General features: G+C 63.6%; 27 protein-coding genes (2 of these 27 cut by a window edge). 19 read left to right on the forward strand and 8 right to left on the reverse strand.

Annotation, left to right across the window (positions count from 1 at the left end; translation table 11 throughout):
• The 18 genes from KF688_17815 to KF688_17900 all read left to right on the forward strand — a co-directional run.
• On the forward strand, positions 1-3,476 hold the 3' portion of the coding sequence (locus KF688_17815) for a hypothetical protein (protein ID MBX3427541.1). The gene continues 316 nt to the left of window position 1, outside the view; the window shows 3,476 of its 3,792 coding nt (coding positions 317-3,792); the start codon falls outside the window, past its left edge; the stop codon is at positions 3,474-3,476.
• A gap of 49 nt (positions 3,477-3,525) precedes the next feature.
• Positions 3,526-4,578 (forward strand): DUF1559 domain-containing protein, encoded by a 1,053-nt coding sequence (locus tag KF688_17820; GenBank protein ID MBX3427542.1) that lies wholly within the window; start codon positions 3,526-3,528, stop codon positions 4,576-4,578.
• 219 nt (positions 4,579-4,797) lie between these two features.
• Positions 4,798-5,529: a hypothetical protein gene (locus KF688_17825; GenBank protein MBX3427543.1), complete on the forward strand. Its 732-nt coding sequence runs from the start codon at positions 4,798-4,800 to the stop codon at positions 5,527-5,529.
• Between the two features lie 400 nt (positions 5,530-5,929).
• Positions 5,930-10,009 carry a lamin tail domain-containing protein gene (locus tag KF688_17830; GenBank protein MBX3427544.1) on the forward strand — a complete coding sequence of 1,360 codons (4,080 nt, stop codon included), beginning with the start codon at positions 5,930-5,932 and terminating at the stop codon, positions 10,007-10,009.
• 354 nt (positions 10,010-10,363) lie between these two features.
• Positions 10,364-14,311, forward strand: coding sequence for an alginate lyase family protein (locus tag KF688_17835; GenBank protein ID MBX3427545.1), 3,948 nt, complete (start codon positions 10,364-10,366; stop codon positions 14,309-14,311).
• A gap of 332 nt (positions 14,312-14,643) precedes the next feature.
• A complete protein-coding gene (locus KF688_17840) occupies positions 14,644-16,923 on the forward strand; it encodes a recombinase family protein (GenBank protein MBX3427546.1) in 2,280 nt (759 codons plus the stop codon).
• A 415-nt stretch (positions 16,924-17,338) separates the two neighbouring features.
• On the forward strand, positions 17,339-17,896 hold the full coding sequence (locus tag KF688_17845) for a hypothetical protein (GenBank protein ID MBX3427547.1): 558 nt from the start codon (positions 17,339-17,341) through the stop codon (positions 17,894-17,896).
• Entirely contained in the window at positions 17,893-18,261 is a 369-nt protein-coding gene (locus KF688_17850; protein MBX3427548.1) for a DUF1257 domain-containing protein, read from the forward strand. Before KF688_17845 ends, KF688_17850 begins: the two co-directional genes overlap by 4 nt.
• Positions 18,258-18,455 carry a DUF2997 domain-containing protein gene (locus KF688_17855; protein MBX3427549.1) on the forward strand — a complete coding sequence of 66 codons (198 nt, stop codon included), beginning with the start codon at positions 18,258-18,260 and terminating at the stop codon, positions 18,453-18,455. Before KF688_17850 ends, KF688_17855 begins: the two co-directional genes overlap by 4 nt.
• Positions 18,456-18,507: 52 nt before the next feature.
• Positions 18,508-20,025: an AAA family ATPase gene (locus tag KF688_17860; GenBank protein ID MBX3427550.1), complete on the forward strand. Its 1,518-nt coding sequence runs from the start codon at positions 18,508-18,510 to the stop codon at positions 20,023-20,025.
• Between the two features lie 44 nt (positions 20,026-20,069).
• Entirely contained in the window at positions 20,070-20,303 is a 234-nt protein-coding gene (locus KF688_17865) for a hypothetical protein (protein MBX3427551.1), read from the forward strand.
• A 141-nt stretch (positions 20,304-20,444) separates the two neighbouring features.
• Complete coding sequence (locus KF688_17870; protein MBX3427552.1) at positions 20,445-21,332, forward strand: hypothetical protein; 888 nt, start codon at positions 20,445-20,447, stop codon at positions 21,330-21,332.
• An 8-nt stretch (positions 21,333-21,340) separates the two neighbouring features.
• Positions 21,341-21,583: a hypothetical protein gene (locus tag KF688_17875; GenBank protein MBX3427553.1), complete on the forward strand. Its 243-nt coding sequence runs from the start codon at positions 21,341-21,343 to the stop codon at positions 21,581-21,583.
• Between the two features lie 108 nt (positions 21,584-21,691).
• Complete coding sequence (locus tag KF688_17880; protein ID MBX3427554.1) at positions 21,692-21,889, forward strand: hypothetical protein; 198 nt, start codon at positions 21,692-21,694, stop codon at positions 21,887-21,889.
• Positions 21,890-21,950: 61 nt separating this feature from the next.
• A complete protein-coding gene (locus tag KF688_17885; protein ID MBX3427555.1) occupies positions 21,951-22,169 on the forward strand; it encodes a molybdopterin converting factor in 219 nt (72 codons plus the stop codon).
• A gap of 54 nt (positions 22,170-22,223) precedes the next feature.
• Complete coding sequence (locus KF688_17890; protein MBX3427556.1) at positions 22,224-23,294, forward strand: hypothetical protein; 1,071 nt, start codon at positions 22,224-22,226, stop codon at positions 23,292-23,294.
• Entirely contained in the window at positions 23,248-23,859 is a 612-nt protein-coding gene (locus tag KF688_17895) for a Mov34/MPN/PAD-1 family protein (GenBank protein MBX3427557.1), read from the forward strand. The genes KF688_17890 and KF688_17895 overlap by 47 nt, the downstream gene beginning before the upstream one ends.
• Positions 23,840-24,502: a ThiF family adenylyltransferase gene (locus KF688_17900; protein ID MBX3427558.1), complete on the forward strand. Its 663-nt coding sequence runs from the start codon at positions 23,840-23,842 to the stop codon at positions 24,500-24,502. Before KF688_17895 ends, KF688_17900 begins: the two co-directional genes overlap by 20 nt.
• 432 nt (positions 24,503-24,934) lie before the next feature.
• Here KF688_17900 and KF688_17905 read toward each other — a convergent pair whose 3' ends face one another.
• The 8 genes from KF688_17905 to KF688_17940 form a co-directional block, all read right to left on the reverse strand.
• Positions 24,935-25,732 (reverse strand): MBL fold metallo-hydrolase, encoded by a 798-nt coding sequence (locus KF688_17905; protein ID MBX3427559.1) that lies wholly within the window; start codon positions 25,730-25,732, stop codon positions 24,935-24,937.
• Between the two features lie 31 nt (positions 25,733-25,763).
• Positions 25,764-26,078 carry a hypothetical protein gene (locus tag KF688_17910; protein ID MBX3427560.1) on the reverse strand — a complete coding sequence of 105 codons (315 nt, stop codon included), beginning with the start codon at positions 26,076-26,078 and terminating at the stop codon, positions 25,764-25,766.
• A gap of 9 nt (positions 26,079-26,087) precedes the next feature.
• Positions 26,088-27,029 (reverse strand): zinc metalloprotease, encoded by a 942-nt coding sequence (locus KF688_17915; protein ID MBX3427561.1) that lies wholly within the window; start codon positions 27,027-27,029, stop codon positions 26,088-26,090.
• A 14-nt stretch (positions 27,030-27,043) separates the two neighbouring features.
• Positions 27,044-28,123 carry a hypothetical protein gene (locus KF688_17920; GenBank protein MBX3427562.1) on the reverse strand — a complete coding sequence of 360 codons (1,080 nt, stop codon included), beginning with the start codon at positions 28,121-28,123 and terminating at the stop codon, positions 27,044-27,046.
• Between the two features lie 6 nt (positions 28,124-28,129).
• Positions 28,130-29,557 (reverse strand): hypothetical protein, encoded by a 1,428-nt coding sequence (locus KF688_17925; GenBank protein ID MBX3427563.1) that lies wholly within the window; start codon positions 29,555-29,557, stop codon positions 28,130-28,132.
• Positions 29,554-34,455, reverse strand: coding sequence for a GMC family oxidoreductase N-terminal domain-containing protein (locus tag KF688_17930; protein MBX3427564.1), 4,902 nt, complete (start codon positions 34,453-34,455; stop codon positions 29,554-29,556). Before KF688_17930 ends, KF688_17925 begins: the two co-directional genes overlap by 4 nt.
• Before the next feature lie 9 nt (positions 34,456-34,464).
• Entirely contained in the window at positions 34,465-38,046 is a 3,582-nt protein-coding gene (locus KF688_17935) for a hypothetical protein (protein ID MBX3427565.1), read from the reverse strand.
• A gap of 198 nt (positions 38,047-38,244) precedes the next feature.
• A complete protein-coding gene (locus KF688_17940) occupies positions 38,245-39,852 on the reverse strand; it encodes a S8 family serine peptidase (GenBank protein ID MBX3427566.1) in 1,608 nt (535 codons plus the stop codon).
• Between the two features lie 1,536 nt (positions 39,853-41,388).
• Between KF688_17940 and KF688_17945 the strand changes: the two genes are divergently transcribed.
• Positions 41,389-57,671 carry the 5' portion of a choice-of-anchor L domain-containing protein gene (locus KF688_17945; GenBank protein MBX3427567.1) on the forward strand. The gene runs 1,465 nt beyond the window's last position, so the window shows 16,283 of its 17,748 coding nt (coding positions 1-16,283); the start codon lies at positions 41,389-41,391; its stop codon lies beyond the right edge, outside the window.

A 57,671-nucleotide genomic window follows, 5' to 3' on the forward strand; every position in this document is an offset into this window, starting at 1 on the left:
GGGGATCGCTGGTCAGCGAAGCGAGCGCCAGTTCGAACGGCAGCGTTCTCGTCGGGCAATCCGGTCTAGGAACGCTCAATGTCAGCGGGACCGGTTCGCTGACGGCGCCGAGTCTTGGCGTCGGCGGGCTCGCGGGGAGCCAAGCCAACTTCAGCGGCAGCGCCAACGTGACGGTCACGGGAACGACGACGATCGGTCGGGGATTGAAACTCACCGGCCCGAACGTGACGTTCAGTTCGGCGACGGGCGTCACGTTCCAAAGCACGAGCGTGTTGACGGCTGAAATCACAAGCCCCGGCGGGCATTCGGCCGTCAAGACGGCCGGGACGCTGTCTCTCGGCGGCACGCTCAACGTTCAATTCAACGGGGTGACGCCGACGCTTGGCAGTGCATGGGATCTCGCCGACGCGACGGCGATCGCCGGCAACTTTTCGAACGCGTCGGTCGGCGGCTCGGTCGCGGTCGCCGGCGCACCTGCCGCGGCGCTCGGTTCGGCGTACCGCCTGCGGACCGTCGACGGCGGCATGAACGGCAAGCTGCTGCAGGTCGCGCTGGAAGGGATGCTCGTGCTCCGCGTCAACCGCGACACCGGGGAAATGACGATCCGCAACCCTTTGGGAACGTCCGTTCCGGCGCTGGCCGGGTATGAAATCGCCTCGCCGCACGGTTCGCTGCTGACCAGCTACAAGGGGATCTCCGGGGCGCCGGCCGGCGATTCCGGCTGGACGAAGGCCGTCATGAACTCTTCAACCGGTCTTGCGGAGTTCAAGCCCTCGGGCAGCCTCAACGTCTCCTCAAGCGGAACGAACCTGTCGCTGGGAGCGGGGTTCAGCAAGACCGCCGTAGCCGGCCAACCGTTGGGGGTCACCGGCGAGGACCTGACTTTCTCCTATCACACGCTCGGCGGCGAGGCCGTCACAGGGCAGATCGAGTACGTCGGCACGCCGTTCCTCAACAACATCGCCTTGATCGTCAACACGACGACCGGACAGGCCACGCTGAAGAACGACACGCTGCAGTCGATCGCGATCGACGGCTATTCGATCGTGTCTTCCACCGGCGCGTTGAGCGGAGCGTCGTGGACCGGCCTGGGGGCGAGCTTCGCGAACTGGGAAAAATCGCCGGCCGATCCGGGCGCCTTGTCCGAGACCAATCGGGTGGCGCCGACCGCCTTGGCGGCCGGCCAATCGGCGAGCTTGGGAGTGATCGGCAATTTCTCGACGCAGGCCGCTCAGGAAGGCTTGGCGATGAAGTTCATCATCGGCGATGAATTCGATTTCCGATTCGCCTCCGTCTCCTTCACCTCGGGAGCGGGAATCGCGGGCGACTTTAACGGCAGCGGCAAAGTCGATGGCGCCGATTTCCTGGCGTGGCAGCGCAACACCAGCGTCGGCAGCCTCGCCGATTGGAAGGCGAATTACGGGGCCGGGTCGGCCGTCGCCGCGGTCGCCGGCGCCGCCTCTGCCGTGCCCGAGCCGAAGTCAATTCTGCTGGCGACTCTCGCGGCGGCGACCTGCGCCGGTCGGCGACGTCGTCGTCATCCCCGATCGATCACTTTACAGGAGAGCAGCGCAATGATTCGCACGACGGCAATTGCGTTGGTCGCCGCGGCGTCGTTGGCGGCGATTCGCGTCGATGCGGCGGTCACCCTGTCGTTCGATCCGTCGCAACCGACGCTCGGCACGTACGACCAGTCGCAGTTGCTGGACGACGCCGAGATCCCCGGCGGGACGACGCCGGGAGGCGGCACGTACAACTCGCAGGCGTTCACGGACAACGTCGGGCCGTTGGGGCAGACGTTCACAACGCCGGGAGACAAGCATCTGTACGCCCTCACGGGCGTCTCAGTGAAGGGCGTAGGCGACGCGGGAGGCGGCGCCCTGGACGCGGACGCCACCTGGGCCTTGCGGATCAGCAAGGTGAACGGCACGACGCTCGCCCCCCTGAAGACGTTCACCGGCGTTGCGGTCCCGCAAGGCGCGGCGGGAACAGAGTGGTTCACCTTCTCGATCTCGGGTTTCGACGTGCCGGCGCTCGCGGCGAACACTCAGTACGCATTCGAAATCTACTCGACTGCCGGGTGGTTCGGGGTCGACGCGACACAGGGAGACGCGGCCTACGCGGGAGGAACGGCGTTCAACAGCCTCGGGCCAGGGCGCTCGTTCACCGACAACACGCTGGGGAATCTCGCGAACCACGGATACGACCGAACGTTCATCGCGCAACTGGCGGCACCTCCGGGCGGTCCTGGCGACGCCGACAACAACGGATCGGTCGGCGTGAGCGACTACAACCTGATTAAGGCCAATCTCGAAAAATCGGTTTCGATGTTCACTAACGGCGATTTGGACGGCAACAGCTTCGTCGATCTCAACGATTTCCGACGATGGCGACTTGCCGCGTCGCCTGCGGTGCTGGCGGCGGCGGGAATTCCGGAGCCGTCGGCAGTCCTGCTCGCAGGGACGACGTTTCTTGGCTTCGTCGCCCTGAGGCGGCGAGTCCGCCGCTTACCGACGGCGCTGGTCGCATTGACTATGCTCGCCATCGCCGCGTCCTCTGCAACGGCGACCGTCACGATGACCATGGGCACGACCGCGCCGACGCCGGGTCTCTACGACCAGTTCGACTTCATCGACGACGCGTCAATCCCGGGCGGGACCACCCCCGGGGGAGGCACGTACAATTCGCAGGCGTTCTCGGACAACAACGGCCCCCCGGGGCAGATCTTCACGACCCCTGCGTCGGCGTCGCCGTCGTTGCCCTCGTTCACGCTCGACGCCGTGTGGCTCAAGGGCGCCAACACGGGAGGGAACGTCGGCGGCATCACGGCCGCGACGACATGGGCGATTCGCATCAGCGAGGTCAACGGAACGGATCTCACCCCCGTGAAAACCGTCACGGGGATTCCGAGCCTCGTCGGCATGCTCGGCACGGAATGGTTCACTTGGACTTTCGCGGGCTCCGATCTGCAACTTTTGCAACCGAACAAGCAGTACGCGTTCGATCTCTACTCGTCGACCGGCTGGCTTGGATTCGACGCGGACACGTCCGATTCGTACGCCGGCGGAACCGCGTTCAACAGCGGCGACGGGGCGGCGCGATCGTTCGCCGGGCTGACGACCGGCGACCTCGCGAGCCACGGCTATGACCGTACGTTTCTCGTCGCGTTGACCCCCGCGTTGTCGATCGTCGCGGGCGACGTCGACGGCGACGGCGACGTCGATCTCGACGACTTCAACCTCATCAAGACGAACTACTTCCTCGCCAGCGGGGCGACGCGGTCCCTGGGCGATCTGAACGGCGACGGAAAGATCAACCTCGCCGATTACGCGATTTGGCGCAACAACGCCCCGCCAGCCGTGTTGGCGCAGGTCGGGATCCCCGAGCCCGCGAGCTTGGCGCTGGCGGTCGCCTGCGCCGGCGGGCTGCTCGCCTCTCGCCGGCGTTTGCGGCTTCGCGGAGTACGGCCAGCATAATCCCGTCCACGGAAGCGTCAGGCAAGTTCACCATTCAAGGAGAGGTCGAATGCAACGGCGAGCGTCGGGATTTACGTTGGTCGAGCTATTGGTCGTGATCGCCATCATCGGCGTGCTCGTGGCGTTGCTGTTGCCTGCAATCCAAGCGGCGCGGGAAGCGGCTCGCCGGACCCAATGCCAGAACAACCTCAAGCAGATGGCGCTGGGGTGCCTGAACCATCATGACACGCATAAGCACTTTCCCACCGGAGGGTGGGGATGGTTTTGGGCGGGCGATCCGGACCGCGGCTTCGGCAAGGATCAGCCGGGGGGATGGGTCTACAACATGCTTCCCTACCTCGAACAAGGCGCCTTGCACGCGCAGGGGAAGGACGGACAACCCGACGTGCTGACGCGCGATCAACGCGAGGGGAGCCGTCGCACGTTGGAATCGCCCCTAGATGCGATCACGTGTCCCTCGCGACGCCCGGGGGGACAGACCTTTCCTTACAAAAACTCCGTGGGCATCTACAACGCGCTGAAGCCGGAGAACTGCGGTCGCAGCGATTACGCAATCAACGCGGGATCGGTTTGGGTCGAGACGCAAAACGACAACCAATTTCCCCAGACGTATGCAGCCGTCGCCGGTTTTGACAATCGATGGATGGAAGCGGCTCTCCAGGCCTCCGGGCGCGACGCAGGCGCGGAACTCAACGGCATTTCGTACCAGCGCAGCCAGATCGGGATAAGACAAGTCTCGGACGGAACGTCCAACACCTATCTGGTCGGCGAGAAGGCGCTCACGCTGACCAACTACGACACGGGCGACGATCCCGGCGACAACGAAACTTGGTGCACCGGATTTAACAACGACAACTACCGCAAGACCGCTGCCGGCTCAAATTATCTGGCGCCCTTGGCCCTGACTCCGATTCAGGATGCGCCGGAATACCCGGCCGCCGCGAACGGCGAGGGGAGTCGCGGGTTCGGCTCTTCGCACTCAGGGGGAGTCAACATGGCGTACTGCGACGGCAGCATTCACCTGATCAGTTTCGACGTCGACTGGATCGTCCATAAGAACTTCGGCGATCGAGCCGACGGCAACGTCGTCAGCTCGCGCTAAGCACGGGCGCCGCTTGGCGACAATCCGATGCGGCGGCGCGCCGCTTCGCCGGGGCAGCCGGCGGCGCGTCGGCCGCTCGGAATACGGGCGGTCGATCGCGTGCGGCTCGACATGCGCATCGCTTTTCAAACGGGGCGTCGGCATCCCGTCGTACGACTCGGGATTGGTTGTCTGTAGGTCGTGTTTCTCGTTCTTGCACATTTGGGGAGGTTCTGTCTCATGAGGTTGCATCAATTCGGAGTCCTTGCGGTTATGCTGGCGGCGCTGGCGTGTCCTCGCCTGGCGACCGCCGCAGTCACGATGTCGTCCGACGCCGCCGATCCGGCCCTCGGACCGGACGATCAGTACAGCTTGGTCGACGATCAGCAAATCCCCAACGGAAATACCCCTGGCGGCGGTACGTACAACTCGCAATCGTACTCGGACAACGCCGGTCCTCCTGGACAGACCTTCACGACGCCCGCCGGCGCCCCGTCGTACCTGCTCACGTCCGTTTCGATGAAAGGCACCGGCGACACGGGCGGCGGCGCCGTCGAAGGCCAGTGGGGCGTCCGGATCAGCGCCGTAAGCGGCACGAGCTTGACGCCGCTCAATACAGTGACCGGAATCGTCGGCGCCGCGAGCGCGACGGCCGACGACTGGCTCACCTGGGCCTTTAGCGACGCCGACGTCCTGTCGCTGAGCCCCGGCACGCAGTATGCGTTTGAGGTCTTCTCCAGCAGCGGGTGGTTCGGCTTCGGCGGAGCGCCGGACTCGGCCTACGGGGGCGGGACCGCGTTCAACAGCGCCGGCCCTTCGCGAAGCTTCGGCGACGATACGCTGGGCAACCTCGCGAACCATGGTTACGATCGAACTTTCCATGTCGCCCTCACTGCCGTCCCCGAACCGGCGGCGATCGGCTTGGCCCTCGGCAGCGCAGTCGGCCTGCTGGCATGGAGGCGGAAACGCTAGCCCCCTCGGACTTAGCTGCACACTGGCGCGGCGGTCGCGAGCCGTCGCGCCAGTGTCTCTCTCTATCAGTCAAAGCGTCCCCCCGTCCGCGGTAACATTGACGGCTCGAGCGATCTGGGCGTCGCAGTCTTCGTGAAACGCGCCTTGTGCGGCGTCGTCCGTACGGGGGACGCGTCGGCCGGAGGAGTTCGGCCCGCGCGAAGGTCCTTGCGGTTCAATCGGGCGAAACCCCGCAGGCGCTCGGCTGCTGAAAATTCCGTAACGGCATGTTAGACTGGGACAGTCGAATCCGATCGACGATCGTGACTTGTCGGAACAGTGGGGCAGCTAGTCGATGCAAAGTCATTCTCTCTCTACGCCACGGCATTCCCGCCCCAGGCGGCTGCGGGGCTTCGAGTCGTTGGAAACGAGAAGCCTGCTGGCCGTCGTGATCAACGAGATTCACTACGATCCGGATCTGGGGACGGAGCAGGTCGAGTTCCTCGAGTTCTACAACTCGGGCGCGACGGCCGTCGATCTCTCGGGCTGGCGAATCGCCGCTGCGGTCGACTACACGTTCCCTGCGGGATCGTCGATCGCACCCGACGAGTATCTGGCGGTGACTCAGAACGCCGCCCATTTCCAGGCCAAGTTCGGGTTCGCGCCGTTTGGCCAGTGGGAGACGGGACGCAAGCTCTCCAACGAAGGCGAAACAATCGAACTGCGCAATGCCGTGAACGCGGTCGTCGACACCGTGACGTACAAGCTGGGGTTTCCCTGGCCGACCTCCGGCGACTACGGCAGTTCGATCGAGTTGATCAATCCGGCGCTCGACAACGATCTGGCCGGCAGTTGGCGGTCGTCGGGTCTTGCGTCGACGCCGAACGCGGGGGCGACGCTCGTCGTTCCGGGAACCAATTGGCGGTATCGCAAAGGGATCACGGCCAATCCGCCGACCGTGGCGAACGATCCGGCGAACAACTGGCGATTGACTGGCTTCGTCGAGGCGAACGACTCCACGGCGTGGCAAACCGGCGCGGCGTCGATCGGCTACGGCGATGGCGACGACGCCACGATTCTGTCGGACATGCGGAACAACTACTGGTCGTTCTACGCCCGGAAGACGTTCACGATCAGCGGCCCCGTCCCCGATAGGCTGACCCTGCGGATGTACGTCGACGACGGGGCGATCGTCTGGATCAACGGCGTGGAAGTGCAACGGTTTCACGTCTCGCCGGGGGACAAGAACTACAACAGCGCATCGGGTTTCGGCAATGAAGCGGCGTGGGAGGAAGTCACTCTCACGGGCGCAAGCCAATATCTCGTGTCGGGGACGAACACGATCGCCGTGCACGTGCTGAACGAGACGCTGGGGAGCAGCGACGCATCGTTCAATCTGGCCCTGAGCGTACCCGACGACACGGTCGGCCAGCCGACCCCCGGCGCCAGGAATTCCGTGTACGCCGAGAACGCGGCGCCCCAGATGCGCCAATTGAACCAGTCCGTGTTGCAGCCGACGAGCGGGCAGGACGTGATCGTCACGATCAAGGCGACCGACCCCGACGGCGTGCAGAGCGTGACGCTCGAGTACCAACTGGTCGACCCCGGGTCTTACATTCGACTGACGGACGCGGCGTATCAGACGGAATGGACGACGCTGGTGATGCGCGACGACGGTCTCGAAGGGGACGCCGTGGCGGGCGACAGCGTCTACACCGTCGTCATGCCGGGGATGCTTCAGGTTCATCGCCGGTTGGTTCGCTATCGGATCACGGCGACCGACGTGCTGGGGGCCTCCGTCCGCGGACCGTACGCCGACGACGCCCAGCCGAACTTCGCCTACTTCGTTTACGACGGGGTTCCCGACTACACGGCGTCGCTCCGCCCCGGCGTCCTGCCGAACGAGACCTACAGCGGCGATTCGCTCTCTGCGATTGCGACGTACCACTTGATCGCCAACGCGACGGACGTCCAGAACAGCCAATACAACGGCTCCTACAACGAAGTCGAGTTCCCCGGCACGCTCGTTTACGACGGCGTCGTCTACGATCACATCGCGTTTCGCAATCGCGGGGTCGCCTCGACGTACGCGGTCGGCAAGAACAAGTGGAAGCTGGAGTTCAACCGCGGCCATTACTTGCAGGCCTACGACAACTACGGCGTTCCGTATAAGGAATTGTGGGACGAGATCAACGTCCTGCCGGGCACGAACCCCTGGTGGCGGAACGACGTCTCGACCGAAGGAACGGTGCTGTTCGAGCCCGTGGCGTTCAAGTTGTACGAGCTGGCCGGCGCCCCCTCGCCGAAGACGACCTATTTCAATTTCTTCGTGATCGACGCCGCGTCCGAGGCGGGGGCGAATCAGTACTCGGGCGACTTCTGGGGGCTGTACATCGGCATCGAGCAGCCGGACGGCAGTTTCCTGAACGAACGCGGGCTTCCCGACGGCAACATCTTCAACATGCACGGGTCGGTGTTCGGCTCAACGACTCAGCGGCATCAGGGGTCGGAGCTTCCGACCAATCGGTCCGATCTCGCCGCATTTCTGGCGGGGATCAACAGCACCTCGTCGCTGGCGTGGTGGGAGGAGAATCTCAACTGGGACTCCTACTTCGCCTGGAACCTGATCAACCATGTCGTCAACAACTCCGACATCCGTCCTAACGAGAACGTCAACTACTATCACAATCAGGTCGACGGCAAGTGGTACGTCATCCCTTGGGATCTCGACCTGACGTTCGAGGACGCGCCGCACCATAGCCAGCCGGTGACGACCCGCGAGAACATTCGCGTGCTGCTTAACACTTATCCGGCCGCTCGCCTTGCGTATGAGAATCGGCTTCGCGAGATCACCGACTTGCTCCTCGCCAATGGCGACGCCGCGAAGGTCGTGGAGGAAATTGCCGGCGTGTTGACGCTCCACTCGGGAGATCTGACGATCGTCAACGCCAACCAGGCGCAGTGGGACTACCACCCGCAGAAAATCAAGAAGGGAATCTGGTACAAGAACTTCAATCCGGCGCTGTTGACCAACGAGTCGTTCGCCGGGCTCGTGTCGTACATGCAGGATTTCGTCAGCCCCGGCGGGTACGGTTACAATCTGATGTCCTCCCAGGGGAGCGACGCCAATATCCCCGCGACGCCGACGATTTCGTACGTCGGCGCCGGGACGCACCCGGCCGACGGGCTCGTGTTTCAATCGTCCGCGTTCAGCGATCCGCAAGGCTCAGGCACGTTCGCGGCCATGCAGTGGCGGGTGGCCAAGGTCGACAACGCGGACACGGCGGGACATGTCGTCGGCACTCCCTACGCCTACGAGATCGAAGGGACTTGGGAATCAGGCACGCTCACGACGTTCGCCAATCAGATGGCCGTCCCCGCAGGGGTCGTGCAGACTGGCGTCACGTATCGCGCCCGGGTGCGGATGCAGGACGCCGACGGCCACTGGAGCCATTGGTCGAACGCAATCGAGTTCGTGGCCGGCGCAAACGAGTCTGCGCCGGCGCTGGCAATCACCGAGCTGCATTACAACCCCGCCCCCAATCCCCTGGTCGTCGACGCGCAAGATCTTGAGTTCGTCGAGGTGATGAATTACGGAACGACCACGATCGATCTCGAAGGGGTGCGGCTCGCTGCGTTTGCCTCGAACCCCTACGTGTTCGGCCCCGGGCTGAGTCTCGCTCCGGGACAGAGGATCGTCGTGCCGAAGAATCCGACCGCGTTTCAGGCGTACTACGGCACGAGCGTGTTCATCGCCGGCGGGGGGTACGGGTCGGCCAATCTCAGCAACGGCGGCGAAACGATCGAACTGGTTGCCGCCAACGGCGCACTGATCCAAAGCGTCACCTACGACGACGCTGCGCCGTGGCCGACGGCCCCCGACGGGAACGGGCCGTCGCTTGAGATCATCGACCCGCAGGGCAATCCCGACTCGCCGAGCAATTGGCGCGCGAGCGCGGCGCTCGGCGGTTCGCCGGGCTGGGACGGACTGCCGGGGCAACCGGGCGACTACAACCGCGACCACGCCGTCGACGGGAGCGATTTTCTCGCTTGGCAGCGCACGCTAGGAAGCCGCTCGCCGGCCCTGTTCGGCGCCGACGGAAGCGGCGACTCCGTGGTCGACGCGATCGATCTCGCCGTGTGGCAGGACAACTATGGAGCATCGGCGCCTCTAGCGACCGCCGCGGCGCTTGACCTTGATGGTTGGATCCTTGCCGACGAGCTGGATCAAGCCAGCGCGATCGGGGCGGTTTTGTCCGGAGATCCCGCTGAATTGCCGCCCGCCGGGCAGGAGTTGACCTGGCGCAGCGCTGAGTATCGCCGCGACGTCGATGCGGCGCTGTCCGCATGGCACGAGGATGAGCTGCGGCCGCGAAGAAGCCGGCTTGCGGAGCGAATCCGCTCGACTCCTCCAGCCTTGGACTTCGACACCGTCGGCGCCGACAAGCTTAGAGCGGGCCTGGCGTCGCCCTTCGCTCGCATCAGCGTACGACCAAGCTGAGCGGATTCTCCCCGGCTGGGTGCGGCCCGGCAGGTCGGCCGAGCGTTGCTCGACTCCCCGTACGGACCGTCAGCTTCGGATGGGCGCATGTCGAAGCGGGTTTACGCAGCCGGCCCGCGCCGTTGATTGCATGTCACTCCTCGTAGGTACACTATTTCTATGACATTGGGCGCGACTTTACGAACGATCGCAGGCATCTTGGCTTTGCTGGCGAATCGAGAAAGCATCGCCCTGGGCGATGACGAATCGACGTCGCGACGGGCAGGCACGGCTGCGGACAAGCGTCTGGAACTGTTGCGAGACAATAGGGACGACGAAGCGCAAATCACGGAGCAAGAGGACTCAAGGCCATCCATGTTCTACATTCGCAGCAAGCAAAACGGAAAGAAAGCGGCTCGCACTGGCAACGGCAGATCGCGGGGCTTGGTGTTCGAGGTTCTCGAAGACCGCCGGGTGATGGCCCTCCCCCATGCCGAAGGGGGCTTCAGCCAGGGGCTGCTCCACACCGAAGCGGACTTCGCCCGCATGGCGCAAAAGATCGCCGAGCAGGCCGACCCGTGGCTGTCGGGTTACCAGGCTCTCGTCAACCACGGTTACGCGCAGCCCGACGCGAATCCGCGCCCGCTGGAGACCGTCATCCGTGGCGGAACGGGGCAAAACTTCAACCAGATGGTGATCGACATCCAGCGGTCCTACATGCTCGCGCTGAGATGGAAGGTGACCGGGAACGCCGTCTACGCCGACAAAGCGGTCGAGTTCCTGAACGCTTGGCAATATACGATGACCAGCCTCACCGGCAACGCCGACCGATTCCTTGCCGCGGGCATCTACGGGTACCAATGGGCGAACGTCGCGGAGATCATGCGGACCTACGACGGCTGGGCCCCGCAAGACGCCCAGAATTTCGGCAACTGGCTGATCACCCACTTCTACTCGCTCAACAAGTCGTTCCTGTACGGCGTCAACGGCGGACAAGATCACAACGGCGCGGCGATCACCAACTATTGGGCCAACTGGGACTTGTGCAACATCGCGTCGATGCTCGCCATCGGCGTCTATACCGATCGACACGACATCTACAACGAGGCGATTGCGTATTTGTACGAGGGGGGCGGCAACGGCTCGATCGACCGGTTCGTCTATCACGTCCACGACGGCAACCTCGGCCAATGGCAGGAGGCGGGACGCGATCAGGGGCACACGACCCTGGGGGTCTCGCTCGCGGGTCCCATCATGCAGATGGCATGGAACCAGGGGCTTGACCTGTTCAGTTACGACAATAACCGACTCCTTGCCGGCTCCGAGTACGTGGCCAAGTACAACGCTTGGCAGGACGTTCCCTTCGAGCAGTACAGTTGGGGCACCGGCGTCAATGGAACTTGGCAGACTCATACGTCCGTTTCGGACTTCGCTCGGGGAATCTCCCGCCCCGGTTACGAACTGATCTACAATCACTACGCCAACATCAAGGGGATCGCCGCCCCGTGGAGCGAGGCGCGCGTCGACGCTTACTCCCCTGAGGGCTACGGCGGCAACGGCGACGAGTTCGGTTTCGGCACGCTCACCTACACGCTCGATCCCTTCCCCGTCGCGAACAGCAAGCCGAGCGGCCTGATCGCCGTCAATTACGACGGGACCGTCAAGCTCAACTGGTGGGGCGCTCTCTACGCCAACTCCCACAACGTCTACCGCTCCACGAGCGCCGACGGCCCGTTCGAGTTGATCGCGGCGGGCGTCGCCGATCTCATGCACTACGTCGACCACGGCATGGCGGCGGGCGAGTACTTTTACAAGGTGACGGGGGTCGTCGCCGGCGTCGAAACGCAGGCCTCGGACGTCGTCCGGCTCAGCACGGCTCCCGAACTGGTCGCCCGCATAGAGTTCAACGAATCCAACGGCACGACGGCGCCGGACTCCAGCGGGAACGGCGTGACAGGTACGCTCCACAACGGCGCTTCTTGGACCGCCGGCCAGAGCGGCAACGCCGTCGATCTCTCTGGAGCCGGCCAGTACGTCAGCCTTCCGGCGAACGTCACCGAGGGTCTGTCCGACTTCACGATCGCGACCTGGGTTAGGCTCGACAGCATTGCGACCTGGACGCGGATATTCGACTTCGGCGACTCGAACGGTCGGTACCTGTTTCTCACCCCGCAAGCCGGCAGCGGGAAGGTTCGCTTCGCCATTGCAACCAACTACAGCTACAACAATGACGTGATCGAAGGCACGACGGCTCTTCCCGTCAACCAGTGGGTTCACGTGGCGGTTACCCTCTCGGGCACGGTCGGTCGGCTGTATGTCAACGGGACCGCCGTCGGCCTCAACGCCCAGATGTACCTCAACCCGTTCCAGGTCGGCGGCGTGAGCAACAACTGGATCGGCCGCTCGCAGTACCCCAACGACGCCTATCTGGACGGCAGAATCGACGACTTCCGCATTTACAACGGCGCCCTGTCGGCTGGTGCGATCTTTCAGATGGCAACGGGCAATCCGCCTCCCGCAGTGCCGGCGACTCCCGCAGTCCTGACGGCGACCGCGGTCGTCGGCAATCAGATCAATCTCGCCTGGACCGGCACGTCGAATCCGCTGCAAGCTACGTACACCGTCCGCCGAACCGTGCAGGACGGCGGTCCTTACATGACGATCGCGACGGGCGTGGCGGGGCCGCAGTACATTGATACGAACGTGGCGTCCAATGTCGTCTACTACTACGTGGTGACGGCCGACAACAACGGAGGATCCAGTCCGTTCTCGCAGCAAGCGAGCGCGATGGCGCTTCCGCCGCTGCCTGGAGCGCCTGGCGGGTTGACGGCGAGCGGGTCCGGCAGCGACAAAGTCAAGCTGACTTGGACGGCCGGCTCGAACGCCGCGACCTACGACGTCAAGCGGGCTCTCGTCGACGGAGGACCCTACACGACGATTGCCAGCGGCGTCACGGCCACGGAGTTCGTCGATCAGGGGCTCGTCGCCGGGACGACTTACTATTACGTGGTGTCGGCGGCCAACGCGGCGGGGACCAGCACCGACTCGAACCAAGCGTCCGCGTTTCCGACCCACGTGCGGGCGCGCTGGAAACTCGACGAATCGTCCGGCGTCTCGGCGACTGACGCCAGCGGCAACGGCTGGACCGGCACGCTGTTCAACGGACCGACGTGGACCGCTGCGCGCATCGAGAACGGCGTCAACCTCGACGGCTCCAACGACTACGTCTCCGTACCGAACGGCGTCGTCAACGGACTGACCGATTTCACGATTTCCGCTTGGGTCTCGCTCGACGTCAGCAGTACCTGGATGCGCGTGTTCGATTTCGGCTCGGGGACCAACGTCAACATGTTCCTGACGCCGAAGAACGGCTCCGGGACCGTCCAGTTCGCGATCACCACGTCTGGCGGCGGCAACGAGCAGCGAATCCTCACGGGGCACGTCCTTCAGCCGGGATTCTGGTATCACGTGGCCGTCACGCTAAGCGGAGGCGTCGGAATCGTCTACGTCAACGGCGCTGAAGCGGGCCGCAACAGCTCGATGACGCTCACTCCGAGTTCGCTCGGCGCCACGACGCAGAACTACATCGGCAAGTCGCAGTACAACGATCCGTACCTCGACGGGCGAATCGACGACTTCCGGATCTACAACTTCGCGCTCGGCGCTACGGACGTTTCGCAGTTGTATTACGTTCCCCTTCGCCTGGGCGATTATGACGGCGACGGCCTCGTCGCCGGCGGCGACTTCCTCGCGTGGCAGCGGCAGCTTGGCCAGTCGACGCTGGTCTATCGCGACGCCGACGGCGACGGCGACGGCGTCGTCGGGGCGCCCGATCTTGACGTTTGGCACCGCCATTACGGGGTTGGCTCGACGCCAAGCGTTCTGGCGGCGCCGTTGATCGCCGACGAAGGCCTCGACGAGGAAAGCGACGCGATCTTCGACGACGAGCTCGCCCTGGAAGTCGTCGCCGCAAGTCTGTCGAACGAGACCGCGGATGACCTCGCTTCATCGCCGGCCGAGAACTCCGTCGACGCGGCGTTCAACGCTATGTGGCTTCGCCCGAGAACGCTCCGCGAATCGACGCTGGACGACCCGCTGGCGGTCGTCCGCGGCGCGGAAGCGGGGTACGCCGCATCCCGACCGGCCGTGCAGCCTGTCGAGTCAAAGCGGGCTGGCGTCGAGAACGACGACGCCCGACTGCGACCGAACCGTCGCATCGGCGTCATTGCCGCGGCGTCGACGAAGCGCGGCGAGGACGCTCGCGCGCTCGATCTTGCGTGGGATCGAATCGGTCGAGGACTCGGCCCCGCCGTCGAGTGGTAAACGCACGGTGCACTTCATCGTGACGCCCACGGAAGGTTGAAGGTGTCCACCTTTAGCCTCCGGAGGCCCCGTGATGGCGAGCAAGAATCGATTTGCGGGGCAGGTGTCCCCGTGCATTTCAAAACCGGCCAGTCGCGAGCATCTCGGTACCGGCCGGGATCCGAGCGGAGGGCACGGGATTCGATCCGCTCGAAATTTGCAAGTTCAACGCAGATCGCGAGTTGCGCGCTAAGCCAAGCTGCGGCCAGCACTTAGGGTCCGTTCATTATTCATCGTCATTTGTGGTTGGTCATGGTCCCGGGCGCAGGCAACAGGGACAAATCAGGGACTACTTGCGAGGTTCTCCGCCCCTGCGGTCGAGCGTCCCCTGGCGTCTCGCCGCCGTTCTGACGATTGCCGCGGCGGTCGGCGTCGCCGACAAATCCGGCCGCTCCGCGGCGTCTTATTGCAGGTTCTCGTCAGCCAACCAGGACGAGCGCAGCATTTTCGGCCAGCAGGAGAAATGCCGCTCCCGTGCCGAAGCGGACGGGCTGACGATCTCGCCCGACTTTGAATTCCGCGACGACGCCGTCTCTGGCGCGACATGGAGCCGCCCGGGGCTCGATCAATTCTTGGCGGCGGTGCGGGAGGGTCGCGTCGGCACGGTCTACGTCGAGAGTCTAAGTCGGTTGGCCCGAGACAGCGTCTTGACGCTGCAGACCTTGCAGGAACTGGTCCATCAGTACGAAGTGCGGGTCGTCTCGATCGACGACGGCCTCGACACCGCGGCGTCGGACAACTGGGAGATGGTCGCCGCGATCTTCGGCGTTCAGAACCAGCACTACCTCAAGGCGCTCGCCAAGGAGGTCACCCGTGGGCAGAGCCAGATCGTCCGCGAGGGGTATTGCGTCGGCGACACCTGTTTCGGTTTCGCGTCGCGTCCGCTGGCCGACCCGACCCGGCAGCGAAAAGGGAAAAACGCCAAGCCGATCATGGAATACGTCATCCACGCCGAGAATGCCGAGTGGGTGAGACGGATCTTCGCATGGTACGTCGTCGAACGTCGGTCGCTCAGCTGGATCGCCCGCGAACTGACTCGGCTAGGCGCCCCGAAAGACCATCGGGCGACGACGAAGAACTGGCGGCCGCAACTCGTCGCGGGCGTGCTGTCGCAGCGCAAGTACATCGGCGAATGGACCTGGGGAGTCCGACAGAACTATCGCGATCCGCGGACCAAAACGGTGCGGCAGAAGTTGCGCGGACCGACCGAGTCGGATCGACAGACTCGCCTTCGACCCGAACTGGCGATTATCGATCGCGCCGTGTTTGAACAGGCCCAAAACCGACTTGCGATTCAGCGAAACGCTCAAGGGCCTCGGCGAAAGCGCCGCATCGGCGAGCAAGTCGTCGGGGGGCTGCTGTCGGGCGCGACGTCGACTTCCAGCTTCGCCAACCCGCGTCATCTCCTCCAAGGCGTCGTGGTCTGCGGGGAATGCGCCCAGACCGATGAAACGGGGCAGATTCGCTATCGACCGCTGTACACGGGCGGGAAGAACGCAGCGTACATGCAATGCCACGGTCGTCTGGACGGCACGTGCGACTGCCGCGCGACGCTCAATCGGCAGCGGGCCGAGCAGTACGTTCTGAACGCCGTCGGTCGGATCCTGATCGCCAATCCGACAGTCGTGGAATTGATCTGCAGCAAAGCGGCGGAGCATTGGCGTCGGCGCCAAGCGGCACGGCAAGACTCGGAACCCGCGATTCGTCGAAAGCTCGCCGATGTGGAGCAGCGAATCGCCAATCTCGTGAACCTCTGTGAAGAGCAGGGGGCCCCGGAGCTCCTTGATCGCCTCCGCGAGCTACGCCAGGAACGCGAGCGTCTCGATCTTGATCTGCGACGGCCCGGAGAGGGCGATCGCAAGATGGCGACGCCCCCCACGGCCGAGTGGGTGACTGAGAAACTGCGTACCCTGGACGCGACATTGCGCGGCGAAGCGCCGGGCGCCGCTCACGCCCTGCGATCCTTGCTCCGCGGCTCGATCGTCGTCACTGAGCATCGGGAGCGAAACGACCGCGGCGTCGAGAAGCGATACTTGCGGGGGCGGTTTGAGATCTGCGTTCCGTCTTGCGCGGTTCTTCTTGGCGAAGACCAAGCGAGCAATCCGACGCCGGACGAGGAGTCCCGCCATGTTGTCGACGTCGACTTTCGGGCGGTTGAGCGGCACGTGCAGCTCGCCGACCAGATCAAGGACTCGTTCGACGCCGGCCTGCCCGTCGCGGAGATCTGTCAACGCTTCAAGATCAGCGAGACGCTTTACTTGCGCGCGTGGAAGCACTGGCACGCGTCCCGCGGACTGCAAGTTCCCGACGGGCGATCGCTACGGTCTCGACTTGAGAGGCAGCGACAAGCGGACGTGCGACGAGAGGAGATCATGTTCCTCTGGCGGCAAGACCTCGCGTACGGCGAGATCGCAGCCCGCCTGGACATTGGCATCGAAGTCGTGCGACAAGCCGTGGTCGCCGATCACGAGCAGCGAGGCGAGCCGGTCCCCGATGGTCGTCGTCGCCGCAAGGACATTCGACTCCGTCGTACGGGCGAATGGCAGAAGGACGACAACTTGGACACGACATAGCGCACCTGGCGTCTCTTGCGCGAAGACGTTCGAGAGTCGCCGGGCGTCATTCGCGAAGTTCTTCTGAGGCCGGACATCGGCGGTCCGTTCCGTCCCGAACGTGTTCTAGCGCCGATACAGCGTCCGCTGGGCGATGTCTTGGCGCCCCGGCCTGCTGCGCTAAATCCGCCCCCGAACCGGGGCATAAAGACTTGCCGGACTCGTAGCTTTCGCGAAGAGGAACCCGCTCCCTCGTCGGAGCGGACCTCCCTCTTCCATCTTCTTTCGCCCTGGAGACTGCCGATGCCCACTTACGTCGCGGCCGCGTTGGCGGCGGCGGTCGTTGCGCTCGCCGTTGCGCTGGCCCGCGAGCGGCGATGGCGCCGAGCGCTGCTGCGGCTGATCGCTTTCTTACTGCAACCCCGGAGGTCCCGTGATGCGGACGTCGATTCGACTCGGTGCGCTGCTGATCGCGAGCGCGGCCCTCGCGACGGGGGGCTGTGACGAGGACCGTCGCGTCGTCGACGCGGCGACTCAGGCGGCCGAGCGGCAGGCCGCTCAGAACGTCGAGCTGGCCCGCGTCGCCGCGCACGCGGCGGCCGGCGCGCACGACCTGGTCGCGGCCGACGCCGCGGCCCGCCGCGCGGCGGTCGATCTCCAGCAGGAGATTCAGGCCGAGCGGGGGCGGCTCGACGCGGGCTGGTCCGCGCTCGACGCCGAGCGGCGCGGGATCGCGTCCCAGCGAAGGACTGCGTCGGCGCTGGCCGTCGCGGTGCGAGGCTTGGGGATCGTCCTGGCGGCCCTGCTCGCGCTGGCCCTCGCCTGGCTCGTGCTCGGCGGACAATCGCCGCCGGAGCCCGAGCTGGGCGACGTGTGGGAGGCGGTCGCCGCGGAACTCGCCGCGAGCCGTCGTCTCGCCGTGCCCTCGGCGGCTCCCTTGCCGCCGCCCCCCGACTCGTCCCCGTCCCTGCTCCCCCCGGAGGAATCGCCATGAGTCACGTCGTCACGATCGACACCCAGATCCGCGATCCGGCGGCGCTGGCCGCCGCGTGTCGGCGGCTGGAACGGCCGGCGCCCCTCGCCGGCCGGCATCGGCTCTTCGCCGAGGAGGTCGAGGGGCTCGCCGTGAGCTTGCGCGACTGGCGGTATCCGGTCGTCTGCCGGACCGCCGTCGGCGAGCTCCGCTACGACACGTTTCAAGGCCGCTGGGGGGACCCCGCGCGGCTCGACGAACTGCTCCAGGCGTACGCCGTCGAGAAGGCGACGCTCGAGGCCCGGCGGCGCGGCCATGCCGTGACCGAACGGCGGCTCGCCACGGGCGCCGTACAACTCACCGTCCACGTCGGAGGCGCCCCATGACGACGATCGAGATCCTCGTGTCGCCCCGCGGCGAAGTCCGCCTCGAACCCCGCGGCTTCGCCGGCGCGCGCTGCGAAGCGGCGACCCGCGAACTGGAAGCGGCGCTCGGCGCGATCGTCGGGCGCCAGCGGACCGCGGAATTCTACGCCGTCGACCTCGCGGTCCGCCAAGACGCGACGCAACGTCACGGCTGACCGGCGCGGCGAGCGGCGGTCGATCCCTTCCCCTCCCCTGCAGGAGTCATTCATGTCGCAGCCGTTGGGCGAGACGCTCGCCGACTACGTGCGGGCCTGCTTCGCCGGAATCTGGATTCTCACGGACGAACAAGACGACGCCCTGGCGGCGATCGCCCGCCTCTGCCGAGACGAAGGGTGGCGGTGGGCCGCCTGGGACGTCGATGCGGGGTTTTCCCCCGGCGGCGGCGAGGCCCGCGCCGATCCGCCCCTCCCGGCGTGCGACGCGACGGCGACCGACCCCCTCGCCGCAGTGCGGACGGCGAGTCGCCTGGCGGCCGACGACGTCCCGGCCCTCTTGGTCCTGCGCAACTTCCATCGGTTCCTCGGCTCGGCCGAGATCGTCGAGGCGACGATCCGGCAGATCCAACGGGGGAAGCGTCACCGAACGTTCGTCGTCGTCCTGGCGCCGACGGTCGACCTCCCCCGCGAACTCGAAAAACTCTTCGTGGTCCTCGAACACGAACTCCCCGATCGAGAACAGCTCGCCGAAATCGCCCGCGAGCTCGGCGCCGACCCGGCGGAACTCCCCGAGGGGGAGGAGCGCGGGGCGGTGCTCGACGCCGCGGCGGGGCTCACCCGCTACGAGGCCGAAGGGGCGTTCGCGCTGTCGCTCGTCCGCGACGGGACCCTCGCCCCCCGAACGATCTGGCGACTCAAGGCGCAGCAGCTCGCCCAGGCGGGGCTGTTGTCGCTGTACGACGGGGGCGAACGATTCGCCGAGTTGGGGGGCCTGGCCGCGCTCAAGGCGTTCTGCCTCCGCGCGCTCCGTCCGCACCGTCCAGCGCGGGCCCACGGGGTCCTCCTCTTGTCGCAGCCCGGGTGCGGCAAGAGCGCGTTCTGCAAGGCCCTCGGCAACGAAGCGGGCCGCCCGACGTTGCGGCTCGACGTCGGGGCCCTCCTGGGGTCGCTCGTCGGGCAGACCGAAGCGAACGTCCGCCGGGCGATCGCCGCGGCCGAAGCGATGGCCCCCTGCGTCCTGATGATCGACGAGATCGACAAGGGACTCGCCGGGGTCCGCGGCGGCGGTCAGGCCGACGGGGGGGTCGCGGCCCGCCTGTTCGGCGCGCTGCTGACGTGGCTCGCCGATCGGACGAGCGACGTCTTCGTCGTCGCGACCGCGAACGACGTCCGGCAGCTCCCGGCCGAGTTCACCCGCGCCGAACGATTCGACGGCGTGTTCTTCATCGATCTCCCCGATCGACAGGAGAAGGACGCGATCTGGGGGATCCATCGCGCGGCGTATGCGCTCGAGGCGGCTCAAGCGCGGCCCGGCGACGACGAGTGGACCGGGGCCGAGATCAAGAGCTGCTGCCGGTTGGCCGCCCTGCTCGAGGCCCCGCTCGTCGAAGCGGCGCAGCACGTCGTCCCGGTCGCGATCGCGGCCGCCGAAGCGATGCGCGAGCTGCGGCAGTGGGCTTCCGGCCGCTGCCTCGCCGCCGATCGGCCGGGGATCTATGCGGGCGAAGCCCGCAGTCCCGGCGCTTCGCCTCGCCGCCGCGGGATCCGCATCGATCCGTCCGCCAACTGAGCGGCCGGCGTCCCCGGCGAACCTCTCCCCCCTTGGAGTGCGCCATGACCGAACCTGACGAACCGCCGCCGGACCTCGACGCGCCCCTCGCGCGGGTCCGGCTCTCCCGCGCCGAACTCGTCGAGCTCGTCCGCCTCGTGCAGCGGCTGCTCTATCTCGACGACGACGGTCGCCGCTGTTGGAACGCCGACAAGGCGTGGGACGCCGCCGACGTGTGCGACGAACTGGCCGCGTGGCTCGACCGCCGCGGACTCGCCCCCCCGCGCGCCGCCGACTGAGCGCCAGCCCAACCCCCATCCCCCATTCCCCAGGCAGTCAATCCCATGTCCCTCGCCTTAGCAGACCCGCCCGCGGCGTCCGCGCCGCCCGCGGAGCCCGCGCCGTCCGCGGACGCCGGGCGCGACGACTTCGCCGCCAGGTTGCGGGCCGAAACGGCCGGCGTGCGGCTGTCGATCTCCTGGCTCGGGGTCCGTCGGACCCTCAGCCGCGCGCAGCAGACCGAAGCGGCCGACACGTTTCGCGCAGCGCGAGAGTACGTCGCCGCCAACAAAAAACTCCTCGACACGGGGCACCCCGCCTTCCAGGCGGCGACGCGGGTCCGCCACCGGGCCGTCGCCCTCTGGAAAGGGATGTCGTTGCCGTTCCCCGAGCCGGGGATCCGGCTCATCAAGCAGGCCGACGTCGCCGAACTCGATCGGCGCCTCGCCGGTCTCGCGACCGAACTGAGCGGAGCGGTCGAGCTGCTGCAGGAGCGGTACGACGAGCTCCGCGACCTGGCCCGCGTCCGGCTCGGCCGGCTCTACGATCCGCGCGACTACCCGCCCGAGCTGGCGGACGAGTTCGCCCTCCGCTGGGAGTACCCGCCGGTGGAGCCGCCCGCGTATCTGCGGCGGCTCCACCCCGAGCTTTATCAGCGGGAATGTCGGCGGGTCGCCGCGCAGTTCGACGCGGCGGTCCGCCTCGCCGAGGAGGCGTTCCTCACGGAGTTCCGCGAATTGATCGCCCATCTCGCCGAACGGCTCAGCGGCCGCGCCGACGGGACCCCCAAGGTCTTTCGCGATTCGGCCGTCGAAAATCTCCGCGCGTTCTTCGCACGGTTCCGGCGGCTCGACGTCGGGTCGCACGCAGAGCTCGACCGCTTGGTCGCCGACGCTCAGAGCCTGCTCGCGGGCGTCGCGCCGGAGGCGCTCCGCACCGACGCCCCCTTGCGCGGCGAGATCCGTCGCGAACTGACCCGCGTCGCCGAGACGCTCGACGGCCTCCTCGTCGAGCGGCCGCGGCGGCACGTGCTGCGGCGCACCCCTTGAGGCCCGCCATGGAACTCATCGTGGCGCCCGCCGGACGGATTCGCTGCGTGTACGACGAGGCGCTCGACCTCGCGGCGCTCGGCCCGGCGACGATCGTGCGAGCCTCGCACGTCGAGCCGGACGCGCACGGCCGCTGGTTCGCCGACCTCGCCCCGAGCGGCGGCCCGCGGCTCGGACCGTTTTCGCGGCGCTCGCTCGCGTTGGCGGCCGAGGTGCGGTGGCTGACGGAACGGCTCGCCGCCGCTCGTTGACGCGCTCTGCGCGCCGCCCCCATTGTCGTTCGGCCTTCCCGGCTCGCCGTCCGCGCGCCCGGCGCGCACGACGGCGAGTCGCCCCCTCGCCCCCGGAGACTCTTCGTCATGAACGCCTTCGACCTGACCGCCGCCGTCGCCGCCGCGACCGGCGAATCGATCCGCACGATCCGCGCCCGCGGGTTCACCCTCGCCGACCCCGCCTGCGCCGACCACGACCCCGAGCCCTACCAGGGCTCCGGCTACCTCGACTGGGACGACGTCGACCGCCAGCGCCGCCGCGACTCGGGCGCGTCCCGCGGCTGATCGCGCGACCTCCGACCTGGTTCGTCTGGTCTCCCCCCTCGCCCCTCGCTCCCGAGCTCTTATGCACATCCTGTTCATCAACAACGACGGCGCCGGGTTCGCCGACCGACTCGAACTTGCCGCCGGGACGACCGTCGCCGCGCTGTTTCAGCGGCAGGTCCCCGGCGGTCGGCCGAGCGACTACCTCGTCCGCGTCAATCGCCAGCCCGCCGCCGCCGACCAGGTCCTCCAGGAAGGGGACCGCGTCAGCTTCACCCCGACCAAGATCGAAGGGGCGTGACAAGCGCCGCGCCGCGGAGTTCTCTCGTTCCCCTTCGCCCCGAGGAGTTCCTTCATGAACGCGCCGCGCCGCCGCTTGCTCCGTACGGCCTGGGACGAGGCGTGCACGGTCGCCGCAGGGCTGGCCGCGCAGCGCCGTCCGCCCGCCCCGCCGACCTTGCCTCGCGCAGCCTGGGCCGAAGCGGAGCGGTGGGCGGAGCGACTCCAACTCGCCCTGCGCCGCGAGTGGCCCGCCGCCGCGCGCTACGCCGCCGCCCGGCTCGCCGATGCGCGGCGGACCTTGTCGGACCAGCTCGCCGCATGGTCTGGGGAAGATCTCCTTTCGCTGCCGAGGCCGTCCCCCGGCGAGCTCGTTCGCGACCTGGCCGCTCTGCGCGAGGAATGGGACGAGGTCTTCCTGGACGGGGACGAGTTGGTCGTCGTCACCCCCCCCGTCGAGTTCGACGGGATTGCGCTCGGGCCGTTTCAAGTGCGACTCGACGTCGCGAACGTCGCCGCGCACGCGCTCCCCGTGCGGGTCGTCGCGCTCGAACCTCGCCCCGCGTGGTCCAACGCCGACGTCACCCACCCCCACGTGAGCAACGAGGGGCTGTGCGCCGGCGACGGGCTCGTCCCGCTCCGGCGGGCGCTCGCCGACGGCCGGCTCCTCGACGCGTTCACGATCGCCGCCCGCGTCCTGGCGACCTACAACCCCGGGAGCGCCTACGTCGCCCTCGCCGACTGGGACGGGGTCCCCTGCCGCGACTGCGCCGATCTCGTCGACCGCGACGACCTGCAGAGCTGCGGATCCTGCGGCGCCGAGCTCTGCTCGGCGTGCGGCGACCGATGCGGCGTCTGCCGAGACGTCGCCTGCGGCGCCTGTGCGGAGAGATGTCCCGCTTGCGACCGCCCCTGCTGCGCTTCCTGCCGCCGCGCGTGCGGCGGCTGTCACGCTTCCCTCTGCGAGGAGTGCCTCGATGAGCACGATCGTTGCCCCGCTTGCGTCGCCGCGTGCGACGACCCGGTCGATTCCGCCGCGCCTGCCGACGACGAGTCGGAGGAAATCGACGACGCGGACGCAACGGACGACGCTCCGCCCGGTGCGGAACCGCTCGCGGGGCCGACCGGTCCTCCGCTTCGCCCCTGACGCGTGGGCCAAGCTCGTCGCGCTCCGCGACTTCGGCCCGACCGAGATCGGGGCCTTCGGGATCGCCGCCGCCGCCGAGCCCCTCCTCGTGGTCGACGTCCGGCTCGTCCCCCAGCGGTGCGACGCCGCCCGGGTCGAGTTCGCCGACGAGGCGGTCGCCGATCTCTTCGATCGACTCGTCGACGCCGGACGGCGCCCGGAGGAGTTCGCCCGGATCTGGATCCACACCCATCCCGGGACCTCGGCGGCCCCGTCGGCGGTCGACGAAGCGACGTTCGAGCGGGTCTTCGGCCGCTGCGACTGGGCCGTCATGGCGATCCTCGCCCGGGGCGGGGCGACCTCGGCCCGGCTCCGCGTCCGCTCGGTCGTCCCGCTCGAGGTCGAACTGGCGACCGCGATCGACTTCGGCCGCCCGTTCGCCGCGAGCGATCCCGCCGCGTGGCGCGCCGAGTACGACGCGTGCGTCACGCCCCTCTCGTCGTTCCCCGATCCGTGGGACGCGTGGGAGGACTGGCGCTGGCGCCCGGCGCGGGAGGAGGCGCACGATGTCGAACGGTTCGCCTGACCGCTTCGTCCGCCAGCGCGACCTCGTTCCGCAGGATCGCCTCGCGGAGCTGGCCGTGAGCGTGATCGGCTGCGGGGCGATCGGCCGCCAGGTCGCCCTCCAGCTGGCGGCCCTCGGCTGCCGGCGGTTGCAGCTCGTCGACTTCGACCGGGTCGACGCGACGAACGTGACGACCCAGGGCTGGCGCGCCGCCGACGTCGGGCGCCTCAAGGTCGCAGCCCTCGCCGCCGACGTCGCGGCCCTCGACCCGGCCGTCGACCTCGTCCTCGTCCCGACCCGCTGGCGGCCGCGGGTCCCGCTCGGGGACGTCGCCTTCGCGGGCGTCGACGCGATCTCGACCCGCGCGGCGCTGTGGCGCGGCGGGGGGGACGCCGTCCCCTTGTGGTTCGACGGCCGGATGCGGGGCGAGACCCTGCGGATCCTCGCCGCCTACGACGCGCCGACCCGCGCTCATTACGCGACGACCCTGTTCCCGCAGCGCGAGGCCCAGGCCGGGGCCTGCACGAGCCGCAGCACGCTCTACGCCGCGAGCGTCGCCGCGGGGCTCCTCGTCGCCCAGTTCGCCAAACGCCTCCGCGGCGTCCCCGTCGCCGCCGACTTGGTCCTCAATCTCCTCGCCGACGAGCTCGCGCCGCTCGCTTGAGCCTGTGCCGGTCGCTCGCGCTGCGTCCTGGAGGCACGGCGCGGGCGACCAAGGCGTTTGCAGGAGTGCAAAAACAGGGGGCTTTCCTTTAGATATCGGAGGAACATGCCAACCCATTCCGACCGCACCAAGGCACGGGCATTGGCAACGGGCCGCTCGCCGGGAAGTTGTCCGAATCGACGAGTCGCTCCGCGGCGTGCTCCAGCCGGACGAACGTCGTGCAGTGTCACCGTGCAGTTTGAGATTACGGCCGAGTTGCGCTTTCTTGACGCTCGCCGAACCGCATGCGGACGGCGCTGCTTCACTCAATGCTCGGTTCTCGTTTCAGATCTGGCTTGGGCGGCGACAATTGGACGGGCTGTTTCTGGGTGGTCGAAGTCGGTTTCAGGCCTGAGATCGTCGAGGATTCTAGGCGGCGCGAACTTGTGCACCCTACGGTTCGGAACGAATCTCTGTCCGCTCGCCGTGACGCAACCATTTGATGCGGCTTGTCAGCCCGGCATCGGCGAACTCGTTGCGGTAGCTCTCCAACGATTCGCGAAAGTGGGACCAGATGGATTGCTCGTAGTGAATCGGAACGATTGTCCTGGGATTCAATACGGTCGCATACTTAGCCGCCTGGCGCCCGGTCATTGTCAGTTTCACAAATGAGGGCCAGGGAGGCCAAAAGTGGACCCCTCCCAGATGCAACACGGCGACGTCCACGTCGAATCGCTTGGCGATGCGACGCAGACCTCCGAACCAGACGGTGTCGCCTGAAATGTAGAGCGCCCCGCTGGTTTGGGCAGGCCACTGCAGCACGAAGCCCACGACATGGCGCGATCCGGGAAGCCAGCGCGGCCCGTGCCTAGCGGGGACCGCGGTGATCGTAATCGCGACGCCGTCGTGTCCGGTGACTGTTGTCGACTCCCAGACGGCCAGTCGAGTTGCGCGTTCGCCGGCCCGCTGTGAACTCTTGCGGCCCGTGATTACCTGCGGGACTCGCGAGATCAGTTCGCCCCCCCGGGCGTCGAGATTGTCGAAGTGATGGGCGTGACTTAGCAGAGCAACGTCGATCGCCGGCAATTGTTCCAAGTCAATCGCTGGCCCCACGTAGCGTGTGGCATACGCCGCGGGGCCCAAGCGATAACGAACTTGTCCTTGGTCGAAGACGGGGTCGGTCACGATCCTCGTCGAGCCGATCTCCAGCAGCAGGCAGGCCGTCGAAAGATGAGTGGCGTGAATGTTCATGCACGGCTTGGTCGACGAGTTGCGAGCGACTTCATTTGTTCCGTCGCAGGACGAGTTTGTCGGGCGTCACTTCGACGACGAACCAGGAGCGCGTTCCGGCAGGAAGATCGACGGCCAGCGTGCGGTCTTCCAGCGCCCAAGCCCCGTCTTGCTGAACTCCGCGATCATCGGGTCCGGGGTGTTTGCCCCCCACTTCGCCGGCAGGTTGCAGATCCAATTCCTCTCGTCCTCGCGAGGGGGGGAACTTGTGCGTTGCCGGGCGATAGACGCGCAAGGAGCCCTCGTCCTCCTCATGGGAATGAATCCAATGTCGGCACATGAGTTTCCGCTCGATCGCCTCGGACATGCGACTCTCTTAACTCACCAGGCTCTTGCGCGGCCCGTCCAGCGTCATTCGCATGCGGGCGACTTGGCCTGTGGTAAACATAAACATGGCGTCGTCGTCCACGTAGTCCATGTAATTCATAAACATGTCTCCGTGCGGGCCGTTGTGGCAAGAAACGTGCGGAAACGTCGGCTTTCCGTAGTTCGGCGTCACGGCATTGGGCGTGTCCGCCACGAGGTCGGTTCCGCTGCAATCCTCGGTGTCCCCCCAGATATGCCGCAGATTCAGATAGTGTCCGATCTCGTGCGTCGTCGTGCGGCCCTTGTTGAACGGCGCTCGGGCGGTCCCCTTGGTGCCGAACGCGGTCGAGAGAATCACGACGCCGTCGGTCGCCTTGGGACCGCCGGGGAATTGCGCATATCCGAGCAAGCCCCCTCGCAACTGACAGACCCAGATATTGAGATACTTGTTCGTCGGCCAAGCGTCGATCCCGCCGCGTTGAGTGAACTTGACGTTATCATCGTCGCCAAACCCGTCGGTGGAAGTGCTGGTGCGCGTAATCCCCGTGGTCGCTTTGCCGGATGGATCCTTGGTCGCTAGCGAAAACTCAACCATCGCATCGGACGTCAGCCCCTTCCAAACGGGGGGAGTCTTGCTGCGATCTGAGTTCTTAGCGCGAAAGTCCTTGTTGAGTACGTCAATTTGGCTCTTGATTTGAGCGTCGGAGATATTCTCCGCCGCGCTGCGAAACACGACGTGGACGACCACCGTGATCTTGTAGGGCGAAGTCCGAGCGGCCATCGGCGCCATCAGTCGCGAGCGCATCGCGCTCTCAATCTCCACCTGCTCTTTACGGAACCCCGGGTGCGATTCGAGGAGCCATTGATGCACCTGCATCGTGCCGCACATGCGTCGCTTGGGCGGTTGTTCGGCTGATTTCCCTTTTACGGCTGTTTTCTTCTTCTTGGCCATGGGGCGCAAGCAACCTATTCACGAGGTGGTTGGCGGACCGCGGTGGTCGGATCGTTCCGATCGGTGCGCCAAGGAGGATGGGAAAAATGGATTACAAAGTCGCCGTTGTAGGACGCGACTGCTTCGGAGAACTCGATCCGTCCAATGCGAGTCCATTTCTGAAATCGCCATCGCGTGGCGATGAGACCGCGGCGAGTTCCTTCGTCTGCGACCTCGATGTGAAACGTCAACCGCCGGCCCGTCGGGTTCGGATCGCCGCGGTCGTACAAATGAGCCAGGATTTCGTCGCGGAAATCCAACTCGTCCCCCATGATCCGCGGTTGGTCGTCGGCCACGATCAACCGCATGAACGCAGGAGTTCGCGTCGCCGACGCAGGTCGGTCCGCCGGGTCCAACTCCGCGATCGCATGAAGTTGCCGAATCGCCGCCTCGCGATCGACTCTTTTGAACAACAGGCCGGTAATTAACAGAATTGGCGTGCCCCATCCGCGCCGCCAGGGCGTCACGTCCGGGGCGTTGCGCAATTCGGCGTCGTTGACGTACAGCGTCCGCACGCCGCCAATGTCCTCCTGCGTAATGAAATTGGCCGTACGCAGCGGCTCAGCGTGTTCGGGATCATCCGTGGGGAAGAGTTTGCCGACCATCGACAAGGAACGAATCCGTCCGCGTCGCGTCTCGTTGCAGCAGGTGGAGTAGCGGCTGATGACAAGCGCCTCCATTCCCTGGCGGAAATATCCGGTGTAGTCGCTGGGGGCGTCGATGATCCAGCGACCGCACAGGCAGACGGCGTTGGGGTGCAGTAGACGACGATAACCGCGACCATCGGGTCCCCAGCGCAGATCGGCCCGTGAGTCGACGGTCCTCTGGGCGGCGCGGCTAAACTGCCAGGGAAGTCCTCCCGGCCAGAGCCCGCGGACGATGCGCCCCAGGGTGACGCCGTAATTCGGCAGCGGCGCCTCGCCGTCGGCGCCCCAGGTCTCGTAGTAGGCGTTTCGGAACAGCGCCGCCCTCACGTCGGCGTACCGCGAACCGCGATACGCCGCGTCTTCGCCAGTCAGGCCTTGCGGACCTAAGTAAGTCGAATCGAACTGCATAGCTGGCTACAAATAGCGGCGACGAAGTTTGCGGCGATGATACCAACGAGCGAAGAACCAATGCGTCCAGAGCCAAAACAGAAAAATCGCCGTCGCGATCAGCAGCAGCTTGACGACGCTGGCCCGGGAGAGACGCCGGGGCGGTTTCTGCGGCGATTCCGGGTTTGGGCCGCGCAGATAGGGAAACGTCGCAGAAAACGCTTTTTCCTCCTCGACGATTCCGTCATTCGTTTTCTGCCGCGGCCACTGGTACTTTTCGTCCTGAAACGAAAGCTCGTACAGCAGCGTGTCGCCATGCTGGGCGAGGATCGCGGCGACATCGTCGGTGACCAAGCGTCCGTTGGGAAAACCGACGCGATATTTCGTCGTGAGGCACATCACGTCGGGTTCGTAGTCCCATTTGCGATATGCGTAGTAGGAGGCGAAATTCAATCGCAACAGAATGTCTCGCATGAGGCCCGGATTTCGCCTGGCGTCGGTGATCGCTTCGACGTGCTTGCTGGGATGCAGAGGATTGAGCAGATCGAACCGCGGATTCTGTGTTCTTAACGAGCGGCCGACGTGATCAACTTGCGTGTCGCCTTTGTGGGACGTGGCCCAGATCACGAATTCGTTGTTGTCGCTCGGAAATTCGCTCATGGGAATGCGAATCGCCATGGCGACGACGTTCGTGTCAAAGAATGTGGGGAAAATGAAGGGATCGTCGTAGATCCCGGCAATCCTTTCGCCGACAAACGTCGCTTCGTTTTCGCAGATAAACGTTCCGGTCGTCGGAGAATTCCCGGGGCCGTAACGTTTCGGATAGCCGGGACGAAGGGAACCGTCGTTGTTCAGGCGAAACGCAAAGTCAAGGTCTTCCTTGATAGCGTTCGGTTCCGCGACTCGCCCGCCGTACCTGACGAACGCCTCGACGAGCGAAATGCGTTCCTCGACGTGATCTCCTGGCATCGAATCGCTTGCCGGAGCCGGAGCGGGGGACGTCGCGGCGAACGCCGCTTCGTTCGGGTACTCAATGTCGCTGCTGGCGTCGACGTGAATCCGATATTCATAAGGCGATAACTCCAGCGTCCCGGAATCGGTTAACTGTCGACGCACGCATAGTATGAACACGAGCGAGTCGATTTGACCTTGCTCGTCGCTAGTGAGCTCTTCGCGCACAGAATCGGCCAGCGTGTCGTGAAGCGGAAGATTGGCCGTGCGAGCGAAGGGGAACGCGGGCGTGCCGTCCTGGAGGACGGGGAATACGAACAAATCCGTGATGGCGCCCTCTTGGCGCAGCAGGTAGAGCGGGTCGATCGGGTCGGCATGGTCCGAGGCGCTCGCGGTCGTCGTCAGGACCGCCGCAACGAGAGCGCCTGCGAGCGAGACACTCGCTGCGCAACTGCCGCCGAGCGTCGCCCGTCGCGACGACTTCCCAACACGCCGTTGATTCATGGGGCCCCCGATTCGCTGAGCGGCAAAGGGATGTTCCAAAACCAGTCGCCTGACAAGACTTCCGATCCTTCGTGCTCGCCAAGTTTGCGATAGCTTTCCCATTGGGCCTCGTTGAACGATTGATCGCTAGTGGACTCGTGCGGAAAGTCCGGCGAGCCGAGGCGGTAGTTCTGCACGTCGTCCGGCTCGTCACCGGTGACCGAGGCCTTGATCAACATCAGCAGCGACCGTCGCGAACCGGGAATCGACGGATAATGGACCCAGCACAGCGCCGCGTGTTTTGCGGACGGCTTGACTGGGCGCCCCAGGGCGTCAACGGGGGGTTTAAGCTCTTCAACCGTGCCGAGCCGAGCGCGCACCTCGGCGGGAATCGCCCCGTTCCGCGCCAGGTCATTCAATTCGACTACGGTGAGCGACACGATGCGGGCTTGAAAATCGATCCGCGCCTTGCGCACGAGCTCGGCGAAGTCGCCGAAGCCGTAACGCGGATCGGCGGTCCCATCGCAGACGATGATCCGGGGGACGCGCCGCCGAACGAGTTCGTAGACGGCCAAGTTCTCGAAAAAGCCGCCGTCCGAAAGATGCCAGAATCGCTCCCAAGGGCCTGGGTACCGGGCGACCCATTCGGCGAGCAGCAAGGCCTGCGTCGCAAAATACCGCGGAACGAGATACAAGGCTCGGCGAACGAAGTTCAAAGGAGGCCATCCCCAACGATCAGCGGCCGAGATGCCGCTGTCCCACCAGTACCCGGTGCGCATGTTGAGCATGCCCATCAGCAGCGCGATTCCCAAGCTGGTCGTCTGACCCCGCCCGGGATCGAACGCGGCTCCGGAGATCCCCATCCACTGTCTCAGGGAGAGCATCTCCGCACAGTCGGCGGGCCGATCCAATCGATCGACCAGGGGATGAATGCACCCTGGTTTCAGGCCGATCGGGTGCAGCCCCGTGGGGACCTTGCGGGCCCCGCTCTTATCTGTCACAGCGGTCCTGGTCCAGCGGCTGTGCCAGTGCTCGCCGATCGAAACACCCAGGCAGCTGACCGCCATGTTCAGGCCCTGCCGGTCTCGTTTTCTCAGCAGCGAGCCGAAGTCGAGCGTTTGATTGATCGTCACGTTAATCAGGTGCAATGGCCCCGACGCTTCGTGCGGGCGATAGTCGCGGATCGAGGCGACGTCGTCGCCGGGGATGACTTCCGTGATATTGATTCCGCTGGGCCGATGGCGGGCCGGGTTGGACGCCCCCAGGTAGGCCCGGGCCAGCCGCGCTGAATACGTTTGGGCTAGCGATGAACGATTGACGAACGACACGGCGCCAGGAAAGGCGAGAACAACTGTCAATACGAGCGTAAAGATCGTCGCGCCCACTCCGATCCACAGGCGTTGCCCCCCTTGAAAGAGTGCATGTGAGGCGAACGAGTAGAGCACCAACGGCAAAGTAAACAGGACGATGGCCAGCAGGCCCGCCGTCATTCCTTGCTTCAACACGCCTCTAATCGAGTTTAACGGGCCATCGGCTTCCTCTTCGCGCAGGAACGAAGCCAACCATCGCGCCACCGGCACCGCCGCCATGATCGCGGCGCCCAGGGAAGCGAACGCTTTGGCGTAGGGGAAATTGGCTTCCAGCTTCCACTGTTGCAGCCCATGAGCGAGCGTATCGATGAAGGCGAATCCCAGCGCGCCTCCGGCGAGGGCCAGCGCCAAGCCCAAGTCGTATGTCAGGTAATTGCGGGTTCGTAAACGCTGCGTTTCGATTCCCCCCGTGCCGATCGCTTCCTCGCGATCGCGGCCGCGGTTCCACGCCCATTCCACATGGAAGACGGAAGCCAGCAGGGCGATTCCCAGAACGAGCGACTCGAGGCGCAGGCCATCGTAGACCCCCGCGTACAGCAAGACTCCCGAAATTAGGAAGAGGATCAGCAACGGCGACAATTTGAACGATTCGTGTTCGTCCTGGGAGACGATCCAATAGCCCACGATCTTCGGCAGGACGAGGAACAGCAGTAGGAACTCGAACAGGATGAACCACGGGCTGAACCAAGGTCCCAGGAAGGTCTCGACGAGGTGTCCGACCGGCATCTCGCCGGCGTGGATCAGGCCCGCCGCCCCCACCGCCTTGTCGAACACGCCGAAACGTACGGCGTTCGCCAGCCCGAATAACGTGAACAGTGCCAGCCCGACGACTAGGTGTATGCTCAACAGGTTGCGCACGAACACGGCCGCGTTCAGACGACCGTCGCCCGAGCCTGTGGGGGTGACGTAGTTGCCGTGACTGCGGAGCCATTCAATTGCCGGCGAGTCCGGAGCGGTCAAGGCGCGCTCGACCAATTCCGCGGGCGCAGCCGACTGGAGTTGAGCCTTGGCGTGCACGACGTTCGGTCGCAGCCGATCGTAACAGCGCCCCAGAAACGAGCCGATGTAGCCGCCCCCCGACGCGGTCGACAGAAAATCGAATCGTCGCAACAACCCGCTGCGCGCCGCGCTTTGCAGGACGCCCAGGGCGAACGTGGCGCTGCGGATGCCGCCCCCCGAGAGGGCGAGCCCTGTGACGTCCGGACTCCACTGTCCTGCGTCGTCGAGGACGGTCGCAGAGACCTCCTTGGTGGACGAGGGTGCGTCTTGAGGCTCGACATTTTGCTCGCCGTCGGCTGCGCTCTGGACCTCTGAGGCGCCAGCGGCGACGTTGCTGGAGACCGTCGCCGGCAGAGAGGCGCGACGTAGATCGACGGCGCTGGCTTCGTACTGACGGAACTCTCGAGGATAGCTCCGGGAGTCGTCTCCCTGTGCTGCGGCGGCGTCTTCCAAAATCACGTCCGCGGCCTTCTCGCTGGCCATGTAGACGTTAGCGACGATGAAATAGCCAGGGATTTTCGGGAAGATCGAGGCGTCGACGACGCGAAGGTTATCCACGCCGCGCACGCGAAACCGGCTGTCGAGGACGGCATACTGGTCGCCGTCGGGCCCCATTCGACACGTACCGCAGGCGTGATGCCCCCAGGCATCGCGGCGAATCCATTGGTTGACGGCCGCCTCGCCGGTGAAGGCGTTGCCCGGATGGATCTCTTGTTCTACGACCGAACCTGACGACTTGATGATTCGTCGTACGAAATCAACGCCGTGGATCAGCGCGTGGACGTCGGGGTCGGACGAGCTGTCGGCAAACGGCGCCGGGGCGCCGGTACGGTCCAGGCCGGTGCCGAAGTAGCGAAAATTGATCAGCGGCGTATCGCGAGGATCGGTGCTGCGGAGTTTGACGTATCCCTCCCGATTGCGCGTGTGCGATTTGAGGATGACCCAGGTAAACAAATTGTGACGATCGACGCGCGAATAGCCGACGCTGTAGCCACGGAACGCCGATGGGATGCCGAAGATAAACAGATCGGGCTGCGGCAACTCGGGCCGCGAGCGTTTGAAGATCCCCAGCACGGCCCCGTTGCTCGTATAGAGCCCCGTCCCTTCCTCTCGCCATTGGCGAAGATGGCGGTCTGGGGCCTGCGGATCGTCAGGAACTGTGAAGGTGGCCCCGTCGAGCAACGTAAAATCATTGCGCATTTGGCTGACGACGGAGACCTCGTACCGATCTTGCAGATTCTTGCCGACTCCTGGCGACGGTACGCGACACGGGATGCACGGCGGCTTCGTCTTTGACGAACGCTTGGCGGTTTTGGCGTCCCCGATTCTCGCCAGTTCGGCGGGGTCGCCAATACCCGAGAGCATGAGCAGTTGGGGCGTATTGAACGAACCGCCGCAGAGAATCACCTCGCCCCCCGAGGCGACCTGGACCGATTCCTCCGGAATGTCCTCCGGGTTCGGGCTGACGTGGGCTCGGTAGAGACGCTTGCCCCGTTGGAATTTGACCCCGATGGCTTGTTTCCCTTTGAGGATCACCTCGGTCACTAGGCAGTCCGTCCAGATCGTCAAGTTGTCGGGATGGAGCGCCAGTGTTTCTAGCAGCAGTTCGCGAGGACTGCTGCGACGCCCCCGCATGGCGTACGGGGTCGCTCGGTTCTGGTGGACCGTCGTCCGATCGCCGTGAACAGCCAGCGGAATCAACACGACTCCCTCGGGGCTGTTGGCCTGAGTCTCGGAGTGATTGGGATCCAGCGACTGCCATGCGCGGCCTTTGAGAAAAGCCCTGACCATCGACCACGCATTGTCGAGTCCGGCGCGCTTGGATTCCCACAGCGCCGCCTTCAGCATTTTTACCAACTGCCGATCCTGTAGGCCGATCCCGAGGTCCGTGAAGGAGGTGTGCAGCCAGCCGCGAAACCCGTGGGCGCCTCTGGCGGGATCGGGGCGATATCCGAACAGATACTTGACGCTGTTTTTGACGTATCGCCATGCCTTGCCGAACGGGCCTCGGCGGGTGAGATCCGGAACGGGGAGGTATTCGTTGCACTCGAGCCGTTGGAAGTAGCTGCGCATCGGGCCGCTGGCCCACGAGGGGTCGTCGAGAAACGACGCCAGATCGTCCCAATCCGACTCGGGGCCGGCGATCGTGATCATGGCATTGTGGATCGTGCAGCCGCCGATGCCGGCGGCCCGGGGGTAGAAGATCCCTTCGTGAGCGGCGTCTTCGCCCGCATTACTGTCCGCGGAGTGCCACTTGGGGTCCTCGGGGATGCCGTCCGGGAGCCGTCCTCCGTGGCGTACATAGTGATCGACGAAGAATCGCCAGGAGAGATCCGGGTGTTCGGAGGAGGCGCCGTGCAACAAAGGCGCGCGTGAGACTTCGTTGCCGGCGTCAAGCGGACCTTGCTGCGTATGATTGGCGCCCGCTTCGAGGACGAGCACCTTCTTATTGGCCCGCGCGAGTCGCGACGCCAACGGCGCCCCGCCAGCGCCTGAACCCACAATGATGTAGTCGTACATGTCTGGATTCTCTTGTTGGGCGCGGTTCATGGTCGAGAATCACAAGGTCTTGAGCAATTCGACGAGTCCGTTCTTGTCCTCGTCGGTCATGGAATCGAACCAAGGGAAGTAGTGCCCTTTGTCCATGACGAAGTCGGGGCACTTATTGACGTCCATCAGCGCCGGCGCGATCTTTTCTCTCATCAGTTTCCTGGCAGCGACAGCGTCGAGGTGGCGCGATTTGATTTCCGCCAAGCCGTTGACGAGCGCGGAGATCGCGGCTTTCTGCTGGGCCGGTTCGGCCTCCGGGTTGAAATTCGCCAGCAGATTGACCGGCGTCCCCGCGGGAATGGGGCCGATGCGCACGTCACCCAATTTGCCGGCGTTGAAGTAGATGACCAATCCCCCGAACACCCCGAATAGCAAGAGGACGTAACCGGCGCGTCGGACGTACCGGCGACTTAGCGGCAGCCAAAGTGCAAGACTTACTGCCGACAAAGCCACAACTGGCAGGAGCCAGGGCTGGACATGGCGCAACCAGTCGACATGCCGAGGTTGCGGGCCATCTTGCACGATCCACAGGACGACCGCCGTCAAAACCGTGGCGGCTAGAAACAGATAAGCAAGCAGCTTCCTGCTGGCGCCCCGCTTGCTTGTCAGCAGCACGACGAAGGCGCCGACGATCAAGATCGTGCTGGGCAACCACATGGGTTGCACGCCATGGAGCCAACGGAATCCAGGAACCTTGTAAAGATTGGAGGCGAGATAAAATCGGTGGGCGAGATAGGGAACTCGCTCCGAATCGATCGTCAGGTACGATTCCTGCGTCGTTCGCCAGATTAGACCGTGGTCGCGGCGCAGTCGTTCCGCCGTGGCGCCGTTGTAACTGCTGCTGGTCAGTCGTCGCTGGGGCCAGAGCAGTTTTCGAATCGCGTCGTCGTACGCTTCTAAGCGGCCATTGACCGAGGGGTCGCCGTTGAAGAGTCCGAGGCTATTGTTATGCAAGAACGGGGCGGTCGCCCAAATCGACATCAGCGTCGGCACGCGGTAGTATCCGGGGCCCCCGCCGCCGTCAGGCTTTTTCGTGTTGGGATTGATATGCCGCGGCGTAAACATGTCCATCCCGCCCTGCTTGCCCAGGTACGGGTTGAAGTATTCGATGCCCCCCGGCGACGGCAACGCACGAAAGCTTTCCGAGGCGAAATCCTCCCACATATGTCCCGTCATCCCGTTGGTCGCCATCGCGCGGGCGGCGTTGGTCTTCACGAGGTTGATCGGGATGCGGTAGTCGGTCGACAGGTAATTCTCGGTCCAAAACGTCGGCTCGTTGACGATTCGCTCGGCCCACTGGCGATATTCAGGATCGTTGAGCCATTGCGCCGGATCGTGTTCCCAAAGCTCGCCGATATTCGCGGCCTTCATGCGAGATCGCAGTCGCCGATCCGCCAGCCGTTGCGTCGGACCGGATTGCTCGTCCGCTGAGCCCTCGCCGCCTGCTCTTGCATGCGACTCGTACGTTACGGCGGCGGCGTTTTGGCCGGGCGGTACTGCGGACGAGTCGAAATCGGGGATCAACGACAAGGTGCTTTCCGGCTGGATGCTGGAGTGGCAGACGATGCAGTTTCTGGCGAAGGCCTCTCGCCCCCTTGCTAATTGCGTCGTATCGACGCGGCGCGCCTTTTCCGCGGCCAACAGTTCGTTGAAGTCGGTCTGTTGCTGCCTAGCTTGGTCTCGCAGTTTATCGAGATCCGCCGGACCGATCGGTTTGAGTCGAGCCTGGGCGCCCTCGGTTGCAAGCAGCGGCATCGCCGGCGTGATCCTCAGAAAATAATCTCTCAGCCCCGGCACGCGGCGTTCGGTCGCGTTCCAGTACACCGACGACTCTTCGCAATCCGCCAAGCGGAACGGCCGTTGCGGAGTAAATCCAACCACGACCTGATGCAGTTTGTTCCATTGCTCCCAGTAGCTGCCGATGTTGAGGTAGACGCGGGCCAGGGCGCCCCATGTCCCGATCGAGTCCGACCCGTCGAGCAGAATTCGCGGCACGCTCCGCGGATCGTCGTTAGAACGCCGAATGCGATCGAGGATGCCGAGCTTTTCCGCCAGCGAGACGATCGCATCGGGCACGACGTCCTCGCAGTCGCCTGGGCGACCGGGATTGGGAGTCTTCCACAACGACGGGAGATGTTTGCTGCGGGACGAAAGGTCTTCCGACGGGTTGAACAGCGAGACAACGGCTCGTTGCCGGAGGCCGAAGACGGCGTTCATCGAATTGGGGTTATTGATGTTGTCCGAGGCGATCAAGGACGTGTCGATCGTGCCGCGAGGTTGGCTCTCGAGCAGATGGTAGACGAAGTGTTCCGGTTTCAATTGATTGCCCACAGTGGCGCGCATGCTCAGATACTGCGCACCGATATTGCCGGAGAGATCCGACCAGCGCGGATTCACGACGTCCCGCGGAGGCATGAGCGGGTGAAACGAAGCGTGGCAGAACGCACAACTCATCCCGACTCGATAGGGCCGAATCAGATTCGGATCGTTGTAGTAGGTGCGATCGCTGAAGTATCGCTCTGGGTCCCAGCGTTCTTGCGCGGCCGCGTCAAAGTAGGGATTGGGAAAGAGCCGCAAGCCGATCACGCCGCTGGAGAGACCGTACAAATCAGGGGGCGGGACCGTGCCGTCGAGTTCCGCGTATGATTCTGAACTGGCCAGATGCACGTCGCTCCGCACGTGTCCTGCGCCGTCACCGGCGGAGGCGCCGTCATGCTGGGCGGAATCGTCCGCTTGCTCAGCGAGATAGCTCGACGGATAGCGATAGTCCTCGTTTCTGAAGGCCCCTGGATTGCCGACGTAGAGGCCCGACCCGTTATATTCGCCAGAGGCGGTTTTGCGTCGCAATCCGACTTGCGACTTGTCGCGTCCAGCGGCGATCTTGGCAAAGGTCTGCGTGACGAACGCTCGGCGCCACTGTCGGACGGCATCGTCGGCCGGCAAATCGAGCCAGAGGCCGAACTCGTCGGGATTGGGGCGTCGGGCTTGCTCCATGTCAGGCTCGTTGATCAGCCCGTCCGACTCGAACCGTTGATTTCTGCGGCGCGAATCGACCAGCTTGAGCAGATCGATGAATCCGAGGCTGTCAGTGCAGAGCCAATCCCAGAATCCTTCGTTGCCGGCGCACCATACCATCCACGTATTTCGGCCGATTCGCTCCGAGGCATTCAACGCGGGCGCTATGGCTTTACGGTCCGAACTGAGCGGCGACCCGTTCGGTCTTTCATCCTGTTTGTCGAGCAGAACGTCGGGCCAAACGAACTGGTTTTCAGGATCCTCTGCCACGCACAGGGAATCCATCCCCTTAAAGAAATCGGGCACATGAAGTTGCTCAGCTTCGCCAGCGCAGGGCGGCTGGTAGGGGTCGCCCGTACCCTGAGCGTGCCAACTCTTGGGACGATCGCGATCGTAAGTCGTGCGGACCTTGCCATAGCTGTAATGGGCGGCCGCTTCTGCATTAGAGATCTGCTCGGCGACGGCCCGCTTCTTGGCATCGTCAGTCTGCGCTTCTGGTTCCTTTGACGGCGAACAGCCGGCGGCGATCGCCAGCGACAGCGATACGCTGCCGATCAAGGCGGGATGCAGTCTCATGTGCAGACTCCCTCGCAAACGTGAGGAGATCGCAAGTCTTGTAACTCGTGCTCGGCAAGTGCGGAAGGTCCAGCAACAACGAGATATGATTCAAGTCGAGAGAAGCTCGAATTGCTCGTCGAACTGGGGGAGAGTCGGGTCCATGCGGGCTTTCTACGTGTTGTCGGACCAATCGAGACGCTTCAAATCAGTCGATTGTCAATCCAGCATCCGCTTCAACCTAGCGGACATCGCAGGGGGGCGGTACGGCTTACGCTTCGTTGACGAGACAACGCGTCTCGAATGCGACTGCTTCCCGGAGAGGCGTCGTCGGACCTCTGGGTTCAGGACCGCGTGGTAGGCGATCTCGTCCGCAACGTCGCGGACCTCAATCGTGAGCTGCGATTCATTGACGTTCATCGCATTGGCCAACGCAGCGCGAATGCGTGCTGGGTCGTCGTTGGGGAACAGGGCGACGATGTCGTCCACTTGGCTCAGCCGTCGCGCCGTGGGATTAGCGTTCAGGGCGCTCATGCCTCCCGCCGCAACGGAACTGGGCAAAGCGGCGCGCAGCAGCTTGTCGACGTTCAGCAGGCCCGGTCCGTAGTTGCTCGCGTCCCAACCGTTTGGGGCGTCGAATCCTTTCGACACGAGCACTTCCTTGAAGGCCGCCGCCAGGCCTCCCATTCCGAACCGGTTGATCAAGGCGGCGCGACCGTGGTGCGCCAGCCAGAGGGCGGCGGCGCCGGCCGTGATGGCGGTCGCAAAAGACGTGCCCGATCCTGGGGCGACCGTGAACCCGGTCGTCGACGCCTGGGCGCGCCACACGGATTCCCCGGGGGCCGTGATGTCCACTTGGGCGCCAGAAGCCGAATCCGCCCAGACTTGCTTACTGCAATTGCAAGCGGCGACCGCGATGACTTCATCGAGTTTCGCAGGGTACACCACGAACGGCCAAACATTGCCCGCCGCGGCGACGATGATCACCCCTCGTTCGATCGCATACTGGACCGACCGGTGCAAGAATCGCGAGTAAAGCGGCCCCCCCAGGCTGATCGAGAGGACGTGGTGCCCTTCGTCCGCGGCAAAGCGAATCGCTTCGGCCAGCTTGGCGAACGAGAACAATACGACGCTGGTGGTGATTCGCAGCGGCACTAGCTCCGCCAGCGGCGCCACGCCGGTCACGGCGCGACCCGGGCCGACGGAACTCATGATCACGCTGCCGGTGCCGGTGCCGTGACCGGGGGAAAAGCCGCTGAGAGTGTCGCGTGGGTCGAGATCGCCTTCCTCGAAATCTCGACCCCGGCTGACCAGGACGCGGGCGGCGTCGAGCTCGGGATGATCGGTGTAACCCGTGTCGGGGTGCCCGACGATAATTCCCTGACCGCGCGATTTGCCGCCGGGGGGACGAGGCGCATCCCAGGCGGCGGCGACTCGGCAGAACGCGAGCGCCCAATCAGGCGCCGCAGAGCAGGACAGATCCGAGTCCTCACCGCCTGAGGAGGAAGACGACGATCGCGAAACCGTCGCAAACTCGGGCCGCATCATCTGAGGCATTTCATCGGGGAGAAGAAGCGAAGGCTCGCAATCCTCGACCAGCCGATGTTGGCGAAGGCGATACGCCAAGTCAAACGCCTGCGCAACAGTCGGGTTGCTTTTGTCAGCGGGGCGACGAACGCTCACGTCCCGCGACTCACGACCCATTAACGCGACGATCCAGTCGCCGGGAAGTTCCTGTCGAACGATCTTGCGGGCCAGACTCAGCGTCTCGACGGGACTGATACCTGGAACGCCGACCCGGACTACCAAGCCATCGGACCTGGCCATCGCCGAAAATCGCGTGGGGGTCGGCTGTCTGGCAGCCAAACGATTGGCGGTACGCGAGCGTCGAGTTGATCGTTTGCGTGCCATGAACCGCGAACCAGTAACGGAAACGGATGACTACTTCAGCACGCGCAGAACAGACTCCAAAGTGAAACGCGGATGCGAACTCTACTCAGGAACTCGCAATCCTCAGACGACAAACACAGCTCTACAACCTCACCGAAGATATCGCGTTCATCCAATCTTGCAAGGTTTTGTTGGATGAATTCGCTACGAATTCACCTGCTGACGGCCCTGGCGACAGTGAACTAGAAGGATTAACCCTAGGATTTCCATGACTATTTGACGGTCATCCGCTTGGCCGCGTTAGGCAGGGCCAACGCACACTAACTTCCTTTACGGACAAGGAGTTGCATCAAGAAGTCGGGGCTCCCTCCGGCCCTGCGTCGTTTCATGAGTTGGGTTTGCTTGCCGGGATGCTGCTTGACGTGTCCTGGTTCATCGTGAACTGGAATTCCGGTCTTGGGGCGTTAGCGGGTCGAAATCGCGAATTGATGTTTAGGTTCCGATGGGCTGAAGTGGACGCCAAGACCTGGACAGCTTAATAAGGTGGCGAACACCCTTTCCGGGGGTGACGCCTATCTGGAGGTTTGGAACGCTTCGAGGAAGCGGCGGAGTTTCGAGTCGTCATTCAAGGCGAGGGTGGCGCTGTCGGGCTGTCGCGGGAACTAAACGACGTCTCAGTTAGCGAGCAAGTACGAGGTCCACGCCGGCCAAGTGACGGCGTGTAAGAAACAGTTGTTCTCGGGAGCGGCGGGCCAGTTCGAGGACCGGCCAGGACGGAAGCCGGACGAGGCCTCGACGGACGAACAGGAGTCGTACGAGCAGATCGGCCCGCTAAGTACGGGCTGTTCGTCGGACATCGGAAGTATGGATGACGGCTTCTCAAGTCCCCAGCTTCTGAGTCGCGCTGAACGGCTCCTGTTCAAGGCAATCTTCCGCATGGTGCCCACCCCCCCCATTTCGCCAAGCTTGCTGCGACGCAGCTGATGTCTCTGATCTCGTCGTTCGGTTCCCGGCCGTCCGACCAACAATAGGCACCCACTGTGAAGTTCGGGTGAAGCCGAAGCCTAGTGCTTTGTCACACGAGTGTTTTGGGATTCACGTTTGCCTAAGCCATTAGATGCCAGGGACTTCCGATTTGCCAGCACTCCAAAATCCTGCTGTGACGGAGCACTAGCTCGCTGTGGCGACCGATCGCCGTGCGAAATCATAGAGTGAACACACCCAACACTCCCGATCGGACGTGGAAAGCCCCCTATCCCCGACGACCGCAGTAGAGGACGCGGGGGGAGGTCCGACGCAGTCGGGACGATACGTTCCGCCAATTGGCCGACGCCGTGCACAAAAAGCATTTGCAACCAGAATCTGGACCGGCTACAACGTCGGCTCTCATCATCTGGCCAGGAACTGGCCAGCGGCTGCACAACTCTCCAGCAATCGACGGACCGCATCGCCTTTCTTCGGAGACGCCCTCTCATGCGATCGACGTGGCATTCGTGGGACGCGACCTTGGCCAAGTTGGGTTTTCGCCGGGTGAAGAAGCGAGCACGGCGGCGACGCGGTCCGATGGGTCGACGATGTCTGTTCGAACCGCTGGAGGACCGGCGCGTCCTGTCGACCAATTCGCCGACAGTGGATCCGTGGGAATCTCATGACGTCGAAGCGAGTTGGATCTCGACGCCCGTCCAGACAATCCCAGCGGCGGCCGAGTTCGTCATCGTCGGCGGCGCGTCGCGTAATCTCTTTGACGTCGCGACCGAGTACGTCGACGGCGTGCCTGTCGCCCTCCTGTCGCTGTCCAGTCGCGCGAATGCGACTAAAGAGCTTCGGCTTACGATCGAATTGGAGTTGCGCGACGGTCGTGAGGCGTTGAGGCGGTATGAAGTCACCTTCACGATGGCCGCGGACGAGTTTCTCGCGGTCTATCGCTCAGACCGCGTCGCCGCCGCCTCGAAGAGCCTTCCCGGCGCAGCCTCCGCGGCAGAAACTCGACTCGACGATCTTGTCGACCGAGCCGAACTGCGCAAGACGGAGCAGCAGCAAACCGAGGCCCGGATGGCGGAGCCGCTGGAGGCCTCGGTGCGCACGGCGTTAGATGACTTCTCCGCGATATTGGCCAGCGGAAAGGCCCCTGCGTCGTCGAAACCCGCTTCGACGACGACGCGCGACTTTTTGTCGGCGAGCGAACGCAAGCAGGCGGGAGAAGCCGCCATCCTGCTCGCCGACAAAGTGCGAACCGACCTCGCTAGCGGCGATGCGGCCCGCGTCGCCGCTGCACAACTCCTTCGCGGTCAAGTCCTCGCGTCCGCCGATTACGGCGACGTCCTATGGATGGGTTATCAGGCGAACTCCCAAGTCCTGCGCACCGAGGACGCCGGCCCAGGCCAGGTTCGTCACAGCGCGATCTACGAGGCGGGCCGACTGCGACTCAACGAGGCGATCACGGTCGACTTCGGTCGGGAGGGCGTCGTCGCGGTCACGACCACGCCGTTGAATCTTGCCTACTCCGGAGTAATCCGCACAGCGGCGCTGGGCGTGGAAGCCGGTGCGACGACCACCGCGCCGGCCGAAAACGAGCACGGCATCTACCTCTGGAACGGCTCGCCGGGGGCCTATCCCATAGTCGATCCGATGCCGGTCGTAAACAATCCCGATTATCCCACCGGCGAGCTCGTCATCGACGGGGTCATGCGGTTCAACCTCGAACCGTTCACGCAGTACGTCGATGCCGCTCGCGTCACGATTTCCCCAGTTGCGGGGCCTAACGGATACCCCACGACGTCGACCGACGCCCGCCAAGCCGCCGTCATCGTCGAACACGACTCCTGGACGTCTTCGTCCGCATGGAACGCGTTTCCCGAGCGAACAGACGGGCGGCCGGTCCTCACGACCTCCGGAGCGTCGAGTTGGCATCCCGAAGCCGATGGCCAGGGGGGATTTGAATCGGTCCAACTCGACGTTTCAGATTTCGTCCGCGAAAAAATGCGCCGTGGCGACATGAACGTCAATTTTCTGCGCGGCGCGTCCAGCGGGACAGCCGAAGTCATAGCTGACGTAACAGCCTTCGAGATGGCGGTCAAGGACGCGCCAACTTACTACGCCGCATTCGGCACGCGGCTCAGCAGTCTGCAGGACATCCTGGATCGCGGCGATCTCAATCGAGACGGCGTTATTGACGCAGCCGACGCCGAGCTGTTCATTGAAACGCACGGCTACCTGCAGGGTGATCGAGATTTAGACGGCGACGTCGATGATTACGATTTTGATCTTTCTTGGTATCAACTCAACTTCGGCAGCCAAGCGAATTACTTCGGCGGAGATTTCAATCTCTCCGGGGCCATTGATGTCGGCGACTTGGTCGTCTGGTCGAACAACTTCGGCGATCCCCAGCCGGCGGAGGTCGAGAATGCACTCTCCTTGCGAATCTACTCGCCCGATCAGGGACCGAACTTCACGGAGCTCGTCTGGTACGCCGCGAGCGGCTCATCCACGGTGGAAGTGGAGCAACCCGGCGACGTCGTTCTCACGCGGTTCGACGCATCGGCTCCAGGACAATGGCAGGTCCACTACAACATTCTCAATCACGACGCGACGTCGCTGACCGTCAAGATCTACCGCTCGAGCGACGGCGTCGCGCTGGACGACGAATTGCTGTCCGTGCCAGTGACCGACCCTTCTCAGTTGGAACCGGGGATTGATCGGACCCTGTCGCTTGCTCCCACGCTCAACGGCGTCACGCTGGCTGACAGCGATCGCTTGGTCGCCGTCGTGGAGGCGACTTTCGCCGGCGGCGAAGCGGATCCGAACAACAATCGGGGCCTCTTCTACGGCGGCGCCTTCAAGGTCGGCAACGTGCTCCATCTGATGGGGAGCGACGGCGACGATACGTTCGAGGTCTCGGCGAGCGGCGGCGTCTACGCCGTCAACGGCGTCACGTCCGTGAGCGGCGTCAGCGCAATCGAATCGCGACTCTATGGCGGCGATGATCGGGTCCTCGCCGCATCGTCCGTGACGGCCCCCGTGACGGCGTGGGGCGGCGCCGGCAACGACATCCTCTACGGCGGGTCAGGAAACGATTTGCTCTACGGCCAGGCCGGCTATGACATTCTCATTCAAGGGGGCGGAGGGGGAGGACTGCTGGATTGGGGAAACGGCGGCGCGCGAGACGCCCTCGTCGTCACCACCCTGGCGGACGAAAACGAATGGACGTCGGGGGTGTTTTCGACCGATTTTGGGATCGGCGATGTGAGCCTGCGCGAGGCGATCGCGTTGGCCAATTTTGACGCGACGGACGACATCATCATATTCGACGAGTCGTTGCAGGGGACGATCGCCCTCGATCCAACTCTCGCCCAGATCTTCATCACCCGAAACGTCGAAATCATCGGGCCCGGCAAGGATCTTTTGACGGTCGACGCCCAGGGCGAGTTGGTTTCCGGCGGCGTCCGTCGCGTGTTCGTGAACAATGCGACGGCGACCAGCACGATTCGCGGACTGACGTTGACCGGCGGCTACGCCGGGACGTCCAACGGAGATGGCGGCGGCATTGTCAATCTCGGCATCTTGACGCTCGACGCGGTTCGCATCGCCGACAACCACGTCGCCCGATCCGGCGGCGGAGTGTTCAGCAACGGCGGCTCGCTCATCGTCACGAACAGCGAGATCATCAACAACACGAGCCTCTATTCCGGCGGCCTTGCGGCGGTGATGAACGACGCCGGCGACGTATTCCTGCTGGAGAATTCCACGGTTTCTGGAAACGTGGCGCTCAACTCGGCAGGCAACGGCGGAGCGGCTGGCGGCGTTTTGGTTAGCTCTAACACGAGTCAATCGTACGCGACAATTGCAAACTCGACGATCTCCGGCAACATTTCGGGCGTTTCGGGAGGTCTTCGCCTGAACGGTTCGATTAATCTGTTCGTCGTGAACAGCACGATTACGGCGAACACCTCGACCGGCAACCACGGCGGCGGCATTTCCGGCGTGGACAGCAGCCAACTTACTCTGCAGAACTCGATCGTCGCCAACAACTGGACGAACTGGCAATACAAAGACATCGTCGATTGGTCGAGTGCGACGTGGCAGGCGGATCACTCTCTTTTCGGGACTGTTGGCAACACAGGCATCCCGACAGATCCAGCGTCGGGCAATCATGCAGTAGGCGCTGGGGTTAATCCCGGCTTGTCGCCGCTGGGCGACTACGGAGGCGCGACGCAGACGCACATCCCGCTATCGGGCAGCTTGGCCATCGACAATGGCGCCGTCGGCGTGGGCGGAACAACCGATCAGCGGGGGCGAGTGCGCCCCGCAGATGGAAACGGCTCCGGCACATATGAACCGGACATCGGCGCCGCGGAGCGTCAACCTGCGGTTTCGTTGGAAACCGGCAACATCCTGTTTGTCGTCGGCGACGGCTCGGTCCCGATCGTGCCCAGCGCCAACTTGGACGGCGTGATCGAATCGATTGTCGTGCGCCTCACGGATCGCCCCGACGGCTTCTATGAGACGTTGACGGCGTCGCCGTCCTCTACGGCGATCACCGCGACCTACAGTGGCGGAACGCTCACGCTGTCGGGACAAGCATCGCTGGCAGAGTTCCAGCAAGCGTTGCGATCGGTCAAGTACGACAACACGGCGCCAAGACCCGACACGACCAACCGCTCCGCAATCATCGAAGTCCGCGAAGGAGGCTCTGTCGTCGGTACAGGTCAGGTAGTAGTCGACCCGCGCATTCGCGCTACGCTCTTGCTTCCAGCGTCTGCAGACTTCTCGGTCTACAATCATCTGGGGCTGCTAGACGACGGCCTGTTCTGTCTACTTCCGATCGGTTCTGCCACCAGCGAAAGCGAAAGCCGAGATAATTCCGGATACCTCCAGTTCGATTTCCCGGCCGCGCTAGAGAGCGGTTACGTTGAGTCCGCAGATCTGATGCTTTCGACAGTCACGTTTTACGATCCAACTCTACGCATATTCGTCATTCCGCGCGAGCATCAATCAATTGCAGCGTACAAGCTGGGCAGCCTGCCCCCGGTCGCAAGCGAAACCCATTTGAACGAGGCCATTGACCTGAGCATTTCGACGCCGGCTGCCGTCATTTCGACCAGAATCGAGACCCGTTCGCAGGGAGATATCCTGGCGACTGTCAGCGACGCGCTCGCAGCCAACGAGACTTCGCTCGCGCTGGGGCTGATTGACAAAGAGAATGACCCCGACAAGTCCTATTGGGCGCTAATTGCCAGCAGCGGTTTCCCCGATGCGGACTCGCGGCCTGTGTTGCGTGTGACCGGACTTCTGAAAGACGTAGAGCCTACTGCGATTTCAGACGCGTATTCTTCGAGCGCTTACGTGCCGCTCATTGTCACTCCCGCCGACGGCGTTCTGAACAACGACCAACCGCTTTCCGATCTGCCGTTAACGGCGGAATTGGTGTCGCCGCCGTTGGCCGGCACTTTGGACTTTCATGAAGACGGCTCGTTCAGCTACACGCCCGACAAGGATTCCGACGCGAAGAAGATTTCCTTTTCGTACCGAGCGTTCAACGGACTCTCCTACAGCGAGCCAGCGACGGTCGCGATCGAGTTGTCTGCCGCCAGAAGCTTGAAGATCGAACCCCAAATAGCTTGGGTCCAATCGCCCAATTCAAGTCATCAGGACACCTTCTTCGATTCGGACGGACTCCTTGAAACCAATCCTCGGTTTCATCCCGTGGGCTGGTATGAAAACCTGCTTATCGATCCGCAGTGGATCGAAAGCGGGTATGTCCACGATGCATTTCCTTACATTGCTCCGCCGATCCCTGATCCTAGCATCGACGATCCGAATGAGAACGAAGACGACCCGGGAAGCACTTCAATCGTCTTGCCCTGGGACTGGTGGTTTAGGATCCCCGACACGAAGCCGTTCGATTTTCTCGGGATCCCGCGAAAGACTTCCTATCTCCAGTTCGACCTTCTGCCCAATGGCGAAAGCAATGTCGACCCCGCCGACGTTCACATCGAATCCGCTTTTCTCGTCTTTCGGTCTGAAATCACGGACCTTTCTCCGCATGGAGTTTATTATAACGGCGTGGTCGAGAAGTCGCTGCAGTTGACGCCTATCGCTGAAAGATCGCTCGCAGATAATCCTCAGTTTTGGGTTCGCTTGGCCAATGACGCCCAGTTGCCGCCACTCGACTTCCGAATCGATCTCCCGAATGCCGGTCTCAACACCGAATTCCGCGGTTTTACTCAGCACGGGCTTCATGGTCGTCACAAAACGGATTTTACGACGTCTGCACAGGAAATCGTCGCCGCGGCAGTGACCAGCGGCGTACCGATTAATGAACTGTTGATGACGGTGCGTTTCGACGGCCTGAATCTTGCAGCCGGGTCAATTCATAACGTACATCTCATCGTGACCTATGCCGAACCGCCAGTGTCGCTTGCCGGTAACTCGGCCCCGATCTTTACCTCAGCACGCATTCTTGAAGCGTTCGTCGGCGAGGAATACTACTACGAATCGACGGCCAGCGATGAAGACGGAGACGGACTGCAGTTTTCTATTGATCCGGCAATCCAATGGCCTCAAGGTTATGTGCCTGCTCCTAATGACGGTTTTGTCGTAGTTGACCGCAATTCTCCCTATGAGTTTGGCGAGTACCGCTGGAACCCCTCCCCGGAACTCGTCGGCCAGACGGTAACGATTACGGAACTCGTTCGAGACGATGCGGGCAACGTCTCTTCACGATCAATCGAGATCCTCGTATCGGCAAAGCGCCATAATCGCGATCCGATCATCCTCAATGATCCGCCGCTAGAACACCTGATAGCATTGCCACAGCCTGCTGTACGCCTTGTGTCGCCGGAATTGATCAGCGAGCGGCTTGGTTACCAACAAACCAAGGAAGTGAACGTCGCCGTAACCCGTCCCGGCAGCAGTTCCCAATTCGGCGTCGAGCAGTATAGGCCGCCGGAAGGCGAGGCGGGCAGGTTGTCCGTCTATCGGGAAACCGATGGCAAAGCACTTGTTAACGCCCTTCTCTTTGGAGGCGCAGCGGGAATCGTCGTTAAGGACGTTAACCTCACCTCTTTAGTCGGCGGCCGCAATCCCGAGACGGGCAGGTACGATGCAGAGGCGACTTCGACCGGAGTATTCGTAAATCGTGCCGGCACATATGGGCTGGGGCAGTACGGCATCGTGCTTAGCAGCGGCGACGCCCGCGACTATGGCAGCGGGTCGTCAAGTGTCGAATCGAACACGACGGATTTTGGCACACTCGCGCACGAAGAAACGCAAGAGCCATTGCTTGATATGGTCACGTCGAGTGACGAAGATTTCACGCACTTTGACGCCACCTCATTGGAGATTGTCTTTCGAGTCGAGGCAGGTCACTCTCAAGTTGCGTTCGACGTCGTCTTCGGGTCCGAGGAATTCGCGAAATATGTCCGGACGAGGAAGATCGACGGTTTTGGGCTTTTCCTTGAAGAGTGGGATCCCGTCACCAAGTCGCCGATCGGCTCGATCACGAATCTTGCGAGCCAAGCGGGTTTTGGCCCGCCCGAGGGCCATCCATCCGGGGCGCTTTACGCAGCCGAACCGGGAGTTCCTTTGGAGCAATTGCCGGTGAACATCAATCACCCGCAAATGAACTACGCAGAGGGCACCGAGCTCAACGCCGTTCTGACGCCGTACGGACACTCAAGTCCGGTCATGCATTTTTCCTCGCCGGTCGAATCCGGAAAGCACTATCGCTTGACATTCATCATTGCGGACACGGACGACGGAGTCCTCGACTCGACAGTCTTTATATCGAGACTTGGAGGCGGAGTTCCCGATCTCATCGACATCGGTCTCGAAATCGACTTGCCGCCGGGCGTTGCCATCGAAGACGTGATTGATCCGGCGGACCTTGAGCAAATCGTCCTAGGCGTCCCCCCTTCAGGAACAGCCGAATTCACGATACGCCTGCGCGGCGACGGGCTGCCCCGCCAGTTCGATCTGCGATTTGTGGAGGCCAAGCCCAACGGGGACATCGTGGGCAGAATTCCCGTCGCCTTGAATACGAATTACTACTGGGACGTCGATGCGGTCGATGAGGACCAAGACTCGCTACTTTACGAATTGACCGTGAAGCCGCCGGGGGCCGCGATCGATCCGCACACCGGCGAGATCACATGGACGCCGTTAGAAGAGAGTGTTTTCGACTTCACCGTCGTGGTCAGCGATGGCAACGGCGGCAAGGCGACGAAATCTTGGAAAGTCGACGTATCGAGCGACCACTCGAATTCGGATCCTGTGATCGACGTATCCAAACTGCCGTCGACCACGATCGACGCTCAAGTCTCTCGACCGTTCGAGTTGCTCATTGTTTCCAACGATCCTGATTCGACGGACCCGGCCTACTATTACCTTGAGAGCGGGACCGCCCCCGAAGGGATGTCGATCAATCGGAATACGGGCAAAATCACTTGGATACCGCTTGGGAGCCAAGCGGGACTAACGGCGAGTCCCGTCGTTCGCGTATTTGACGGACGAGGTGGAAGCGATTCTTATGGTTTTAGCGTCACCGTAGCTCCGCAGAACGTGACGAGCAACGCCAGCCCGCGAATCGATTTCCTGCCAGGAATCAGCCCGAAACCATATGTGCTGGTTGCGAAAGAAGGCGAGAGATTCCGACTCCCTCTCCAAGTCTCCGATCCTGACTACGATACGGTGACGCTCACCGCCAGCGGTCTCGACGGACTCTTCTATGATCGTGAGTCAGGGTACTTGGTCGGTCAGCCGAGGATTGGAGACGCCGGGCGCCACCAGATCGTGCTGCGGGCGGACGATGGTCGTCGCGGCTTCGATACGATGACGTTCCAGCTCGAAGTCTTGCCCGCGAATACGCCGCCCAGAATCGACTCGACGCCGCCCCGCGGCGGCGGTGACGCAGGCTACGTATATCGGCTCGCGGCGTCCGACGTCGATCAGGACGAGATTTTCTGGACGCCGCTCAATCTGCCGGCCGACATGAAACTGCTCTACGATGCCGAGGGCGCCTACCTCTTCTGGGCCAATCCTGTCAGCGGTTTGCATTCCGTCTCGATCGCAGCGCACGACGGGCGAGGCGGAATCGATCTGCAGGAGTTCACGTTGGAGATCGGCGCCGTCGCCCCGCCGAGCATCGCCGGCCAAACGGTCAACGTCACGCCGATCGATCAGCCTTATGTGTCAGAGTTTTCGGTAACGAGCCAGTCGCCGTTGACCAACTGGAACAGCGTCGACCCGGCGACGCGCCAGATCTTTCTGGACGGCGATTCGTACGCACGCGGCATGACTCTCGATTTCACCAGCGCCAGCGCGTCCGGCGGCGGCGGACAGCCGTGGACCTATGAGGGCGTGCGGATCGTATGGACGCCGACGACAGCCGACGATTACGCGGTGAGCGTCACTGCCAAGAACGACGGCGGCGCTTCCGTCACGGCCTCGTTCGACCTCGCCGTTGCGCCTCGGGTCAACGTGACGCTGCCGCCGAAGCTAACGAACAACCCGCTCGGTCCGGCCGTCGTTGGTCAGGGGTGGTCGTATCCGCTCGCGCTGGAGGACCCGGACGGCAATGATGCGCTGGTGACGATCGAGGTACTTGCCAAACCGGCCAACGCCAGTTTCCATCAGGGATCGAAGACATTCTCGTGGACGCCTGGAATCGTCGAGCCGGGCCTCTTTCGCTTCAAGCTGACCGATGATCACGGCGACTTCTCGATATGGGAATTTGCGTTGCCAGTCGTAGAGAACGAAGCCGCTTCGACGACATACATTGTGCCCAAGAGCGAGGCGCCTCCTCAAAACCAGGGGCCGCAGTTTAAGACGACTTCCCTGGGGGCGATCGCCGTCGATCAGAAGTTGAGAGTACAGTTGGACGTCCGTGATCCTGACGGGCATCTCGTGACAAGTTTCGCAGTCGACGCGGGGCAGACGACGGCCCCAGGCTTTACTGACGAGAACATAGATGACAATGGGATGATCGAGTGGACGCCGTCCGTCCCCGGTGAGTACGCGATTGCCGTCGTCGCGGCCGATAGCGAAGGGGCGCTATCCACGCTCGTATTCACGATTCTGGTCGGGGACAACGCCGCGCCGACTTTCAAAGCCCCCGCAACAGGCATTCCGTCCGCGACAGTCGGGCTCCCCTACGCGGTCGATTTCGTAATTGAAGACCCGAATCCTGGGGACATCCCCAAGGCGACTCTTAACGCCGAAGCGTTGGCCCTGGGCCTCAAATTGCAGCGGGTCTCCGAGACGACGACTTGGACGCTCTCGTGGGATTCGCCTACGACCGTCGGACAAGTTCCTGTCACGGTCACGCTCGACGATCAGAGAGGCGGCGTCCGCAGTGTTTCGTTCCCCCTATTAGTCCTGCAACAGGAGGACGGAGCGCCTCCGACGATCGGGACGGCGCTTCCGGAATCGATCACGATCCCGGCCGAACGTTTGTTTTCAATCGATTTGATCGCGTCCGACGCGAGCGGTACGAAGCCGAAATTCAGTTGGAGCCAAGCGTTCATTAATTCCGGCGTTCCGACAGGCCTGACGCTCACGTCCGACGGACGAATCCGTTGGGAGCCGGCTGTCGGTCAGATCACCCCGCCGCCGACTTTCTATCCGGTTCAAATCGAAGTCGCCGACGCCGATAGCAACATCTCGACGATTTCGTTTGACTTGCACGTCGTTGATCCGGATCTGTTCACGCCGAGCATTCCGGTCATCGATTCGACTCCCCCCAATGCGAGTACGGCTAGACAGTCATTCGTCTACGAACCGACGGTCGTTTATTCGGGAAATCTCCCCTTAAGTTGGCTTAAGCTCGACGGCCCCGAGGGACTTGAGGTCGATCAGGTCACCGGACGCGTGACCTGGAGCCCGCAGAGCGCCGACGTCGGATCGACGCCGAATGTGCGAATTCGCGTCATTGACGCTTTTAATTCGGGCAGCGAGCAAACTTTCAAATTGGACGTGCGGGCGACCAACCAGAAACCGACGCTTACCGAGGGGCTGCCTAGCGAATGGAAGGCCGGGCTGGCGTTGGATTTGCCGATTGGGATCGTGGATCCCGAGGGACATGCGTTGACGTTTGGCACCCTTGCCCCCGTACCCTATGGCAAGCCGCTGCCCAGCGGGATGGAAATCAGCGCCGCCGGTCGCTTGACATGGTCGTCGCCAGTCGAAGGCTCGGTTTCGTTTATCGTACGTGTCTACGAGACGCACAAACCGGAGTCGGTCTCGGAGATTCCGTTTCAACTGAACGTGCTCTCGGCCGGTGCCAACCTGAAGCCGCAGATCGTGGAAGCGCCGTCGAGCTCGTACGCGACCTATGCGACGGGCGGCTATCAAAATCGCTACCGGTTCGTCTTTAACGATCCGGACGGCAGCGCCGGTTCGCTCCACTACGAGATCACCGGCGGTCAAACCGGCGACATGGCCGTGTCGGCAGGCGCGGCGCCGGGCGAAGCAATCGTCACCTGGACGCCGAACCAAGGCGAATTGGGCTCGCACTCGATCACTGTCAAAGCGACCGATCTCAACGGCGCCGGACGCTCGGTGTACCGGACCTTCACGCTGAAAGCCGTCGAAAACCAGTTGCCGATCATCAACGCTGGCCAATCGTTCGCTGTGGCCGTGGGGGACAAGCTCAAACAGCACGTCCGCGCACACGATCCCGAGCAGGGGGGCCTCGCGTTCACTATCGACGAAACGGCGGCGAACGACTCGGCCGCCCTTGTCGCGGCCGGGCTCGCGATTGATCCCGCGACCGGACAACTGTCGTGGGACGTCCCGCCAAACGCCGGTTCGATCGATTCCTACGTCGTCACCATCGTGGCGACGGATGCTCTGGGCGCCGTGACGAAGCGGGACGTGAACATCGTCGTGACGGAGGACGACGTTGCGCCGACGATCCGACTCACGATGCTCGACCCGGTCACGAACAAGCCCGTTGCAAACGGAGGCAAGCTCGTCAAGAACAACCAGCCGGGAGAGAACGATGATTACCGGCTGTCGATACGTCTGAGCGACAATTTCGATTTGGGCGCGCTCGATCCTCAGAAACACAAGCTGACGGTCATTCCGGCCGCGGGCTCGCCATTTGACGTGCCTTTGCCCGGCTTCCGTTCCGATTTCGGCATCGACGCCTTCGAAGTGGGGCCGCTCTCGCTGGTCGTGACGGCGACGGACGCAGCGGGATTGAAGCGCACGGAAACGTATCGTTTCTTCATCGTGGACGCCGATTCGGACGCGGTCGCCTCGATCGACTCGCCCTCCAGCGGCAAAGGGGTCACGTCGATCACGAAGATCGTCGGCTCTGTCGACGCGGACTCGACGACCGCCGGGACGGCGACCTCTTATGCCATTGACGTAATCGACGCTCGAACGGGCGAGACAGTTCGACGCATCGCCGAACAGACCGTGAGCGCCGAGATCGTCAACGGCGAGTTGGGAACGTTCGACCCGACCCTGTTTTCGGACGGGACGTACCGCCTTCGGTTGACCGTCGTCACCGGCACAGGCGACATCCTGGCGATCGACGAGCAGCGCCTCGAGGTCGTCAATTCTCTCAAGATCGGTGAACTCGATGTTGCGTTTACCGACTTGGCCGTCAACCTCGGCGGCATCCAGGTTTCGCTCGCCCGGAGCTACGACTCCAAGCGGGCCGGCGAACTGGGCGATTTTGGGTACGGTTGGAATCTGGATTTTCTGGACGGGTCGGTCGTCGTCGATCATCCGTCAGGATACGTGACCAATCTCACCCAATCGACCCCGATCGGGACGCGAATCCTCGTGACGCTCGCCGACGGTTCAACGCATGCGTTCACATTCAATATTACGGGCGGCGGCAAGCCGACCTTCATCCCAGACGAGGGCGTTGCGGGCCGTCTCTCATTGACGGACGTGTCGTCACACCTCTACTTGGAGCGATCATGGGCTAAATCTGACGGGACCGTAGTGGACAACGGCAGAGACGAGTTCGTCCCGGCGTGGTGGGCGCGCGACCTCAAACTGACGATGCAAACAGGGCTCAGCTACCATTTCAGCTTCGCTACCGGCAACTTGATCGGGCTCTCCGACCGAAACGGCAATCGCATCAACATCACGCCGGCCAAGAACAACAGCGGCGTCTGGCAAACGCAGTATATTCGCTCAGAGGGCGGATCGCAGCAAATCGAGATTCGGCGCAACGCAGTCAGCGGCGTGATTACAAAGCTCATCGACCCCAACGGCGGTGAAATCAACTACGAGTACGGCGATTTCGTCCCGGCCAGCAGCGGAACCCCCAGTTCCTTCACGCCGAATGAAGACAATCGTCTCGGTCGCCTGACCAATCGCGCCGGAAACAGGACCCATTTCGTATACACGGCCACGGCGATCACCGACGAGACGCTTGCCGAGCCGCTGTTGTCTGGCGTCTTCAACGAAGACGTGCGCATTCTGACTGTCGCCTACAACGCCGAGGGCCGCCTGAATTCGATCAAGGATGCGGCGGGCGGCGGCACGGACGTCGAGTTCGACCTCAGTCTCGGCGACGGCCGGTCAGTCGAGCGAATCGAAGACGGCACTGGTGCGTTCATCGACATCGTGCGGGACAGCCGCGGCAACGTCGTCATGAGAGTCATTCCGCTGGATGCGCCCGGTGCAGTCTCCGATCCTGCGGCCCGCAAGTTCTTGGTCACCGAGACGGTCTACGACGATGTCGACAATATCATCCGTGAAAGCGTCCCGTATGTCGTAACAGGCGCCGAGCAGCGGTATCAGGTCCACGGGGCTGATCCAGCAACGAATCCGGGGGCGTGGGCGCGTCGCATCGTCTACGACGACTTAAACCGTCCGATTCTTACTTTCGATGCGTTGGCCAACGTCACCGCAGTTGCGTACGACTCTGAGAATCGCGTCATCATGGTGACCGATCCCAACGGGACCGTGACGCATAGCGTTTACGATCAGGCGACGGGCGACTTGCTGGAACGATTCTCGACGCGCGGCAAGCAGGGCGCGGCGTTTAATCGCACTCGCTACGTCTACCAGAACGGACGCCTCGTCGAAACCTGGCGAGGATTGCAGGACGCGGAGATCCTCGTCTCCTCGACCGCTTACTACGAGTCGGGCGACCACTACGGCCTCCCCAAGTCGTCCACCGACGCCGCCGGCGTGACGCGTTATTTCGCCTACGATAACAACGGCAGGCAGACGCATTCCTGGTACGTCTGGATCGATCCGCTGAACACGCTCCCAGCTCGCACCTTCGTTTCAGTCACGCAACTCGACGGCGAAGGCCGTGCCACAGGAGCCCGGCAGATCGAGCTTACCGGAAGCTACGAAACGTTTACGGCGCTGCCGTCATGGGTGCAAGATTCCCAAGGGACGCCCCCGCCCGGCTCCACTGACCTCAAGTCAACGACGTCGACGGACTACGATTCCCAGGGCCGCGTGGTGCAATCGACGGATAGCCTTGGCGCCGTCACGCACACGCGCTACGACGTCCGCGGCAACGTGATTGAAACTCGCACGACCGCCAAGAACGCGGCGGGGACGCTTGGTTGGCTCGTCGCCCGCACGCTTTACGACGATCAGGGGCGCGTCCTCTTCTCCGCCGATCCGTATTTCGTCACGGTGAGCTCCTACGGCAACACGGGGCAGCCGACCTTCGGCACGTACGCGCAGTATGACCATCTCGGACGAACGATCGAAAGTCGGCGATACGACGGCGTGCAGATCGACGTCAACGATTCGGGCGAGGCGCCGATCGCCGAGAGCGCGTTTGATTTTGAGTCGGCGACGCCGCGGTCCGTGTCCTCAACGCACTACGACCCACAAGGCCGCGTCGTGTACACTGTCAGCGAGTCCGGGGCCCGCACCGACTACTATTACGACGCCACGCGGCAAATCGCTACGCTCGCCCCGGCGGTCGTCATAGACGGACAGACGGTGCGCCACCTGTCCGAGTCCGTCATGGATCCAGCGGGTCGACTCGTGCAGGCGAAGTCTAACATCGCTATTGCTGCGGCTGCCGATGCGCACCCCTTGGATCTCAACGATCCCAATATTCGCGACGACTCGGCCGAGCAGAACACTTATTACGAATACGACGCCGCCGGGCGGCAAACGGCCGTCGTGACGACCGAAATCGACAATCCCGACTACGACGAAACCGGACTGGTCGGCGAATTCGACACTTTGCACGCCCGCATCCACATTCGCACCGAAACTGTCTACGACGACTTCGGACGTCGCATCGCATCGATCAATGGGATCAAACAAGCCGACCCGTTCGATCCGGAGTCGGTTGATCGCACGCAGCAACAGGAAACGAGGTTCGAATACGACGCGGCGACCGGCAACCTGACGGCGGTGATCCTGCCGGCAGTGGAACATCCGGACGTCAATATCGGCATGGTGCGCCCGCGTTACGAGTACGTCTATGACGTCTACGGAAACCGCACCTCGATCCGCGACAACATTTACCAGATCGGCGACGGCGTTTATTACGACCACGACGGAATCGCCAACGATTTTTCGGCCGCCTATGACACCCGGGTTACTGAATTTGAATTCGACCATCGTGGCCGCCAAACGTCGCGGACACTGCCCTTGGGCGTCGACGCAGCGAACGGCTCCTTCCGAGAACAACGGGCTTTCGTCGACACCCCGGTCAACGCTTCCGATCCTAATCTCGACGCCAGCGTTTACGCCGGGCAGCTCAAGTACTCCGTCGATTTTGAGGGCCGCGTCACGGCGTATTTCTACGACAACACGGCGGGGGGCGGCGGCCGGCTCGTCCGCAAGGAGCATTTCGCCAGCGAGGCGAGCTACGCCGGCGGCGCCGGCGCGGTCGTCGACCGCGTCACGTACGCGTACGACGAGTTCGGCCGCACCAAGTCGGTCAACCAGCAGTTTGCGCTCAATACGGGCAACCCGACGAGTCGGCTCACGACCAACGACTACGACGCCGAGGGACGGCTCATCTTCACGCAGACGCCCGAGGGGACGATTCAGTATGAATATCATCCCGTCACGGGCCAGCTCATTCGCACGTACACGGGCGCCGCGGACGACGGCGGGTATGCGTCGACGGCCGGCGACTTAAAAGCGGTCACCGACACCCGCTACGTCTACGACGACCAGGGACGCTTGCTGCGGGTCGTCTCCGTCGAGCGGTTTGATACGCCGCTCGCCGGCACGACGGCGCCAACCTCCACCGTCGATTGGGCCGACCTCGACGGCGACGGCTCGTTCACGGGCGCCGAGCAAATCACCGGCGAGGTGACGACCTATTCTTACGACTTGGTCGGCAATCTCAGCCGAATCGTGCTTCCCAACGGGGTGATGGTCGACCACGCGTACGACGAGCTCAATCGCCTCACGCGACTGGTGCAGTACATCGACAACGTCGGCGCGGGCACGGCGGGCGAGTTCGACGCAGCCGACTTGCTTCGCGCCCGTTACGACTACAATGTCGACGTCCATCACAAGCGCACCAAGCTTGTCGAAAAGATCAACCATGGCGACCTCGACAACACGACCGTCGTCGAATCGCACGTCGACTGGGTCTACGACGCCATGGGCCGGCTCGTCTCGGAGGACTACGATCACGACGTCTCCATCGCCGATGACGTCGACTTTCTGGCGGAGTATGCGTTCGATCTGGTCGGCAATCGGCTGGCGAAGTTGGTCGACAGGCGGGCGGCGGCCGGCGTCGACGAGGCGTTCGCCTACGATTACGACCGGAACGATCGGCTGATCCGCGAGCG

The organism is Pirellulales bacterium (genome assembly GCA_019636345.1).
Lineage (GTDB): Bacteria > Planctomycetota > Planctomycetia > Pirellulales > Lacipirellulaceae.

Coding starts and splice junctions, on each gene's coding strand:
- KF688_17930 (MBX3427564.1), bottom strand. CDS start 34,455: ATGAACCGCGCCCAACAAGAGAATCCAGACATGTACGACTACATCATT.
- KF688_17845 (MBX3427547.1), top strand. CDS start 17,339: ATGCGGACGTCGATTCGACTCGGTGCGCTGCTGATCGCGAGCGCGGCC.
- KF688_17850 (MBX3427548.1), top strand. CDS start 17,893: ATGAGTCACGTCGTCACGATCGACACCCAGATCCGCGATCCGGCGGCG.
- KF688_17855 (MBX3427549.1), top strand. CDS start 18,258: ATGACGACGATCGAGATCCTCGTGTCGCCCCGCGGCGAAGTCCGCCTC.
- KF688_17885 (MBX3427555.1), top strand. CDS start 21,951: ATGCACATCCTGTTCATCAACAACGACGGCGCCGGGTTCGCCGACCGA.
- KF688_17875 (MBX3427553.1), top strand. CDS start 21,341: ATGGAACTCATCGTGGCGCCCGCCGGACGGATTCGCTGCGTGTACGAC.
- KF688_17865 (MBX3427551.1), top strand. CDS start 20,070: ATGACCGAACCTGACGAACCGCCGCCGGACCTCGACGCGCCCCTCGCG.
- KF688_17900 (MBX3427558.1), top strand. CDS start 23,840: ATGTCGAACGGTTCGCCTGACCGCTTCGTCCGCCAGCGCGACCTCGTT.
- KF688_17910 (MBX3427560.1), bottom strand. CDS start 26,078: ATGTCCGAGGCGATCGAGCGGAAACTCATGTGCCGACATTGGATTCAT.
- KF688_17905 (MBX3427559.1), bottom strand. CDS start 25,732: ATGAACATTCACGCCACTCATCTTTCGACGGCCTGCCTGCTGCTGGAG.
- KF688_17860 (MBX3427550.1), top strand. CDS start 18,508: ATGTCGCAGCCGTTGGGCGAGACGCTCGCCGACTACGTGCGGGCCTGC.
- KF688_17935 (MBX3427565.1), bottom strand. CDS start 38,046: ATGAGACTGCATCCCGCCTTGATCGGCAGCGTATCGCTGTCGCTGGCG.
- KF688_17880 (MBX3427554.1), top strand. CDS start 21,692: ATGAACGCCTTCGACCTGACCGCCGCCGTCGCCGCCGCGACCGGCGAA.
- KF688_17825 (MBX3427543.1), top strand. CDS start 4,798: ATGAGGTTGCATCAATTCGGAGTCCTTGCGGTTATGCTGGCGGCGCTG.
- KF688_17940 (MBX3427566.1), bottom strand. CDS start 39,852: ATGGCCAGGTCCGATGGCTTGGTAGTCCGGGTCGGCGTTCCAGGTATC.
- KF688_17890 (MBX3427556.1), top strand. CDS start 22,224: ATGAACGCGCCGCGCCGCCGCTTGCTCCGTACGGCCTGGGACGAGGCG.
- KF688_17835 (MBX3427545.1), top strand. CDS start 10,364: ATGTTCTACATTCGCAGCAAGCAAAACGGAAAGAAAGCGGCTCGCACT.
- KF688_17920 (MBX3427562.1), bottom strand. CDS start 28,123: ATGCAGTTCGATTCGACTTACTTAGGTCCGCAAGGCCTGACTGGCGAA.
- KF688_17820 (MBX3427542.1), top strand. CDS start 3,526: ATGCAACGGCGAGCGTCGGGATTTACGTTGGTCGAGCTATTGGTCGTG.
- KF688_17915 (MBX3427561.1), bottom strand. CDS start 27,029: ATGGCCAAGAAGAAGAAAACAGCCGTAAAAGGGAAATCAGCCGAACAA.
- KF688_17925 (MBX3427563.1), bottom strand. CDS start 29,557: ATGAATCAACGGCGTGTTGGGAAGTCGTCGCGACGGGCGACGCTCGGC.